Genomic DNA, 54,949 nt, shown 5'->3' on the forward strand with positions numbered 1-54,949 from the left:
GTGCGACAGACCGGCGCGGGCCAGGACGCGGCTGACGGTGCTGGCTGACACGCCCAGCGCCTGGGCGATGCGCGCTTGGGTCAGCCGCTTGCGGCGCAGCTCCACGATAGCCAGCGCCTTGGCCGGCGCAATCGCTCGGGGCGAGACCGTCGGGCGCGAGGACGCATCGGCCAAGCCCGCCTGGCCCTGAGCCAGGAAGCGGCCCAGCCATTTGCGCACAGTCGGCGCGGTGACCCCATAGGCGCGGGCCGCTTCAGGCACACAAACTTGATGGGCGATCAATTGCTGGACCATTTCGAGTCGACGTAGGAAGGTCAATCGGGCATGCTTATGGGTGTTCATCCGGCCGGGCTCCTTGAGTGAACTGGGGGGTCGGCGATTTCCAGTTTCTCAAATCCGGTTCGGATGAACCATGCATACAACCTATTGAATCTTCACACCTAGCCGCGGCGCTCAGGCCGCCGAGGGCTGGTTCTGTTGCTGCGCCTCGGTGTAGGCGCGCGCCGCATTGTGGACGTGCTGGGTGGCCAGCAGCGAGGCCAGTTCGCCGTTGCCGGCGATCACGGCATTGAGGATCTGCGCGTGTTCGTCCCAGTTCTGCTTGGCGCGTCGCATGTTGCTGGGCGCGAACAGCAAGGCGGTGCGGTCGCGCAGCGAGCGCATCAGGTCGGTCAGCACCACGTTGCCGGCGATGGTGGCCAGCATCTCGTGGAACTGCGAATTGAGCGCCAGGAATTGCTGCAGGTCGTCGCTGCGCGCCGCTTCGGTCCCATCGTCGAGGAACTTGCGCAGCCGCGTCACGGTGGCGTCGTCGCGGCGCTGCGCGGCCAGCTTGGCGTTCAGGCCTTCGAGCGTGGCGCGGACTTCGACCATGTCGTAGGCGATGGCCTCGGACGGCACCGCCACCGACGCGCCGCGGCGCGGCTCGATCGTGACCAGGCCTTCGGCGGCCAGGGCGCGCAGGGCTTCGCGTACCGGGATGCGCGACACACCCATGTCGTCGGAGAGCCGGCCTTCGATCAGCCGGTCGCCCGGCGTGAACTCGCCGCTGAGGATGCGCTCGCGCAATTTGTCGCGAATGACGGCGAACAAAGGCATGTGCTGCTCGCCGATTTTCAGCGAAGGGGCGGAATGGCCGGCGTCGAGCGGATACGTGCTGGGACCAGAAATTGCCATGGCGTTGTGCGAGCAGATGGGACAGTGAATACAGTGTCCATTGTATTACTCTGCTACACCGTCCGTGCAAGCCGCCCGGCGGCGGCCCGGCCGCGCCTTCAGGCGCCCAGCGCGGCGCGCGCCAGCACGACGAGCGCGCCGATGGCGCAGATGCCCAGCAGGATGCGGCGCACGGTGGCCGGCCGCATGCGCTCCTTCAGGCGGCTGGAGCAGGAGAAGCCGAGCAGCAGGAACGGCAGCAGGCCGACGCTGAGCAGGAACTCGTTGACGCCGTAGCGGTCGGCCAGCGACAGCATGGTCAGCGAGAAAGACGCCCCGATGAACAGGATCAGCCCCAGCGTGGCGCGCAGGCGCGGCGGCGGCGAATGCTGCATCATGATGGCCAGCGGCGGCGCGCCGACCGAGGTGATGGTGCCCATGACGCCCGAGGCCAGGCCGGCGCCCGACATCTGGGCGGGCGAAGCGCTGATCCGCACGCCAGCCACGCTGATGCCCACCGCGGCCAGGATGGACACGGCAAACAGCACCGACAGCAGCTGCGGGGCGAAGCGGGTCAGGGCATAGACGGCCACCAGGGTGCCGGCGAAGCGCCCGACCAGCGTGTAGCCGACCGTGGCCCAGTCGATGGCCGCCCGTTCGCGCAGGGCGGTCAGCAGCGACACGAAGCCGCCCAGGGTAAGCAGCGGCCCGGGCGCCAGTTGCGGAAAGAAGATTCCCGCCACGGGCGCGGCCAGCATGGCGAAGCCCACGCCGCCTATGCCTTGCGCCACCGCGGCAACGAAAACCGTGGCAGCCATGGCGGCGAACAACCAGGGGTCGGGGGCGTAGGCAAGCCAGGGCATGGTCGATGTTTGTTGGTATACGATATGTAATCATAACGGCACGACCTGCTGCCGGCAAATCAATGCGGGGCTTTTTACGGGTTATCCCTCGAAAAAACAGCCCCTGTTTGGTAGGCGGCGCTATCGTATTCCCTAGTTTTTCCGGCTTTCCGCTTTGAGGGAAATCAAACTAAATATAGTATACAGTTTGAGCGCGGGCTCCAGCCCGTGCGTGGACAAGGGGAAGCGGTATGCAGTCGGATGTCGTGCTGGGCGCCGCCCATTGGGTGTACCTGCTCAGTGTGGTGGCCATCATTCTGACGATGGTCTTGCGGGCCAATGTCGTGGTTCCGTCGGTGCTGGGCACCTTCCTGGTCGTGCTGGCTTTCACGGGCAGTCCCATCCAGGCGCTGGTGGGCATTTTCACCGCCAGCTTCGTGGCGGCCAAGGAGCTGTTCAATATTTTCCTGGTGATCACCTTCATGACGGCGCTGCTCAATGCGCTGAAGGTGCTGCAGGCCGACGTGCGCATGGTGCAGCCCTTGCGCCGCGTCATGACCAACGGGCACGCTTCGTTCCTGATCCTGGCCGGCTGTACCTATGGCCTGTCCCTGTTCTTCTGGCCCACGCCGGCGGTGCCGCTTGGTGTGCGCCATCCTGCTGCCGGCGGCGGTGGCGGCCGGCCTGCCGCCGCTGGCGGGCGCAATGGCGATCGCCATCGCCGGGCAGGGCATGGCCCTGTCGTCCGAATATGTCATCGGCGTGGCGCCGGGGATCAGCGCCAAGGCGGCGGGCGCGGCGGTGAGCGCCGCGGTGGTGGCCGACCGGGCGCTGGTGCTGTCGGTCATCACGGGCGCGATCGCCCTGGTGATGACCTACCTGTTCATGCGCAAGCACATCGTGCCGGGCGATACGGCGCTGCTGGCGGCCTGGCAGGCGCGCGCGCAGGATGGCGAGCTGGAGCGCATCGAGGGTTCGGGTTCGTTCGACAAGGCCGAGCTGGCGCGCGGCGCCAGCCAGCCGGTCAAGGGCGGGGCCGAGGCGCGCCTGGCTGGCTGGTCGCGCGCTTTTGCGCTGATCACGCCCATCGCTTTCCTGGGCGTGATCGCGCTGATGGCCTTGCCGCGGCTGGTGCCCGGCCTGCCGGCGCTGCGCGGCGGCGACGCGGCCGCGCTGGTGGGCGGGGTGGCGTTCATGCTGATGATGCTGGCCACGCTGGCGGCCGAAGGGCCGCGCCGCATGCTCGATGTCTGCCCCGAGCATGTCACCGACGGCTTTGTGTTCGCGTTCCGCGCCATGGGCTCGGTGCTGCCCATCGCCGGCTTCTTCTTCATCGGCGCGGCCGAGACCGCCGCGCCCATCCTGGGGCTGGAATCCGGCCATGCGCCGGGCCTGCTGTTCGACCTGATCAGCGCCGCCCAGCACCTGATTCCGGAAAACCACTACCTGGTCGCCTTCGGCGTGCTGCTGGTGGGCATGGTGACGGGCATCGACGGCTCGGGGTTCGCCGGCCTGCCGCTGACCGGCACCCTGTCCGGCGCCTTGGGCCCGGTGGTGGGCATCGACCCGGCGACGCTGGCCGCGGTGGGCCAGATGGGCGCCGTATGGACCGGCGGCGGCACGCTGATCGCCTGGTCCTCACTGATCGCGGTGGCCGGCTTTGCCCGCGTGCACGTGCTGGACATGGTGCGCGCCCTGATGCTGCCGGTATTGCTGGCCCTGAGCGTGTCCACGATTGCCGCCATCCTGATCTGGTCCTGAAGCGGCGTCGCGCCCGGGGTGCGGGTTTTCCCGGGCTTTTATTTAGTGCTTACAGTATACAATATATAAACATTCTCGCCAGCGCGCTTCGCGCCAGCGCTATCTACAAGGAGCAGACCATGTCGGATTTGATGAGCCGAGAAGAATTCCGCAGTGCGTTGGAAAACGCCATCAAGGGCAAGAGCGCCAACGCATCGCCGTTCAGCATCGCCTGGGCCAGCGGCCAGCTCAGCCGCGAACACCTGGCGCGCTGGGCCGAGAACCACTACCACTATGTCGGCCCGTTCGCCGACTACCTGGCCTATATCTATGGCCGTACGCCCGACACCTATACCGAGGCCAAGGACTTCCTGCTGGCCAATATGTATGAAGAGGAAATCGGCGGCGACCGCCATACCGACCTGCTGATCCGCTTCGCCGAGGCCTGCGGCACCACGCGCGAGCGCGTGGTCAGCCCCGACAACATGTCGCCCACCACGCGCGGCCTGCAGAGCTGGTGCTATGCCGTCGCCATGCGCGAGGACCCCATCGTGGCGGTGGCGGGCCTGGTGGTCGGCCTGGAGTCGCAGGTGCCGTCGATCTACCGCAAGCAGACGCCCACGCTGCGCGAGAAGTACGGCTTCACCGACGAGGAAGTCGAGTTCTTCGACCTGCACATCGTCTCGGACGAGATCCACGGCGAACGCGGCTACCAGATCGTGCTCGAGCATGCCAACACGCCCGAGCTGCAGCAGCGCTGCCTGCGGATCTGCGAAGTCGGCGCCCAGATGCGGCTGCTCTATACCACCGCCCTGTATACCGACTATGTGCAGCACGAGCTGTCGCTGGACAAGCTGAAGCTGGCCGCCTGAACCGCGCCCCGCCGCGAGGCGGCGCCCGCAACCTGAAAGGTCTGATGTGGAAGATCTCCGGAACCACGAGTTCAAGAACTATATCGGCGGGCAATGGGTCGCCTGCGCCGCGGGCAAGACCTATCCCAACGTAAACCCGGCCGACACCGACGACATCGTGGGCCGCTTCCAGGCCTCGCAGGCCGAGGATGCGGCCGCGGCGGTGGCCGCCGCGCAGGCCGCCTTCGACGGTTGGCGCAACCTGGCCGTGTCCAAGCGCGCCGCGCTGATGCAGCGCGCCGCCGACTACCTGGAGGCGCACGCCGAGCAGTTCGGCCGCGAGCTGACGCGCGAGGAAGGCAAGGCGCTGAACCTGGCCAAGGACGAAGTCCTGCGCTCGGCGCAGACCATCCGCTTCTACGCGGCCGAGGGCCAGTCGTTCAGCGGCGAAACCTTCGTCAACGACGATCCGGACATGGTCGTGTACAGCCAGCGCGAGCCGCTGGGCGTGGTGACGGTGATCTCGCCGTGGAACTTCCCGGTGTCGATCCCGGCGCGCAAGATCGCCCCGGCGCTGATCACCGGCAATACCGTGGTGTTCAAGCCTTCCTCGGATGCGCCGCTGTCCGGCCTGCGCCTGGTCGAGGCGTTCGAGCAGGCGGGCCTGCCGCCCGGGGTGCTGAACCTGGTGACCGGCAGCGCCTCGGCCATCGGCGCGGCGATCACCCAGGCGTCGCAGGTGCGCGCGGTGTCGTTCACCGGCTCGACCGCGGCGGGCGAGCAGATCCACCGCTCGGTGGACATGACCACCCGCACGCAAATGGAGCTGGGCGGCAAGAACCCGCTGATCGTCATGGCCGATGCCGACCTGGACCGCGCCGTGGATCTGGTCGTCAAGGGCGGTTTTTCGCTCAGCGGCCAGGCCTGCACGGGAACCAGCCGCGTGCTGGTGGACGCGCCGGTCAAGGCGGCCTTCACCGAGAAGCTGCTGGCCAAGGTCAAGGCCCTGAAAGTGGGCAACAGCCTGGAAGGCAGTTTCGACCTGGGTCCGCTGGCCACCGCCAGGCAGCTCGAATCGGTGATGCGCTACATCGAGGTGGGCAAGCAGGAGGCCCGGCTGCTGTGTGGCGGCGAACGGCTGGAAGGCCCGGGCTACGAACGCGGCTACTACCTCACCCCGGCGGTCTTTGCCGACGTCACGCAGCAGATGCGCATCGCCCGCGAGGAGATCTTCGGGCCGGTCATCGCGCTGATCGAGGTCAATGGCTATGAAGACGCCATCGCCAAGGCCAACGACACCGAATACGGCCTGGCCGCGGCCATCGCCACCACCAATGCGCAGTACGCGCACCGTTTCGCGCGCGATATCCAGGCCGGCACGGTGAAGATCAACCGCACCACCACGGGCAACCTGATCAATGCGCCGTTCGGCGGCCTGAAGCGCTCCAGCACCTCGACGTTCCGCGAGTCGGGCCGCATTGGGCTGGAGTTCTATACCCAGATCAAGACGGTCTACCGCGCCGGCTGAACCCCACACGTTTGAAGGGACGACATGAAACAGATCTATCGATTGGAATTGGAAGAAGCACGCGTCATGATCCAGGCCGCGATCGCCAAGTCGGAGGAAATCGGCGTGCTGGAATCGATCTGCATCGTCGATGACGGCGGCTATCCCATCGCGCTGGAGCGCATGAATGGCGCGCGCATCACCGGTCCGCAGATTGCCTGGAACAAGGCGTTCACCGCCGCCGGCCACAAGCGCTCGACGCACCTTTTCAACACGCCGCCCAACGGCCCGGCCTTGCCGGGCAACGAAGCCTTCGGCATCCAGTGGAGCTTCGAGGGCAAGTTCGCCGTGTTCGTGGGCGGGTTTCCCATCGTGGTCGATGACGAGGTCATCGGCGGCGTCGGCCTGAGCGGCGGCAACGGCGAGCAGGACACCAAGGCTGGCGTGGCGGCGCTGCAGGCGCTGGCCGACATGCTGGCCGAGCGCGGCATGAAGGTGATGGTCGCCGCCGACATCAAGAAGTAGACGCACCCTGGAACGGCCATGGCTTATCGCATTCATCTGATGGAAACCGGCGAGCAGTTCAGCGCCGAGCCCGGCGAGTCGGTGCTGGACGCCGCCACGCGCGCCAACGTCCGGATGGCGCACGAATGCACCTTCGGCGGCTGCGGCACGTGCCGCGTCAAGCTGCTGGAGGGCAGGGTCGAATACGAAGAGCCGCCCATGGCGCTGAGCGAGGAAGAGGCGGCGTGCGGCTATGCCCTGGTGTGCCAGGCGCGCGCCTGCTCCGACCTGGAGATCAGCGTGGCCAGCGGGCCGTCCTTCGCCGAGCCGCGCCGCATCGCCGCCCGCGTGGCGCACATCGCGCCGCTGTGCAGCGATGTGACGCACCTGGCGCTGGAGGTCGATCCCGACCAGTGGCCGGACTACCGCGCCGGGCAATACATGAACATCGTGCTGCCCGATGGGCAGACACGCAGTTTCTCGATGGCCTCCGACCCGCGCCATGGGCGGCTGGATTTCCACGTGCGCCGCATCGCCGGCGGGCGCTTCACCGACCGCTGGCTGGCCGCCGCGCAGGCGGGCGCGCCGCTGGAGATCGAGGCGCCGCTGGGCACTTTCTGCTATCACGAGCAGGATTACCGGCCGCTGGTGATGGTGGCCACCGGCACCGGGCTGGCGCCGATCAAGGCCATGCTGGAATCCCTGCTGGACGACGACGAGTGTCCGCCGGTCAGCCTGTACTGGGGCATGCGCACCGAAGCCGACCTGTACCTGCGCGACGCCATCGCGTCATGGCAGGGCCGGTTGTACGAGTTCGATTTCGTGCCGGTGCTGTCGCGCCCCGACGCCGGCTGGCGGGGCCGCAGCGGCTATGTGCAGGATGCGGTGCTGCAGGACTTCGACGACCTTTCCGAGCACGCGCTCTACCTGTGCGGGTCGCCGACCATGATCGCGCAGGCCAAGCACCGTTTCGCCGAGCGCGGCGCCAGCCTGGACCATCTGTACGCGGACAGCTTCACCTTCCAGCATCCGCTGGCGGCCGCGGCCTGACGGGCGGGTGCCGGGGGGTGCTGCGGGGTGCCCGGGGTGCCGGGGTGCCTGTCCCAGCGGGGACAGGCACATGGATTCCTGCGGGGGCAGGCACCCCGGAGAAGTTTGCGGGTGGCAGTCCTCGTACGGGGCAGGCACCCGAGTAGATAGAATAGGCGTTCGACCTCAATCCGGCCGCGCCCTGGCGGCGCGGCCCCGTCCTGCGAGCGCCGCCATGATGATCGACCCCGAATTGCGCCCGGCTTTCCTGCCTGCCGGCAAGTTGCGCGCCGCCATCAACCTGGGCAACCCCATCCTGGCCGGCACCGATGCGGCCGGCCAGGCCGTCGGCGTGTCGGTCGACCTGGCGCGGGAATTCGCCCGGCGCCTGAACGCTGGCATCGAACTGCGGGTGTTCGACACCGCCGGGCAGTCGGTCGACGCCGTCACCCGGGAAGAAGCCGATATCGGGTTTTTCGCCATCGATCCGGCGCGCGGCGCGGGCATTGCCTTCACCGGCTCCTATGTATTGATCGAAGGGGCCTATCTGGTGCGCGACGACTCCCCGCTGCAGGCTAACGAAGACGTCGACCGAGCCGGCAAGCGCGTCACCGTGGGCAAGGGCAGCGCCTATGACCTGCACCTGACGCGCGCCCTGCAGCATGCCGAGATCGTGCGCGCGGCCAGCTCGCAGGCGGTGGTCGACACCTTCCTGGCCCGGCGGCTGGACGTGGCTGCCGGCGTCAAGCAGCAGTTGCAGGCCGACGCGCGGCGCGTGGGCGGCGTGCGGCTGCTGCCGGGACGCTTCATGGTGATCAGGCAGGCGATGGGCCTGCCCAAGGCGCGCGGCGACGCGGCCGCCGCCTGCCTGGATGCCTTCGTCGAGAGCATGAAGGGCAACGGTTTCGTCGCCCAGGCGCTGGCGCGCCATGGCATCCAGGGCGCTTCCGTGGCGCCGCCCGGCCGGGACGGCTGAGGCGTCCGGCCAGGCCGGCGATGGGGCTGCGCCGCCCACGCTGTTGCCGGCCCGCAACAAGCGGCGGGGTTTGCCGGCGCGGCTCGCGGCGGCGCGCTTTTCGGCATGCCGCTATGCCACAATATCGCCGGACCGCCTGACGATGCAGCCGGTCGTGCCCCGTCGATTATTCCTTTTGCGGTCGAGCGATCTTGAACCCCCTGCATATGGTCCGTTGCGCCCTCGCCGGCGCAGGGTTGGCCTGCTGTGTCTCGGCGATGGCGACGCCGATTTTCGTGCTCAATTCGCTCAATGCGGATGTCAGCATCATCGATTCGCAGACCTATGCCGAAATGCGCCGCGTGCCGACCGGCAAGGAGCCGCACCATCTGTACCTGACGCCGGACGAGCAGTCCCTGATGGTGGCCAACGCCATGAGCGACACCATCACGCTGCTCGATCCGCGTACCGGCGCGGTGCAGCACACCCTGACCGGCATCGTCGATCCCTACCATCTGCGTTTCTCGCCGGACATGAAGTGGTTCGTCACGGCGGCCAACCGGCTTGACCATATCGATATCTACAGCTGGGAACGGCGGCCCGAGGAGTTTGACCTGAAGCTGGCCCGCCGCATCCCGGCCGGCAGGACGCCCAGCCATATCGCCATCGACAGCGGCAGCCGCGTCGCCTATGTGACGCTGCAGGACAGCGACCAGTTGATCGCCATCGACCTGGGCACGCAGGCGCCGCTGTGGACCATCCCGGTCGGCAAGACGCCCGCCGACGTGTTCGTCACCGGCGACGACAAGATCCTGCTGGTGGCGCTGACCGGCGACAGCTATGTCGAGGCCTATGACCTGACTGTCAGCCCGGCGCGGCTGGTCAGGCGCATCAAGACCGGCGCCGGCGCGCATGCGTTCCGCGCGCAGGGCGACGGCCGCCATCTGTTCGTCAGCAACCGCGCCGCCAACACGATCAGCCGCATCGATATGCAGACGCTGGAAGTGGTGGACAGCTATCCGGCGCCGGGCGGCCCCGATTGCATGGATGTGCTGGCCGACGGCAAGATGCTGCTGGTGACCTCGCGCTGGGCCAGCAAGCTGACCGTGATCGACCTGGAGACCAAAAAGGTGAGCCAGCAGGTGCGTGTCGGCAAATCGCCGCACGGTGTGTGGACGCTCGGCCATGCGGCGGCGGGCTAGCTGTGAACTGTCAATAGGTTGTATTCGTCCAGGTTGAGTCTGGAGATGGGTACAGCGCGCCCGATGCCTTGGTGGGGTCGATGCCAGTTGTAGTGGTGTAGCCAGGATTTCATGGCATCGGCTCGGTGTTGGGAGTTCTGGTAGGTGTGAGCGTAAGCCCACTCACGCAAGGCCGACTGGATGAAGCGTTCGGCCTTGCCATTGGTCTGTGGGCGGTAAGGTCGGGTAAAGCGGTGCTTGATGCCCAGCTCATGGCACAGCGCGGCGAAGGCGCGGCTGCGAAAGGCCGAGCCATTGTCGGTGAGCAAGCGCTGGATGGTCACGCCCAGGCGCTGGTAGTAGGCCACTGCGTCCTTGAGGAACTGGACGGCGCTGGGGAAGCGCTCGTCGGGGTGGATGTCGGTGAAGGCCACGCGGGCGTGGTCATCGATGGCCACGAAGACGAAGTCCCAGCCGGCCCCCTCAACGGTATCGCGTCGGTTGCCCGTGACCCGGTGGCCAGGGCGCTGGATACGTCCCAGCTTCTTGATGTCGATGTGCAGCAGATCGCCGGGGGCCTGATGCTCGTAGCGCACCACCGGCTCGGCCGGCTCCAGGTCGGCCAGGTGCGACAGACCGGCGCGGGCCAGGACGCGGCTGACGGTGCTGGCTGACACGCCCAGCGCCTGGGCGATGCGCGCTTGGGTCAGCCGCTTGCGGCGCAGCTCCACGATAGCCAGCGCCTTGGCCGGCGCAATCGCTCGGGGCGAGACCGTCGGGCGCGAGGACGCATCGGCCAAGCCCGCCTGGCCCTGAGCCAGGAAGCGGCCCAGCCATTTGCGCACAGTCGGCGCGGTGACCCCATAGGCGCGGGCCGCTTCAGGCACACAAACTTGATGGGCGATCAATTGCTGGACCATTTCGAGTCGACGTAGGAAGGTCAATCGGGCATGCTTATGGGTGTTCATCCGGCCGGGCTCCTTGAGTGAACTGGGGGATCGGCGATTTCCAGTTTCTCAAATCCGGTTCGGATGAACCATGCATACAACCTATTGAATCTTCACAGCTAGCCGCGCATGTAGATTATGCCGTTGATGGGGGAGCTGCCGCCCAGCACGCGGCCGCGCGGATAGCCCAGGCTGCGCCCGTTCAGACCCGGATCGGCCTGGGTGCGATAGCACCAGTCGGTGCGCGGGTTGCCGATGCAATACAGGTAGCCGACCGGGATGTGGATCCAGTGCCAGGAATCGGCGCCGCCGGCTTCCAGCAACAGCACACGCACGGATGGATCGGCCGACAGGCGATTGGCCAGCACGCAGCCGGCCGAGCCGGCGCCCACGATGATGTAGTCGAACTCCATGCCGGTATCGACGGCGGTGGCGCACATGGATTTGTCTCCTTGAGGCCGCATTCGGTGTGCGGCGCTGCGCCGTATTGTGGTCCGGCATGGCACCCTTGCCAAGCGCGCCGCGCCGCAATTCCCAACTACCGGCAAGATGCCGCGGTCCATGCGTCCAGCCGGCCCCGGCGCCCCTCGTCCATGCGATGCGGAGCGCTTCCCTGGCAGGCAACCGCACCGAAAGCGTCCATGCGCGGAAAAAAATGGAACCTTTCGTGATGATGGCGGCCAGCTCGCCCAGCAGCGGCTCCAGCCCCTGCGGCGCATGGGCCGGGTCGTGCGGCGGCGCGATGAAATCGACCTCGCCGGCCGGCGCGGCGGCCGGCACGGCGCGCGCGCGCGCCGGCTGCGCGGTCTCGTCGGGCCCTTCGGCCTGCAGCAGCATGTAGGCGGCCATGAAGCGGCCCGATTCGGGGATATAGCAGAAGATCTGTTCGTCAGGCTGCACGGTACGCGTCTGCAGGAACTCCGCCAGCATGATGAGAATGGAAGCCGCGCCGGTGTTGCCGCGCCACGCCAGGTTGCTGAACCAGCGCTCGCGCGCGATGGCCAGGCCGGCCTTGTCCATCAGGTCCTCGACCACCGGGATGAACTTCTCGGACGAGTAATGGCACAGGAAATGGCTGACCTGGCGCGGATCGACCCAGCCGTCATGCACCAGCTTGGCGTATTCGTGGATGCCGATATCGAACAGGTGCGGCAGCAGGAGGATATCCTGGCGCAGCAGCAGCGCGCCGGCCGCCTCGGCCTCGGACCACGAGCCATAGTCCAGATGCGCCTGCCCGCCGGCGGACTGTCCCAGTTGCATGCACACCGGATAGTCGCCCGAGAACGAGCGCTGGTGTATCCATTTGAGGCGCAGCCGCACGCCGTTGGCGGCGCCGGCCAGCGGCTGGGACGCATCGCCCAACAGCATGGCGCCCGCGCCATCGGACAGCATCCAGCGCAGGAAATGCGCGTCGAAGTCGGCGTCGTAGCCCGGCGCCGCGAAGCGCGAACGCTTGAACAGACGCGAAGGCAGCTCGCTGGCCACCGCCAGCGCGCGCCGGTGCGCACCCAGCTCGATACCCTGCGCGGCCGCCTGGATGGCGCCCACGCCGGCCGCGCAGATGCCGTGCACGGACAGGGTCTCGAGCGGCGCGGCGGACAGTTCGCCCTGGATCATGTTGGCGAACCCGGGCATGAGCGTATCGCCGCCCGACGAGCCGCTGGCCAGCAGCGAGACCTGTGACAGGTCGACGTCGCCGCGCGCCAGGCAGGCCTGGATGGCCTGCGCGGCCAGCTGCGCATTGCTCCAGCGCGTGCGGCCCTCCGGGTCGATCGCGTAGTAGCGCTGCCTGATGCCGTTCTCGGCCAGGATGCGGTTCTTGATGCGGCCGGAAATACGGTTCAGCGGCGCGATGTACTGGTCCATCGCATCGTTATCGACCGGCTCGCCGGGCATGAAATAACCGGCGCTGTGCAGATAGACGCGATCAAAGGCAACGGGCATGACGGATTCTGGTGTGTGGCAAAGGAAATGGGCGGCTAGGGCCGCATCAGCGTATGCGTGCGGCAGCGCCGCGAGAACAGTCCGAGCACGAACACGCGCGCCATGTACGGCGCCAGCCCGCGCTCGTTCAGGCGGGATGGCACGCGGTCACGGTAATGCTGCCAGTGCAGCGCGCGCAACTCGGACCAATGCGCGCGCGGGTTTTCATGGTGGGCCGTGTGCAGGCCAATGTTGAACAACAATGGGTTGACCCAGCCCTCGAAATTGCGTGCGTAGCTCAGCGCCGCGTGACGCCCCGGCCCCCCGTCGGCGTGGGCGTGCTGCAGGTAGTTGGTGGCCAGCAGCCAATGCAGGCCATGCAGCTGCGGCACGATCACCAGCCAGAAGGCCTTGCCCGGGTCGAGCGCCAGCAGTCCGCCCCACAGCCCCAGCCATGCCGCATATTGGCGCAGGCAATAGCGCCACACGCCCGGCCGGCGGGATCGCAACCGGCGCAGCGAGGCGAGAAACAGCGGATACAGCACGACGACGGCCTGCAAGGGGTGCAGCAGGTAGCCGGCCAGATGATTGGTGTCGCCGCCGAAACGATAGGTGCGCGCGACATCCCGCGGACCGTGCTTGTAACGGTGGTGGTTGGCATTGTGCGCGGCATGAAAGACAAAGGTCGGATGGCCCTGCAGCAGGGTCAGCCAGAAGTCCGTCAGGCGGTTGAGCCAGCGCGGGCGCCACATGCGCCGGTGCGCATGGTTGTGGTGGATGACGCCCACCCCCAGGGTCAGGAACAGCATCGGCGCGTACAGCGCCCAATGCCAGCCGTGCACCCATTGCCAGGCGGCCAGCGCCGGCAGCGCGGCCAGATACAGAACGCTCTGCCAGTCGCGCCGATGGCGCAGCCATTCAGCGGGCCGAACCAACCGCGCCCCGCGTGCGATAAGCGGCCAGTTGGCCCTGCGCGGCGTCGGCGCCCAGGCGCGTGCCGAACAGTCTGTCCATGAAGGTGAACTGGAAGCCGAAGTTGCCCTGGTAGCAGGCATGGTGCAGGTGATGCCTGCGGCTGGCCGCGAACCAGTGCGCGTACGAAACACCGGGGAAGAAATCGTAGTTGGCGTGGCCCACGCAATTGAAGAACAGGCTGAACAGCGGCACCGACAGCAGCGACTAGAAGCTGAAATCATGTACCACCATGGGCAGCAGGATGACGTTGCCCAGCATCAGCGCTTCGATCGGATGGAAGCTGTAGGTCGAGAACGGCGTGGTCACCACCGAGCGGTGGTGCGGCAGGTGAAAGCGCCTCAGCAACCGGGTATGCAGCAGGCGGTGGTTGATCCAGAAATGCACGTCGTTCCAGATCACCAGCACCAGGATTTCGGCGACGATGCGCCATGGGCCGGCGGCGTCGTCGAGCCGCGCCCAGCCCAGTTGCACCAGGCCCCACGGAAACACCATGCCCAGGCCGAAAATCAGGACGGACAGACCGGACTGGAGGAATTCGCGCCGCCACTGCCCGGGACCCAACGGCCGCGGATCGAGCGGCCGGCCCACGCCCAGGGCGGGCAGCACGCGTTGGGTCAGCAGCCATGTGGCCGCGCCGAACAACAGGTAGATGCCACCGAAGAAAACCAGGCCATACCCCATGACCTGCCAGACGGATAAGGCCGCGAATGCTTGCCCCATGGCGATGCTTGTTATTGTGGGAATGCCGGATCATAAGCAATTGCCGGGCGGGGCAGCGGAAAAAATATTGCAAAACGATTCAAAGCATTCTGAATCTATTCCTGCGCGGACAGGCAGGCCCGGGCCGGTGCATCGGCCCGGGCCTGCGTCATCCAGAGGCGCGCCGTCACAAGGTGGAGATCACCTTGATGTAAAGACGCGCCACGCCGCCAAACCGCGTATCCGTGAATTCGATCCAGAACTTGTAGTCGTTCGAACGCTCTACTTCGGTAAGTTCCTTACGCAGCTTGGCCTTGGCCGAGTCCGGCACGTAGAAATGCAAGGCCCGCGCATCGCCGCCCACCCCGGGCGCGTTGCCCCACTTCAGTGTGATGGCCTCGCGCACCAGCCGGCCGGCACGGTCCTCGGTCTTGTAGGGCTTGAGCGCAACGCGCAGCTCGGCCGTGGGAATCTGCTGGTTCGTCGTGATGCGCAGCAGCGGCTCATTGTCCGTACCGCCTCGCGTGGTCAACGGCACGAAGTACCTCGACTGGCTGAAGTCCTTCGCCGACAATTGGCGCGGCTGCCAGGCGTCGGTGTAGGCGTAGGTCTTCAGCGGCGACCGGTTTGCGCTCGCGTCGGTGGCCTGTGCGGTCACGGCGCCGCTGCCCACGTCGCCCGCCGACGTCGCGCGATAGCCGCCCTTGGAATCCGCGGTGACCGTATCCGAAGCGCCGCCCGGGAACACGACATGGACCCGCGCGCCGGCCTCGGTAACCCCCGACACCGTAATGCGGCCATTGCCGGGGTCGGTAGTCACCATGGCGATCGTCAACGACGGCGGCACCGTGTCGGCAACCGTATTGCTGAACTGCCGGCTCACGGACGGGCTGGCGTTGCCCGCGGCGTCGGTCGCGATGACGGAAATATTGCCGCGTGCCGTCACATCGCGCGCCGAATGCACCGTATACGCCCCCGAACGGTCCGCGGTGGCCCGCGCCACCTGCCCGTCGGGGAAGGTAACGCTGACCGTGGCGCCAGGCTCGGTCGCGCCCGACACCGTCGCCACGCCGGTCCCCGCCTGCTCGGTCACCGCGCGTATCGTCACGGCCGGCGCCGTCTTGTCGACCTGGTCGGTGAACTCGGCGCTGGCGGCGGCGCGATTGCCCGCGGCATCGCTGGCCGACACGGCAATCCTTCCGGATCGCGCCACATCGGCCGGAGACGCCAGTTGATAACGGCCCTGCCCATCGGCGCGCGCCTGCGCCGTCTGGCCATCCGGGAAGGTCGCGCTGACCATCAGATTGGGCTCGGTCTTGCCCGACACGTTCACAACGCCCGTCCGGGCCTGCTCCACCGCCGCCTCGATCGTCAGCGGCGGAGCGGTCCGGTCGACCGCGTCCTGATAGGGCACGTCCCGGGGCGCACTCGCGTTGCCATGCGCATCGGTCGCGATCACCCGCACCGTGCCGCTTTGCAGCACATCGCCCGGCGACACCGCGCGGTACCGGCCCGCCGAATCGGCGGTCACGGTCTGCAGCGACTCGCCGGGGATCGCCACCTGCACGCGCGCGCCCGGCTCGGTGACGCCGGTGACGGTCACCCGCCCGGAGTCCGAGGCCACGTTCAAGACCGGCGTATCGAGAACCGGCGGCGTCCGATCGACCGTGTCCGCGTAGGCGGCGCGCACCGGCGCCGCCGCATTGCCCGCCGTGTCGGTCGCGACAACCGTCACGTTGCCGCCGATCATGTCGGCGCGCGAGGTCGCCGTGTAGGTGCCGTCGGCCTTGGCGGTAACGGTGACCGTCTCGCCATCGGGAAACGTCACCCGCACCGACGCGCCAGGCTCGGTGCGGCCGCTGACCGTCAAGCGCCCACTGTCGGCCGCCTCGCTCAACGCAAGCGTGGGCGCGGCCGGCGCGGTCTTGTCCACGGCATCGGCAAACACCGTCCGCGCCGGCGCGCTCTGGTTGCCCGACGCGTCGGCCGCAACCACCGTGATCTCGCCCGCCACCATATCGGCGGTGGACGTCACGCTATAGGCGCCGTCCGAGCCCGCCGTCACCGTCTGCGCTTCGCCATTCGGAAAGACCACCCGCACCGCAGCGCCCGGCTCGGCCTGCCCGGTGACGGTCGCGCGGCCGCTGGCCGCATCCTCGCGCACCGTCAGCGACGGCGACGCCGGCGCCGTCTTGTCCAGCGTATCGGTGTACATCACCTGCTGCGCGGGCGTCCGGTTGCCGTCCGCATCGCCCGCGCTCACCACGATCGGCCCGGACACCATGTCGGTATCGGACGTGGCGGCATAGCCGCCATCATTCTGCGCCCGCACCGTCTTGCTGCTGCCATCGGGGAATTGCACCGTCACCAGCGCGCCGGCTTCGGTCCGGCCCATCACGGTGACCCGCCCGGTCTGCGCATCGGTGGCGTGACGCACCGTCGGCGTCATCGGCGCGGTTCGGTCGACGGGATCGGCATAGTGCGCCCGGACCGGCGCGGCGCGATTGCCGGCCTGATCGGCCACCACCACCACGACATCGCCCTGCGCCGCGTCGCCGGCAGACGTGACGCGAAAGCCGCCATCCGCATCGACCCGGACGGTCTGCGTCGTGCCGTCGGGCCAGGTGACCGTCACGCTGCCGCCCGGCTCGGCCTGGCCGCTGACGGTCAAGCGTCCCGTCGCGGCATCGGTATCGAGCGCGATCTGGACCGGCTCCGGCGCCGTCCTGTCGACCGTGTCCTGATAGGCCTGCTGCGCCTGGGTACTGTTGCCGGCCGCGTCGGCGGCCTGCACCACGATCACGCCGGCCGGCAAGTCGCCATCCGAGCGCACACGGTAAGCGCCGTTGGCGTCGGCGCGCACCGTTTTGCGGCCGCCGCCGGGAAACCGGATCGTGACCTGCGCGTCCGGCTCGCTGCGGCCCGTGACCGTGACGCGTCCGGTAGCCTCATCCGTGGCCACCCCTGCAATGCTCAGGACCGGGGCGGTCTTGTCGACCGTATCGGTATAGGCGTAGGTAACCTCCTGGCTGGTATCGCCGTAACGGTCGGTGGCGCGCGCCCGTATCAGTCCGCTCGTCATATCGCCGGCCGAGCTTGCCTCGAAGCCGCCCGCCGCATTGGCGCGCACGCTCGTCGCCGTCCCGTCGGGCAGCCAGAGCTGCACGTCGGCCAAGGGCTCGGTGACGCCGTACACGGTAATGCGCCCGGTGGCCGGGTCGGTGCGAACCTCGGCAATGCGCAGCGCCAGGACGATTTTCTTGCGCCGCGTATCGAGCACGATGCGGTTCTCGCGCCGGACGAAATCCTGCAGGCGTGCGCCCCTGTCGAATGGCGGGGCCGTGTCCTGCGCGCCGCGGCGCAATTGCCGCGACAAGGGCTCGCCCAGATTCAGCCGCACGCCCAGCTGGACGCTAGTTGTGAAGATTCAATAGGTTGTATGCATGGTTCATCCGAACCGGATTTGAGAAACTGGAAATCGCCAACTCCCCAGTTCACTCAAGGAGCCCGGCCGGATGAACACCCATAAGCATGCCCGATTGACCTTCCTACGTCGACTCGAAATGGTCCAGCAATTGATCGCCCATCAAGTTTGTGTGCCTGAAGCGGCCCGCGCCTATGGGGTCACCGCGCCGACTGTGCGCAAATGGCTGGGCCGCTTCCTGGCTCAGGGCCAGGCGGGCTTGGCCGATGCGTCCTCGCGCCCGACGGTCTCGCCCCGAGCGATTGCGCCGGCCAAGGCGCTGGCTATCGTGGAGCTGCGCCGCAAGCGGCTGACCCAAGCGCGCATCGCCCAGGCGCTGGGCGTGTCAGCCAGCACCGTCAGCCGCGTCCTGGCCCGCGCCGGTCTGTCGCACCTGGCCGACCTGGAGCCGGCCGAGCCGGTGGTGCGCTACGAGCATCAGGCCCCCGGCGATCTGCTGCACATCGACATCAAGAAGCTGGGACGTATCCAGCGCCCTGGCCACCGGGTCACGGGCAACCGACGCGATACCGTTGAGGGGGCCGGCTGGGACTTCGTCTTCGTGGCCATCGATGACCACGCCCGCGTGGCCTTCACCGACATCCACCCCGACGAGCGCTTCCCCAGCGCCGTCCAGTTCCTCAAGGACGCAGTGGCCTACTACCAGCGCCTGGGCGTGACCATCCAGCGCTTGCTCACCGACAATGGCTCGGCCTTTCGCAGCCGCGCCTTCGCCGCGCTGTGCCATGAGCTGGGCATCAAGCACCGCTTTACCCGACCTTACCGCCCACAGACCAATGGCAAGGCCGAACGCTTCATCCAGTCGGCCTTGCGTGAGTGGGCTTACGCTCACACCTACCAGAACTCCCAACACCGAGCCGATGCCATGAAATCCTGGCTACACCACTACAACTGGCATCGACCCCACCAAGGCATCGGGCGCGCTGTACCCATCTCCAGACTCAACCTGGACGAATACAACCTATTGACAGTTCACAACTAGCGCGGCGATGGCGGTATTCAGCTGATCCTGCAAGAGCGCCTCGGCGAAGTTGCGCGAAGCTACCTCGATACCCTCCGCCGTGGGCTTCTCCAGCCATGTCATTTGCGACGGCTCATACCGGATCGGACCGAAGCCGCCGGCGACCTTCACCGAGCTATGCTTCAGCTGAGTCAGATCGGTGGGCGAGGCGCTGCCATTAGCAGCGTAGCGATCGACCCGACGACGGGCACCGTGGATGGCTTGGTAGAACGATTCCTGGAGGAAGTCGCCTTCGAAGCCGGCCGTGGTCAGCATGATCGCGCCGCGCGAGGCAGCATTGAATTTCTGGATCTGCTGCCCTAGCGTCTCGATGATCGCGGGCATAAAGTACTTGTTGAAAACCTGCATCTGCGAGATAGACATGAATATTCCTTTATGGTTATGCGGGATCATCCCGCAAGCTCAGGGAATTTTACCTTCAGAGCTGCCACACGATCCTCGCGCGAGCCACCCATGTTGCCCGTGCACTTACCACCACTGTTTCCGCCCTGGCCGCCGCCGCCGCTGTTCGCGGGCGCGGTGACGAAGTGCTTGCCCTGATCCGTACCGGCCCACTCGGTGACGTGATCGGCCAGCGGCTTGTCGCCGATAACCGCAGCGCCGTCCTTGATGGCCGCCTGCCCGCGCAGCATCGCTTTGGCGGCGTCCATGAAGTGCGGCGCCACACCAGCCTTGGCCAGCGCGGTGGACAGACCGCTATCGATCAGGTGCTGAGTCAGGGCGTCGTCCTTTTCGGCCAGGTCCTTGGTCAGCTTCTCGATCTGGCGAGCACTGTCCTTCGTCACCTTGTCGAGCTTGCCGGTCAGCTCCTCGACCTGGGTCTGGAGGCGGGCATGCTCTTCGGGGTCGATCTCGGAACCCTTGGCTTTCGCCTTCGCCGCGCGCAGCTCGGCGAGCAGTTCCTTGTTCTTGGCGCTCAGCGCCTCGGTAGCCTCAGCGGCCACCTCTTCCAACAGGGCCTTCACTTCGGGGTCATTACGGTCAAGCGGCATGGTGTTGTCCTCTGGACGGTTGCAGGGCTCAGCCCCAAAAGCAAAAGCCCCACTGGCTCGGCCAGCAGGGCTTAGAAAGAAGAAGGCCCGCGCAGTGGCGGGCCCTATGGGTAATGGTCAGATCACTTCAAGACGACACGCTCGCCTCGCATGAAGCACAGCGCGCACAGCAGCACCTTCGTGCCGCCACTCCACGTCCTGGCGGTCTCGAACACGCCGATGCGCGTCTCGATGACCTCGCGCCCACCGCAGCGGGGGCACTGGATCATGTCTTTCGGCTTCGGCAGGGCCTTGATCCGCTTCCGGATCCGGTCCTTTTCCGTTTCCGCCGGCTTCGGAGCGTCAGGGACGAGGTGGAGGGGCATGCACGCTATTCTACGCCGGCCTGGGCGAAGGCGGCAGCATCCTTGCGACGCAGCTCGGCCAGCGTGAGATACACGCCCCGGTCGTTGTAGAAGCTCTCCAACTCGACACCACCCTTGCGGAACAGCGCGCCGCGGGTCGGGCCCAGGATATCGTCCTGGATCGCGGCGGGCTGCCTGCGGAGCCAGTCCGCATATGTCGTTGTCGCCCGCACCTGCTCGCCCTTCCCGCGCGCGCTGTCTCGGTAATCCTTCGCCGCCCGGGTGCCGATGAGCGGGTCATCTTCCATGCCCTTGAGGATCGGCACCGACGTGCTGCGGCACTGCCAATGCAGCCGGCCAGGCCCGGCGCCCCAGGGCACCTTATGGCCGATGGGCTTGTGCGAATCCGGCTCGTACCGCAGGCCGTCGCGCAGCCGACACATCTGGCTGGTGCGCGAATCCAGCGTGCTGACCCAGGCCAGCGCGCCGACGATGTCGTCGTTGGCGTCGTACCAGCGGTCCCGCGCAAACCCTGCCGTGTGGCTGATGGCGGTGCGCACCACGGCCTCCGCGTTGCGCCGATCGATCTCCAGCAGGCCGTCCGCGTAGGCTTTCGCCCGGGTGCCGCGCACGCGCTGCACCACCTGCTGGATGGTCTGTCCCTCCACGTAGCCCATGCGCACCGCGTCGCGGATGCGGCTGGCTCGCCCTGCTTCCAGGCCGGCCATCCATTCGCGCAGCAGGCGCCCCTGGAACGGCTGTGCCATGGCACCGGCATACACCTGCCCGGCCGTTACGCCGCGCGTGGTGAACTCGATTCCCAGCGAGTCGAATAGCTGGCCCTGGTAGCCGATCTCGTAGCCCGCCAGGTCGCGCAGGTCCTTCTCCAGCTCGCCCCGCACCTGCTGGTACGCCTCGGCGTTCAGGGTGCGGACGTCCTTCAGCAGCTCTTTCAGCCGCGCCACCGTGAACGCGCTGGCAGGCAGGCGCCCCATGGCGCGCGTGATCTGTTCACCCAGGTCAGAGTCAACCTGGTTCAGCAGCGCAATGATCCGGCGCACCACCCCGTTGCTGTAGCGCACCAGGTCGATGGCGTGCCGAACGGTCGCGTCATACAGCTCCGTTTGCAGGCTTGACATCCTGGCCTCCCAGCGTGCCCAGCGCCGGGCCAGCGGCTTCGATGCGGTCCTGCTCTTCCTCGAACGTCACACCGTCGTCGATGATGCTGCCACGGCGCATGTTGTCGTAGAACGTCTGCGGGCTGATTGCTGCAGCCTGGAGCGCACCAACCAAGGCGGTCAGGTCCTGGGCTGTCAGGCCGGCGGGGAAGAACTCGGTGTTCAGTTTCACCTCGACCGTGCCGCTACCAGCACCCGCCCACTCGGCGGCCCAGCGGAAGGCCTTGGCCAGCGACCGGCCCACACCCAGAGCAATACCGCCCAGAACGCTGTTCTCGCCGGCGCGGTGGATCTTTGCCGTCTCGGCCGCCTCGGCGTCGCGCTTCTCTGGCGCCAGGATGCGGGCGCCCAGGGTGGCCATCATGCCCTCCTTGCGCTCCAGGCTGACCTTGATGCTGTCCAGGCCCTGGCCGGAGAACTCCAGGTACTTCGCGTCTGCTTGGGGGTCGGTGAATACCCACGCTTCCGATGAGCCGATCTTAAGGGCCTGCCCCTCCTTCAGTTCGTGTCCGATTACCACCGCCGTGGGCAGCGCCGTGAAGTGCAGCGCGTGCTCGTAGTCGGCCGTACCGCGGTAATGCGACATGTTCACGTCGACCAGGTCCAGCAGCACCGGCTTCTGCGGGTCGATCGCCTCGCCGTTGCGCCCGATCAGCACGAAAGGGATGTACGGCAGCCGCTTGCCGTTCATCATCGGCGTGTACTCGAACGCCGGGGTGTTCAGGTCGGTGCGGTAGATGCGCACGCGGTAGAAGCCATCCACCAGGTCCAGAACCCGGTACTGGGTCTTTTCCTCGGCGGTGAACTCGTCCTTCGGGTCGGTGTAGCACTCGGCCAGCACCACCAGCACCAGCTGATTCACGCCGCGCACGCGTGCCGTGCGCCAGTTGATGATCGCTTCGGCCTTGTAGGTGGCCAGGTAGGGGCGCATGCCGGCGGCCTGGGCCTGACCCACGGTCATGAACTCACCGCTGGCCACCGGGTAATCCACCAGCACGCCCACGCGGGTGACGTCGATCACCTCCTTGGTCACGTTCTCGATGAAAGTGTCCACCGGCGTGCCCGCCAGGTCGGCGTCCTCGATCATCGGCTGCAGTGCCGCCGGCAGCGTCACAGTGGGCTCCTTGCGGAACACCATACCGATCAGCGCTTCTTCGGTCCGGGCCGTGGCGCCGTAGAACATCGCGCGGCCCTTGTAGGCGTCGTATTCCGCCTTGTCCTGCCCTGCCAGCTTGGGCAGGTACTTCTCGCCGGCCGCGTGCACGGCGTCCCGGCCCTGCAGCGCGGTACGGCAGCGTTCCCATCGAGGCTGGTTGGCCAGCCAGAGGGGGTGTTTGCTGTCGACGGGCATGATCAGGTTCCTGTGAGTTTGATGCGACTCATGCCGGTGGGCGTGATCGGGTAGCGGTGCACCAGGAAATAGCCCTGGGCGTCGTTCGGGTGGTCGTGCCCGGTGGACTTGTCCGGCTCCCCGTTCTTGTCGTAGACCTGCTGCTCCAGCGCTTCGGTCAGCGTCGGACAGCGGTCGGTGTTCACCAGCCAGCGCCGCGCGCCCTCGTCGTTGAGCAGCATGCCGTTCACGGCGTTGATGCGGTCCTTCACGGACGGGTTTCGGCTGTTCACGCGCACCGTGAAGCCGGCCTTGCGCAGAATGCTCAGGTCCGACTCGCTCGCGTTCTTGCTGCTGGTGTTGCCGCCGCTGGCGTCCGGATAGATCGTGACGCCGTGCCCCTTGTCCTTGAACCGTTCCTTCAGCATCCGAGCCATTTCCGGCGTGTCCCTGACCTTCGTCAGCTCGCCCACCGTCAGCGGCAGGCCGGCCCGTATCACGTTGACAGTGGCCGTCATGTTCAGCACGTTGAAGTCCATGCCGATGTGCAGCTCTTCGTGCGGCTCCTCGGCCGCGTCCGTGTGGTGCAGGCGCCGGTCGAAGTTGGCGTAGACGCTACCGCTGGTCAGGTTGGTGAACTGCCCACGCAGGTACGCCGCGATGAGCTGCGGCGGGTAGCTCGCGCGCAGCGACGGGATGTAGTCTTCCGGCAGGTTCTTGCCGTTCTCGTAGGTGCTGGCCTGCACCAGGCCATACAGCGCGGCCAGCTCGGGCCGCTCGCGGACCTGCTTGACGAACTGCTGGTAGACGAACTTGAAGCCCTCGGGCGTCGTGGTCACGTCCACGCCGTTGAGCAGCCCGGGCGCGGTGTGGCGCAGGCGGGCGATGATCTTGCGCCAGGCCAGCGCAGCCTTGTCCGCCTTCATCACGTCCAGCTCGTCGATCAGCCCTTTGCCGATCTTGAAGCCCACGATGTCGCCAGGCTTCTCCATCGAACGGCAGATTACCGTGCCGCGGTACTTGCGGCCGGCGAACAGATGGACTTCCTTGTTCGACTCGTTGATCTTGGCGGCCAGGCCCCAGTCGTGGGCCACCTCCTCGATCGTCGGGTAGAAGATGTCCCGGATCTGGCCGTAGGTCGGCGCGAAGTACCCCGAGTTGACCCGGGGGAACTCCCAGGCGTGACGGCACAGGCCTGCCCCGCCAACCCAGGTCTTGCCGCTGCCGAAGCCGGCGACGAACGCGCGGAACTTGTGCGGCAGCGCCAGGAAGCGGGCCTGGGGCTGGTTAAGCGTCGGCATCAGGGATGCTCGTGTTCACCACTTCAATGACGACCTTCACCGGCGGCGGTGCGTTGTCATCGTTGGTCGGGTCCGGCTTGTCGCGCCAGAGATCCGGACGCCGGTTCTTCAGCCAGAAGATGCAGGCCGTCGTGTCCGGCGGGTAGTGCCTAGTGGTGGGCGTCGTGATGATCACCCCGTCGCATACCCGGATGTCGTCCTCGACGTGTGTGTAGCCCAGAGCGCGTTGGTAGAGCCTGTCGGCCACCTCGGCGTCCGCCATGACTTTGCCCCCATTTAGGGCCTGAAGAAACCCGGGGATCTGCTTCTTCCAAGTGTTCAGCGTGCGCTCGGTCACATGGAAGAAATCGGCCAGGTCCTTGTCGGTGGCACCGAGGCGGCATAGCTTCGCCGCCTGCTCGGCGAACGCCGGCTGGTATTTGGATGGTCGTGCCATAGTGCGCGGTCCCTCTGGGAGCGACGCCGCAGGCATCGGTTCCGCGTTGAAAATGATTCAGGATGCGCCCATCCGACTTACCCGCCCACGGGGCGAGCTGGGCGTGTGCGGTTCTCGTCTACCAGACCCGGCGACGAGGCCGGGGAGAAAATCCCGCGCGCTTTGATCCCCCGCGCGGGCGCCCGTCTGGCTGGGCGGTGTCCTGGGGCGAAAAAAAAACCGCCCGAAAGCGGTTGATCAATCCTGTGGCTGTCAATCCTGCGGGATGATGGGACTTGGCTCCAGCGATCCTCTCGACCAGTTGCTTTGCTAAACTGCCACACGGTTCCATCATCTGCTAAGGCGTACAGCATGATTCCAGACGCCGGGATTACTGGCACGGCACCGGGGCCATTCCCGCCCGCGGAAGGACGGCCATTGCCTGTCGCAATTTGGATTATCTTCCTTGTCACAGTCATCTCCTCGAGTGAATTCTTTGAATATAGGAGAGGATGCGGTCGATATCAACGACAAAGCCCCGGCCATTGGCTCGGGGCTTTTTTCTTCCGGACGCGCGACGTCCGCCTGCGGGCATCGGGTCACGTCGTTAGACGGTAGTCGGTCTGTCTTGGGCCGGATTATGCACAACAACGGCGTAGCGTGCAACAAAATCCTCGAAATTGCCTACCGCCCGCACTAGCACGTCGTCGTATTCCCGTGTCCGCAGGCCAAGCGCACGGCAAGTGGCCAGCCAGTAGGAGCGCGTCACGTAGTGGGCTCGCAGGATGTCGCGATGCTGATGCAGCATGCGGTAGACCGAATTGCGCCAGGCAGCCTCGATAAGGCCTGCGTCGCCTTCGTCGAGCTCACGCACGCCTTCTTCCCCTCCCCATGCGCCCTGCCCTGCCCGCTTCGCAAGCCTGCGGCATACCTCGTAGGTGGGCGAGACAGCGTAATGCGGCCGGCTACGCATGACTTCGCCCCAGTTCTCGAGGCGGGCATGGAAGTCGGCCGGCAGACGGTCCAGCAGCATCTTGCGTGTCGTCATTCGCTACGTCGCTCCTCGAAGAGTCGGCACCGTTGGCCTACCTGCATGCCATGACCGCAGGCCAGGATGCGGCGCCCGTCGAACCCACTCTTGACGAGGCGGATATTCGCGCATCCAGCGCAACTGCGCACAGGCGGCGGCTCCTGGCGGCGCTCCAGCACCTTGGCAGGGTCACCTCGATCGGATCGGCGGGCCCAGGTCATGCTGTGCGCTCGTGCGCCACGGCGCCGGCCTTTCGCGTGCGCCGCGTCTTGGACTTGGCCGGCGGTGCGGCCCACTCCCGCTTTTCCTTGGCGATGGCCAGATGCAGGATCGCCAGCGCGTCGGCGTTGTTGTCGTCCACAGCGGCAAACCCGCGCACCTTGGCCTGCATGAGCATGTCGTCCTTCTTGGCCACGCCGGAGCCGGTCCAATGCTTCTTGATCTGCCCCACGCCGAAAGGAACCAGGGCCACGCGGTGCTGGTCGGCCACCATCTCGAGCATGGCGCGGAAGCCGCCATAGGCATGCGCGGCCAGTACCTGGCCCGGGCCATGGCGCTTGACGTCCTCGAAAGCGATCTGCGTAATGCTGTGTTCGGTGATGGTCGCCGACAGCCAAGACCGAAAGCGCAGCCATTTCTGGCCTGGCGCCCAGCTCGCGCGCGGCGTGAATTCCTCGGTGCCGTGCACCATGCGGCCGTCGCGCCGGCGCAGCGCGTAGCCGGTCTTCGTGCCCAGGTCCAGCGCCAGGATGTTGACGTTCAGCGCTGGCGCGGGCCCAGCTCCAGCACCAGGGTCAAACCCAACAGTGGTGCGGGTTTCCGCCGCGGCGCGGGGCGTTTCAGCACCAGGCCGCGCCCAGGGGTCGCCGGGCTCGATGTTAATTTTTGCCGGATCGGATGTAGGCGCTCCCTCGCACGCGAAGCTACCCGGGGGTGGCAAAACACCACCCCCTTCCAACGGCAGAGCGTATCCCCCGCAGGCAATGGCCAGGACTTCGGCGCGCCGGCCTTCCAGCGCGTCCTGCGGTACCTGCATGGCCGCGGTCTGCCTGCACACAAGGCAGCCGTCGCAGCCGCGCGCCTGGCACTGCATCGCCGTCCTGGCCAGCGTGCCGGCCAGCGGGTCGTAGGGGTCGGTGAGGTTGGGTGAGGCGTTCATGCGTCGGTTTCCTCGGGTTGGGTCTGGTCCAGCCAGGTGGTGCCCTGGCCGGCGCGTTTCGGGGTGCCCATGTGTTCCTGGGGCTGGCGGCACTCGTCGCCCAGCACGCGGAGCATGTGGACGCCCAGGTGGTAGGCGGTGACGCCGCGCACGCTGGGCACCTTCTCCAGCAGGTCGGCGCGGCCCAGGGCCTTGATGCGATCCCGCACCTTGCGGCTGACGGTGTCACCCTTGGGACGGTTGACCAGCCAGTAGGCAGCCAGGAACAGGGCCTTGCGGTTCTGGACCCGCGCGCTGATATCGTCGAACTCGGACCGCGGCGCGCCGAAGTGCAGGCGGCAGTGCCAATCCTTGCCGCCCTGAGTGCTGGCGGTCATCGTGCCCGGCAGGCAGCAGCCGTAGGCAGCGCAGACGCCATAGCCCCCGCTTTCGTTGCCGCCCACGGCGGCGCTGGCTTCGGCGTAGCTGCTCATGCGCGGACCCCTTGCTGGTGCTGGGCGACCTTGGCCGCCGTCTCGGCCTTCAGGACGTCGAGGCGGTCACGCTCGGCCTGGCCGGCCTGCTCTGCGGCGCGGCGGCGTTTCTCGGATGGGGACAGCGCGCCGGCCAGTAGCTTGCGCAGGCGCGCGATGTTCTCGGCGGCGACGGCGTCATCGCCCAGACCACCCGAAGGATCAGGCGGCGGCAGCAGCGCGGCGACGTGCGGCGCCGGCAACAGGCCGGCCGTTCCGGCGGCGGTCAGCGCACGCTCGCGGCGGTCGGGGTCCCAACCGAGGGATGCCTGCCAGGCCACCGGCTGGCGATCATGGCGAGCCCGCGCCACCAGCCGGTCGTAGGCGCCCTTGAACGCCATGCGCGCGCCCACCTCGTCGCCCAGGTCCAGCACGGTGCGGCACGCCGCGAAGGCTTGCGCCGTCTCCAGTGTCCAGACCACCGTTTCCGCCTCGTCGCGCGACACCAGCGCGGTGGCCCATGCTTCGTCAGCGGTGGGCCGGCTGTCGCCGGTGCCGTGCCCAAGCAGCGCCAGGATCTGCGCCGGCGTCGGCGGGAACTTGACCTCGTTGGCCACGTACTGCGAGAACGCGGCGCTCACCGCTGGGAACTCGTAAGGCTCGAGCATGCGCAGCCAGAGCAACTGCGTGGTCGGCTGCGGCGGCAGCCGGTTGTAGGCATCGAAGACGCCGGCCAGCAGCTCGGCGAAGGCGGAAACGTCGCGGCTGTGCATCAGGCTTGCTCCATGTCCAAGGTGAAGTTGTCCTGGCCGCCATGCCCGGCAAGGCGCAGGAATTCCTGCTTGCGGCGATCTGCCTCGCTCACGGCAGGCGCCGGGCGTGGCCCGAAGCCTTGTTTCGGGGGGAACAGTCCCTGCCAGCTCTTGCCGATGCAGTGCCGAATGACGTCGTCCGGCTGATGGCCCTGACCGCGGAAGGTCCCCAGGTCTTCGATCTGCTGGCGCGCGGTTTCCTCGGTGATCGGCTTTTTCAGCTGCACGCGGTGGCGGACCCAGCGCTCCCAGCTTTCCGCTGGCAGCCAGTCCGGCAGGTCGACCTTCATCGCGTCGAAGCCCGAGTCCTTCGGCTTGCGCACGCGCTTATTGGTTGTTCCTGGTTGTTCCCTTGGTTGTTCTTGGTTGTTAGACCGCAGCTGCTGCGGGGGTGACTGCGGGATTTGCGGGGGTACCACCGCAGCCGCTGCGGTGGTTACTGCGGCATTTGCGGGGGTGCAGCTACTGCGGGGGCGCAACTGCTGCGGTGGTTGTTGAAAGGAATTCGCATCGACAACGTAGGTTGTGTGGCGCCCGTTGGCACGGTCGGCCACCACCACCTTGGCCTGTTCCAGCCACTTGATGGCGGCGTGAACAGTGCGCTCGGACAGGCACGTGTATTCGCACAGCGTGGGAATCGATGGCCACGCAGATCCAGCCTCGTCTGCATAGTCGGCCAGCGCCATCAGCACGGCCTTCGGCGAGGAAGGCATTTGCAGTGGCCGGCAGGCTTTCATGACCTCGTAGCTCATGAGCGCACATCCCTGCCGCATCGCTGTGCGAAACTAAGCGCCCATCCAACTAAGGAGTCCCGAATGTCTGACAACGTCCTCAAGGACCACCCCATCAGTTCGATCGAAAAAGCGCTGGGCGACGGCTTGGCAAAACTGCTCGGCAGTAGCGTGAAGGTCAAAATCAGCGGCTTGACGTTCGATGCCGGTGACGACTTCATGTTCGATGGACACATGGAAGCGTCGCAGTTGAGCATTTCCGTAAACAAGAAATGGGACGACACCAAGCTGCGTGACTGATTCATAGGGTCTCCACATGCTGGAGACCCAGCTTTCCGGCGCGCACAGGCACCCACCGGGTGTATGCCCAGTCGAAGGTGGCGCGCTTGATTTCTCGGTCGATCCCGCTCTGGTCGTAGAGCGCGTGGCAGTGGAAGCAGGCGGGAACGGTGAATTTGTCGTGGACCTTCAGGCCCATGCCCTTGCCCTCGTTCTGGTGGGCGGGCACGACCGTGGGGTCTTCGGGGTAGCTGCGGCAGCCAGGGAAACGCAGGTAGCAGCATTCGCCTTTGCACGCGGCCAGGTACTTGGGGTCGTGATAGCCCGGGCGCTTCTTCGGCGCGCGGCGCTTGATGGCGGCGCGCTGTAGCGTTGCCTGCCGCATTGGGGTGGCGCTGGAGCCGCCCGAGAGCCGGACCCCGCCGGTGCGCAGCGGAGTCTTGCGTTGAAGGGGGGCACGTCGCTGCATCACTGCCCTTCCCTGGCGCCGAACTGGACGCCCAGCGCCGCGCCGGCCGCCTCGACCTGCTGCAGGTATTGCGCCATGCCCTTGACCGTCAGGCCGGTGGTGCTGCCAACCAGCACGCGATCACCACGCGGCGTGTAGTCCCACTTGCGGTAGCCCTCCAGGCACAGTTCGGGGTCGAATTCCTCGGGCAGATAGTCCCGCTTGAACTGTTCGTGCCAGACCTCGGCGGCGAAGCGCTGGCCCTGCACCCATGCCTGCTCGGAGATGTCGCGCAGCGGGCCTGCCCACATCAGGGCGTTCTGGCTCATCTTGCGCGGCTTGACGCGCTCGCGCACGACCACTTCCAACGGCTCGTCGGCATCCAGCGGCAGGTTCGCCAGGAACGCCTGCGCAGCCGCCTGCTGGCTCGGGCTCCGCAGGATGAACGTCTTGGGGTTCAGGAGGCGTTGGCGCATCAGTGCCTCGTCGAGAATTGGGTGAAGCGGCCGACAATGTTCATCGCACGTTCCAACTCGGGGTCTTGACGCTCGCGCAGTCGCATTTCTTCGTAGACCTTCGCGAAGTCCTGGCCATGCAGGCGCATTGCTTCTTCGATGGCGCGCTGGGCGATCTTGAGGGCTTCGTCATACGTCATGCGACCCTCTGAGCGGCAATCACTTCTTGCATGATCGTGAGACGCCCAAGATGATTGAGATACTGGCTCACCGCGTAGTTGCCCACTGCGGCCTCAAACGCATTGATCTTCTCAGCCGGCAGGTTCAGCCGCGGCGCACCGCTCGGCAGCAGCGGATCCTCATGGAGGTAGCTGCTGACGTGCTGCGGGTACATGCCGCACAACTCGGCAAGCGTTCGCATCGTCATGCCGCGCGGCTGGCGCATGTCCCAGGCAAGTCTCACCGCCTGGCGGTAGGTCACGCATCGCGCGATTTCCGCCTTGTCTATGAACAGCATTGGTTCAGACGGGCGGATGCGCAGGAAATCGAGGCCAACCCCTTGTTCTCGCTGCATTTTCGAATACGCCTAATAGGGAAATTTCATGGAGTAACAGCGTCGGTAACAGAGTCGGGATATGGAGAATTTGCCTTGTCCCAATCCACCGAGACCGACATGACGGAAACCGAAAAACTGCTGAACCACGCCCAGGAAATCGCCAGGCGTGCCTTCGATGACCCGTCGGAAAAGACGGTCATGGACCTTTTCGACGAGCTGCGCGCAGAGCGAGACCGCCGGGCCTGGGAAGGCTCTGACGCCGCCGGCGCGACGGTGCACTGAATCATGGTCATCGAATTGGGCAGACAGCCCCCTCCTCGTAAACTGGTAGGTCTCATCCTTACCAGTCAGAGACAAGGAGCCGAGCATGGAAGAGTAAGAACTGCGGCATCGGCTGGCAGTTGCCGAAGGGAACATCGCGGGCCTGGTGGCGGTCATCGGCGCCCTCGTCCGGCAGCTGCCAGAAGAGCAACGGCTACACCTAGAGGCGCGAGCAGAAGCAATGTTCGAGCCGCTCGAAGCAGCGATGCTCGGCGACGCCGATCCGTATTCGGACTCATCGCTTGCCGGTCTGCGCAACGTGCGGACCATGCTGAGCGATTTGCTTTCCAGAAGCGCGTAGCGGCATCGCTGTCCATGTCAGGCCGCCTCCTGCTGCGCCGGTGCGGCGGTGGCCAATCCAGCATGGGGGCTTCGCTCAAGGTAGGCATTGGCAGCCTTGCGGAGCTTCTTGGCCAAGCAACGAACGCGCTGCTTGTATCGATCCGGAGCCAGCAAATCGGGCCGCTTCAACGCAAGCCACTGCCGAGCTGCGAAGTGGAAAACGTCGCCGCTGTTGGCCGGCCACAGAGCGTCCCCGCCGAACGTAGAATCGGAGACTCTTACACCTTCCTGATCTACGCCGGGGGAACTCGCTTGAAACTTTTCGACCGCATCGCCCTTTTCCTGTGGCGGGACAGATACGACTACGACCCGACCCGCGGATGCCCAGGTGAGCAAAACAACATTTCCCTGTGGACCAGGCTTCGCCCCGCGCGAAAGCGCCTCATCGCGGTACTGCTGAATGGGCAGCTTTGGCTGGCGTTCATCGGTGGCATGTTCGCCCTGGGCGCTGCCCTGCTCCCCGGATACCTGGACCGAGTCAAAACCGACCAGCAGGTGAATACGAACACCGGGGAATTGCTGCTGCGTTGCGTTCAGGAAGCCAACCATGTCCTGAGATGCCGGCCAGTCTCGGACGAACAGGATGAGATCGTCTCCGGCGTGGACGGGCCGAGCCTCGATTCGAATAGGCCTGGGCGCGAAAGCCCGGCGCAGGACGTTAAGCATGAGTAACCTCCTGCTGGGCCTGGGCGGCCAGCTCGGGCCAGACGCGGGGCCAGTCGCCGGGACGCAGATCACGGCGGCTTACTTCGCCGCCGGTGGCCCGCTCTATCGCTGCGCAATGCTCGACCGGAACAGGTCGGCGGCCCGTGCGCCACTGATAGACGAGTGCCGGGGACACTCCGACCTCGCGCGCCAGCGCTGCAGCACTGGTGGCGTCTTCCCGGTTGAGATAGCTATTCAGGTCCATGGCCCAAACTATAGCGTTGCTACAGTTCAAACACAAGCCATGCTACAGAATAATTTGAATAGCATCGCTATATGAGAATTTGGACCATCGAGGAAGAAGCGGCGGCGCTGCGCGAACGCTTTCAGGGCGTCAACCGCGCCGCGTTCGCGCGCGACCATGAGGTCAAGGGTGGGCAGGCGATGATCTACCAGCACATCACCGGCCGCCGCCCTATCAGCATTGAGGCTGCCATGGCCTACGCGGCCGGCTTCAATTGCAAGCTCGAGGAAATCAGCCCTCGCCTTGCGCTGGAGGCACAAAAGGCGGCCGCGTTGTCGTCTGAGACGATCGCGCCTCAAGTCTCCGAATCCATCGTCTGGCCCTTCCCCTCGATTTCCGAGGCGGACGTGCGCTCCTTAACCCCTGGCCAGCTTGGACAGTTGGAAGGTGCCATTGCCCTGGCGATCGGACAGCTGCGGCTTGGCGTGGATGTTGCGCCGGCCCGACGTGCTGCAGCGCCAGCGCCACGACCCGGCGACCTGGTCGACATCGAAGCCGCGGCGGATGAGTTTCCGATGCGTATCGGCGGCGTCCCCGCGCCATGGGAGCCAGGCGGCACGACTACCAGGCAGATGGAACGCCATAGCCAGGGCCTGCGCATCAGCCAGGCGGTCAATGTCGGGCACGTTGAAGACTCGGGCTACTCCGCGAACGACCACGAATTCATTCCCATCCCCGAGCTGGACGTGCGCCTAGCGGCGGGCAAGCTCGGCATCGAGAACTATCAGGAGACAGAAATTGGTCAGATTCTGCTCCGCCGGTCATTCCTCGAGTCGTTCAAGCGGCCGATCAAGCGCATGCGCATCTGCTATGGCAATGGACCTAGCATGGAGCCCGTCATCCGCCATCGGAACCCGATGCTTGTAGATGTCCACCCTGTATCGCTGGATGAAGTGCAGCCGCGTTTCGTCTATGCCATCAATCGGGGAGGCAAGATGATCGTGAAATGCCTGGAGCGCTGGAAGGATGGGCGGTGGATGGCCATTTCAACCAATCCTGACCCAGACCATCATCCGTTCCCGCTGGCCACCGATGACGGCGGCGAGGTACGAATCATAGGCACCGTGCTCTGGTCACCCTACGATCTGCGCAATGGAGTAGATGAGCGACTATTGCAAGGCTGGTAAGCACTCCAGCGCAAAACCAACAGTGCCCTGGGGCACGTGTTGCAGAGACCCCACTCTAGGAGCGCGTGTATATGAACATCGACAACACACTTATCCAGGCCGTAGTTGTCGCCGGGGTCATCCTCTTGCTCATCCTGTGGATTTGTCTGCCGTTCGCGGTGTTCGGCGTCAAGCGACGGCTGGATCGGATCATTCGTTTGCTTGAACAGCAGCAGTCTGCGCCGCAGCCTGAGCGCCGCACCGACTCCGAGCCATTTGTATCGCGCTCGCTGCGCTGACCGAAGCGCTGGGAATCCATAACAGTGCATAGGCGTGCCGATGCGGGTGCTTGGGCCCGTGGTGTGAGCCGGGAGTGCGGCTGGGGTGAGGGATGGTGAGGCGGAGCGGTGGGTAAGGGGCTGAGACACCCGACATCCGAAGAAAGCATATGCTTGCTATTTTGTTAGCATGATGCGAGAATTTCTGCTCCATCACGAGAGGGGTTCTCATGACTGCCAACGAAAACCAAACCAGCAAGAGAAATGGCGGGTTAGCTGTGAACTGTCAATAGGTTGTATTCGTCCAGGTTGAGTCTGGAGATGGGTACAGCGCGCCCGATGCCTTGGTGGGGTCGATGCCAGTTGTAGTGGTGTAGCCAGGATTTCATGGCATCGGCTCGGTGTTGGGAGTTCTGGTAGGTGTGAGCGTAAGCCCACTCACGCAAGGCCGACTGGATGAAGCGTTCGGCCTTGCCATTGGTCTGTGGGCGGTAAGGTCGGGTAAAGCGGTGCTTGATGCCCAGCTCATGGCACAGCGCGGCGAAGGCGCGGCTGCGAAAGGCCGAGCCATTGTCGGTGAGCAAGCGCTGGATGGTCACGCCCAGGCGCTGGTAGTAGGCCACTGCGTCCTTGAGGAACTGGACGGCGCTGGGGAAGCGCTCGTCGGGGTGGATGTCGGTGAAGGCCACGCGGGCGTGGTCATCGATGGCCACGAAGACGAAGTCCCAGCCGGCCCCCTCAACGGTATCGCGTCGGTTGCCCGTGACCCGGTGGCCAGGGCGCTGGATACGTCCCAGCTTCTTGATGTCGATGTGCAGCAGATCGCCGGGGGCCTGATGCTCGTAGCGCACCACCGGCTCGGCCGGCTCCAGGTCGGCCAGGTGCGACAGACCGGCGCGGGCCAGGACGCGGCTGACGGTGCTGGCTGACACGCCCAGCGCCTGGGCGATGCGCGCTTGGGTCAGCCGCTTGCGGCGCAGCTCCACGATAGCCAGCGCCTTGGCCGGCGCAATCGCTCGGGGCGAGACCGTCGGGCGCGAGGACGCATCGGCCAAGCCCGCCTGGCCCTGAGCCAGGAAGCGGCCCAGCCATTTGCGCACAGTCGGCGCGGTGACCCCATAGGCGCGGGCCGCTTCAGGCACACAAACTTGATGGGCGATCAATTGCTGGACCATTTCGAGTCGACGTAGGAAGGTCAATCGGGCATGCTTATGGGTGTTCATCCGGCCGGGCTCCTTGAGTGAACTGGGGGGTTGGCGATTTCCAGTTTCTCAAATCCGGTTCGGATGAACCATGCATACAACCTATTGAATCTTCACAGCTAGCCCATCAAGCCCAGTCCGTTCAATCCGCCCAGCGTGGCCGGCCATTGGCGGTCGCGGGCATTCTGCAGCAGGATGCGCGCCCAGGCCATCCAGCCCGACCATTCGATGCGCTTGTCCCAGCTGGTTCCCCAGGCCTGCAAGGCCGCCAGGCCGGCGGCGGCCTGCTCGAGGGCGGTGTCGTAGTCCTGCGCGGTCAGCGCCAGCTGCGCGAGCAGCAGGCGCGGCTCGGCCACCCAGGGGTTGTGGGCGATGGCGGCCTGCAGCAAATGGTGCGCGCTGTCCATTTCGGTCATGGGGTGCATGCGCGTGATGACCTGCCAGTACAGCGCCGCGGCGGCCGCCTCGTCGCCGGCGTCGAGCACGGCGGTGCAGTGGCCGAAGGCGGGCGGCGTCGGGATGCCGGTGCCGGCGGGCAGCGTGGACAAGGGCTGCAGCAGGCGCGAGAGCATGTCCAGGATGCGGGCCGGCGGCTTGAGCGGGCCGGGCCACAGCGAGGCGGCCCAGTGCGTCGAGGTGTCGCGGCGCTCCTGGTGGGGATAGCCGGCGAAGATCTCGTCCTGCCAGCTATGCCACTGTTCGCCGACGTCGGCCGCCGACACCACGATGAAGGCGGCCACCTGGCGCGGCGTCAGCGTCAGCGGCTGGCCGTCGGCGCCCTGCAGCACCAGCCCCGTGGCGCCACGGCCTTCGCCCGCCAGGATGCGCTGCACGAACTGGGTGCGAGGCATGGCGCAGAACAGGTGCACCCATTGCTCGGCTTCTTCGCCGAGGTACTGGCGCAAGGTGGCGCGCTCGCGCTCACGGTCGAACAGCGTCAGGTCCACGTACTCGTTGCCGTACACGCTGTGGAACAGACCCAGCAGGCGCACTTCGCGCGGTTGGTTCCACAGCGCCAGCGTGCGATAGACGCCCAGCAGATGGTGCTTGAACGTGCCGGCCTTGTGCCAGTCTTCGCCGGCGCTGCGCGCAAACAGCAATTCCAGCAGGGCGGGCAGGTCGGCGTCGATGGCCGCGTAATGATCGGCCAGCAGGGCGCGGGCGTGGGGATGCAGGTCAGCAGAGGACGACATGACAGGTACGGCGCAAGGCAAAACCGCTATTGTCGCCCGTGGCGGCCCGTACGCTAATAACCGTATGGTCTTTGGATATGCGCTTTCATCGCTTTTCGTTTTGAGGACGGCTTCGTAGAATCGGCCCCTTGCCGTCCGGCGTTTTTCCTCATCTTCGTGAGCTTTCCATGCGTATCCGCCATCTCGTCGCCGCTTGCGCGGCCCTGTTCAGTATTGCCACCGCGCCTGCCCTGGCGCAGGACGCCGAATTGAAGGTCGGGGTCACGGTGGGGCCGCATGCGCAGATCGGCGAAGTGGTCAAGAGCGTGGCGGCCAGGGACGGGCTGCGCGTCACGCTGGTCGAGTTCAGCGACTTCATCCAGCCCAACGCGGCGCTCGACGCCGGCGAACTGGACCTCAACATCTACCAGCACCGGCCCTTCCTGGATGCCCAGAACAAGGCGCGCGGCTACCGCCTGGCGCCGGTCGCCAGCGCGGTGGTGCAGCAGATGGGCGTGTATTCCAGGCGTCACCAGACGCTGGACGCCTTGCCGCAGGGCGCCAAGGTGGCGATACCCAACGACCCGACCAATGGCGCGCGCGCCCTGCTGGTGTTGCAGGCGGCCAGCCTGATCGAGCTCAAGCCGGGCGTCACGGTCAACGCGTCGTTGTTCGACATCGCCGCCAACCCCAGGAACCTGAAGTTCCTCGAAATCGAGGCGGCGCAATTGCCGCACTCGCTGGCCGACGTGGATGCCGCGGCGGTGAATTCGGCCTATGCCATTCCGGCCGGGCTGTCGCCGGCGCGCGACGCGCTGGCCCTGGAGAGCAAGGACGCGCCGTTTGCCGTGGTGGTGATCGCCGCGCGTGAAGACAACAAGAACGATCCGCGCATCGCGCGCTTTATCAAGGCGTACCAGTCCGAAGAGGTCAAGCAGTTCGTGGCCCGGCAGTTTCCGGGCGCCTACAGCACGTCGTGGTAAGCAAGCGCGCGGCCGCCGCGCTGGCGCGGCGGCCCTGTTTCAGGCCGCCAGGGGGGCCGGGTAGGTGTGCTGGTAGTGCACGCTGAAGGTGCGGAAGGCGGCCAGCGCCCGCTGCGGATCGTGGCCGGGCTTGACCAGGAAGCTGTCGAAACCCACGCGCGCCTGGTAGTGGATGGTGTCGATCATGACATCGCCCACGGCGCGCAATTCTCCGTCCCACCCGTAGCGGCGGCGCAGCAACTGCGCCAGCGAATAGCCGCGCCCATCCGTATAGACCGGAAACTCGATGGCGATGAAGGACAGCGCGGCCCGGTCGAGCTCGCCGTCGGGGCCGGTCAGTTCGTCCAGCCGCGCATCCGGCGGCAGCTGCACGCCCACCGGATGACGGCGCGCACGCAGCGTCGCGGCGGCGGCCTTCCAGGTGGCCAGCGTCACCAGCCAGCCGGGTTCGTCGGGCGGCGTCTGGTCGGCGGGGCCGTCGGCCTCGGGGGTGAACAGGCGCGCGTCGTCGGCCTGCAGGCGGCCGGCGCGGATCAGGTGGTCGGGGTGGCTGGCTTCAGGCATGAGCGGGCTCTTGCTGGGAGGCGAGTTTGGCGACGGCCGGGTCGGCGTAGACGTCGCGCTTGAAGGGGTCGATGCCGACGCGGTCGACCACGTCGATGAAGCGTTCGGCGTCGCTGTCACGCAATTCCAGGTAGGTGCGGATCAGGCGATCGATCACGTCGGGGATCTGCGTGCGTGCGAACGACGGGCCGATGATGCGGCCGATGGCCGCGCCGCCGCCGCGCGGCGACTCCAGGTCGGGCAGCGGCTTGGCCGCGCCATTCTGGCGGCCGCCCAGCGTCACCTGGTACCACTCCTCGCCGGCCTTGTCCACGCCGAGTATGCCGATGTGCCCGACGTGGTGATGCCCGCAGGAATTGATGCAGCCCGAGATGTTCAGGTCCAGTTCGCCGATTTCGAACAGGTAGTCGAGATCGTCGAAGCGGCGCTGGATGGATTCGGCCACCGGGATGGAGACGGCATTGGCCAGGGCGCAGAAGTCGCCGCCCGGACAGGCGATGATATTGGTCAGCAGGCCGATATTGGGGGTGGCCAGGTTAAGTTGCTGCAGCTCCTGCCAGAGGTCGTGCAGCCGGGCCCGGCGCACGTCGGCCAGGACCAGGTTCTGCTCGTGCGAGACCCGCAGTTCGCCGAAGCCATAGCGTTCGGACAGGCCAGCCACCGCGTCCATCTGGTCGGCGGTGATGTCGCCGGGCGGCACGCCGGTGGCCTTCAGCGACACCGTCACGGCCGCATAGCCCGCCACCTTGTGCGCGCGCACGTTGGTGCGCAGCCAGCGCGCGAAGCGCGGGTAGGCCTGGGCGCGGGCGTCCGTGGGATCGGGCTCGCTGGCCGCGGCGCTGTCGTAGTCGGGCCAGACGAAGCGGCCCGCGATGGTGTTCAGCTGGTCCTCGGTGATCGTATCGGGGCCGTCCTTGAGCGATTGCCACTCCTGCTCGACCTCGCGCGCGTAGACCTCGGGCGTGAGATCCTTGACCAGGATCTTGATCCGCGCCTTGAACTTGTTGTCGCGCCGGCCATGCAGGTTGTACACGCGCAACGCCGCCTGCAGATAGGTCAGCAGGTGCTGCCAGGGCACGAACGGATTGATCAGGTGGCCCACCATGGGCGTGCGTCCCAGCCCGCCGCCGACCCAGAAGCGAAAACCCAGCTGGCCGTCGCGCTCGACCGCTTGCAGGCCGATGTCGTGTACGCCCACCGCCGCGCGGTCTTCGACCGCGCCGCTGACGGCGATCTTGAACTTGCGCGGCAGGAAGGCGAACTCGGGGTGCAGGGTCGACCACTGGCGGATGATCTCGCACCACACCAGCGGATTGACCAGTTCGTCGGGGGCGACGCCGGCGAAGTGGTCGCTGGTGGTGTTGCGGATGCAATTGCCGCTGGTCTGGATCGAATGCATCTGCACCGAAGCCAGTTCGGCCAGGATGGCCGGCACGTCTTCCAGGCGCGGCCAGTTGAACTGCATGTTCTGGCGCGTCGAGAAGTGGCCGTAGCCGCGGTCCCAGGTGCGTGCGATATGCGCCAGCTTGCGCAACTGGCGCGCGGCCAGCATGCCGTAGGGAATGGCAATGCGCAGCATGGGCGCGTGGCGCTGGATGTAAAGCCCGTTCTGCAGGCGCAGGGTGCGGAACTCGTCTTCGGTCAGCTGGCCGTCGAGAAAGCGCCGCGTCTGGTCCGAGAATTGTTTCACACGCTCTTCGACCAGTTGCTGGTCGACTGGATCGTACACGTACATGTCTTACTGCCCTTCGGGGTGCGATGCATGGCGCGGGCAAGCCCGGAAGACGCCATCCTGGATTGATGCACATAACCGTAGCAGCACAGCCAACCCGCCGTCTAAGTCATTCTGGTAATAACGGTATAGCGAGGGCGGGGAAGCGCGTTGGAGCCTGGCGGGCAAAGTCAGCGGGTGCCTGTCCCCCTGCGGGGACAGGCACCCGGGGATCAGTCTATCTTGTAGTCCATCCACGACGCGACCATGTCGCGCAGGCCGCCGTCGTGGCCGAATTGTTCGTGGGCGCCTTCGGCCTTGTTGCGGCCGAGTTCGAGGATGTACATGTAGTCGGAGATCTCGGCGCAGCGGCGCACGTTCTGGTCGACCAGGATGACGGTCATGCCTTCGTCGGCGAAGCCGCGCACCAGGGCGTAGATTTCCTTGGAAATCTTGGGTGCCAGCATGGCGGTGGGTTCGTCCAGCAGGATGACCGAGGGCTCGATCAGCAGGGCGCGGCCGAACTCGACGAAGCGCTGCTGGCCGCCGCTCATGCTGGAGACGGGATCGTGGCGCTTCTGCGCCAGGATGGGAAAGCGTTGGTAGACCGAGTCGATGCGGCGGCGCACCTTGTCCTTGTCGCGGCGAAACGGCCAGCATCCCAGCACCAGGTTGTCCTCGACCGACAGCTCGCCGAACAGGCTGCGGTGCTGCGGGACGAAGGCCACGCCGCTGGCGGCGCGCTCGTGCGAGGGCTGGCGGCTGATGTCCTGGCCGCGCAGCACGATGCGGCCGCCGCGCAGCGGCAAAAAGCCGAACAGGGTCTTGAGCACGGTGGACTTGCCCGCGCCGTTGGGGCCGATGATGCCGGTGACCTGGCCGGCGCGCGCCTGTACGTTGACCCCGTTGAGAATGGTGATGTCGCCGTGGTAGGCCACGGTGACATGGTCCAGGGCGAACACCGGCTCGGTCGTGGCGGCGGAGGTCGGCATGGTCAGGCTCCCAGGTAGGCTTCGATCACGCGCGGATCGGTGCGCACGCGATCGGCGTCGCCTTCGCACAGGATCGCGCCTTCGTTCATGACGATGATGTGGTGCGACAGCTGGTAGATCGAGGTCAGGTCGTGCGAGACCAGCACCACGGAGCAGCCATGCTCGGTCGGGACGTCGCGGATGATGCCGATGAGCAGTTGCGCCAGGGCCGGGTTGACGCCGGCAAACGGCTCGTCGAGCAGGATGACCTTGGGCTGCGCCACCATGATGCGCGCCAGCTCCAGCAGCTTCTGTTGTCCGCCGGACAGTTCTTCGGCATGGTTGTGGCGCAGGCGGTGTAACTCGACCTTGTGCAGCCAGTATTCGGATTGCGCGTAGCGCTCGTCGGCGTTGCGGCTGGTCTGCTGCTGCGCGACGTCCAGGTTGTCCAGCAGGCTGAGGTGCTGGAACACGCGCGGGACCTGGAAAGTGCGGCCCACGCCCAGGCGCGCCACCTCGTGGACCTGCTTGCCGGCGATTTCGGCGCCGTCCAGCGCGATGCTGCCGGCGTCGGGCACATACAGGCCGTTGATGCAGTTGAGCATGGTGGTCTTGCCCGACCCGTTCATGCCGATGATGCCGAGAATGGCGGCGCGCGGCACGTGCAGGTCGACGCCGCGCAGCGCCACCAGCCCGCCGAAGCGCTTTTGCAGATTGCTGACTTTCAACATGGGCGACGGTCTCCGATCAGCGCAGGGCGCGGTGGCCGAACAGCCCGGTGGGCCGCACGAAGATCATGGCCACCATCAGCACGAAGCCGCAGATCGTGGCGATGGAGGGGTTGAAGAACACCACCGAAACCTGTTCGGTGACGCCGAACAGCATGGCGCCGACCAGCGCACCCACGGGATGGCCCAGCCCGCCCAGCACGATGACGATGAAGCCGATCAGGGTGTAGTCGTTGCCCATGAAGGGGGAAAATGCCGGGAACACCATGGCCACCAGCACGCCCGTGACGGCGGCCAGGCCGATGCCCAGGCCGAACGCCACGGCCGACAGCCGCTCGACGTTGATGCCGACGATACGCACGGCGTCGCGGTTCATGATGATGGCGCGCAGCGCCTTGCCCAACTGGGTGCGGTACAGGAACCAGGCCAGCACGGCGACCACGGCCAGCGCGATGGCCAGGGCGATCAGGCGCACGGTCGGGATCAGCACCGGCCCGATCTTGAAGAACACCGGTTCGATCTCGTAGGGCAGCGAACGTGCGTCGGCCTCGAAGGCCAGCAGCATGATGGCTCCCAGCATGATGGACACGCCGAACATGAGCAGCAGCGAGCTGATTTCGGGGTCGTCGGCCTTGGACAGGCGCGGGATCAGCACGAAATACAGCACGTAGCCGGCCAGGAAGAAGGCGCCGAAGGCCAGCGGCAATGCCAGCAGCGGGTCGATGCCGGCGTATTCGAGCAGGTAGTAGGCAAAGTAGGCGCCCAGCACCAGGAACTCGCCGTGCGCGAAGTTCACCACGCGCAGCACGCCGAAGATCACGTTCAGGCCCACGCCGATCAGGCCGTAGATGGCGCCCAGGATCAGGCCGTTGACCAGGCCCTGGATAATCAGTCCGCTCATGTCCGGCTCCTCAGGCGATGTATTGGCGCAGTTGCGGGTAGCGCTTGAGCAGGCTGCCGACGATGCCGCGCGGCAGGAACAGCATCAGCAGCACGATCACCAGGCCCAGCAGCAGGTTGAGCACCGGGAATTTCTGCCAGATCAGGTGGTCGATGCCCAGCAGCGCCAGCGTGCCGACGACCGGGCCGATGATGGTGCCGAAACCGCCGGCCATGGCGTAGATGATGCTCTTGGCGGTGATGAGGACGTGGAAGGCGTATTCCGGATCGACCACGTTGGTGTACCAGGCCTCGATGCCGCCGGCCAGGGCCGGGAACAGCGCCGCCAGCAACCAGGCCTTCAGGCGCGTGCGCGGCACGTGGATGCCGACGCAGGCGGCCGCCGCGTCGTCGTCGCGGATGGCCTTGAGAGCCTTGCCCAGGCGCGATATCGAGAGCCAGGCGACGGTGGCCAGCGTGGCGGCCATGACGGCCAGCATGGCGTAGTAGCTGTGGGTCGGGTTGTTGGCGCTGGAGAGGATCAGCCCCATGCTGCCGCCGGTGAAGCCGTCGGGCAGGTTGGAGATCAGCAGCCGCATGATGGTGGCCAGCGCCAGGCTGACGATGCCGAAGTACACGCCGCGCAGCCGCAGGGTGGGCGCGAACAGCAGCGCGATCAGCAGGCCGACCACGCTGGCGGCGGCCAGCGACGGCAGGATGGGCCAGCCCAGCACCTTGTAGCAGATGCCGGTGGCGTACGAGCCGACGCCGTAGAACACCACGAAGCCGAATGGCAGGTAGCCGGTAAAGCCCACGCAGATGTTCATCGCGCTGGCCATGGTGACCCACAGCATCAGGTAGAACGCGAACGAGATGTTCGACGTTGCCATCGGCACGACGGCCAGGCCGAGGGTCAGGACGGCGAAGATGCCGGTGGCAATGCGGGTGCGCGTGCGTTGCGCCTGCTGGTCCTGCAGGCGGTGGGACGCGTGCGCCGAGGCGGCAAGGCTGCTGCTCATGACTCCCTCCGGGCCGGTGTGGAAAAAAGTGGCCATCTTATCGGAGTCGATTATGAAACGTTTGGGGTGCCAAAACCATAACTACAGGTTAAGTATTAACCCTAGTCAGCCTTGGAAAACGACTCCGTCAGCACGTCGCGCAGGTGCGGGATGAACTCGGCGGCGATGCGCGAGAGCGGGCGGTTGTTGGCGTGGACGGCGCTGATGTGCAGCGGGATGTCCTCGGCCAGCGGCACGATGGCGATCTCGGGCCAGATGTTCTGCATGACCGTGAATTCGTCGACGATGGCGATGCCCGCGCCCGCGTTGACCAGGGCGCAGGCCAGCTGGCTCCAGGGCACGTCGGCGCACATGCGGCAGGGCAGGCCGGCCTGTTCGAAGGCGCTTTGCACCAGCATGCCGTAGGGCATGCGCGTGCCGACCACGATATGGGGGTGGGGCGACAGGTCGGCCAGCGTGACCTGCCCGCGCTCAGCCAGCGGGTGGCTGCGCGGGATGGCGGCCACCATGCGGCCCGTATGCAGCGGCAGCGAGGTCAGGAACGGGTGGTCGGCCTGCATGACGACCAGGCCCAGCTCGGTCTCGTCGTGCAGTACGTCGTTGATGAGGTGCGGCAGGGCGGTGGCGTTCAGGCGCAGCAGGATGTCGGCGTGGGTGCGCTGGAAGCGCGCCACGGCGCGCGGCACCAGGTACTGGGCCAGGCTGGGGATCGAGGTCAGCCGCAGCACGCCGGCGCCATGCCCGGCCAGGGCGTCGGCCAGGTCGTTGACGCGCTGCATCATGCGCTGGGTCTTTTCGATTTCCTCGAAAAGAATGCGCACTTCCGGGGTGGGCTGCAGCCGGCCGCGCACGCGTTCGAACAGGTTCAGGCCCAGCTGTTTCTCGGTCTGCGCCAGCATGCGGCTGACCGCCGGCTGGCTGATGTTCAGCAGCCGGGCGGCGCCGCTGATCGAGCCGGCGGTGACGATGGCCCACAGCATTTCGGTCTGGCGGTAGCTCAGTTTATTCAAAGCGTGCACTCCATGCCTATTTGTTATACGCTATTTCTCGAGTTGCTCAAAGCGTGAGCAATTCCAGCCTGTCCGCCCTGGTGCGGCAATGTCCGGTGGTTCCTATCTGTGCAATGCAAGGAGCATTTCCATGTCCAGAAAATCGTGGTTATTCCGTTTGCCCGCACTGGCGATTGCCGCCGCTGCGCTGGCGCCGGCAACGGGCGCCGCCCAGGCGTCCGACAAGATCCGCATCGGCATGACGGTGTCGTCGACCGGCAGTTTTGCGTTGGCATCCCAGTCCGGGGTGCGCGGCGTCGAGGTTTGGGTCGACGACGTGAACCGGCGCGGCGGCATCGAGATCAAGGGCAAGAAGTACCCCGTCGAGCTGGTCAAGCTGGACGACCGCAGCGACAAGCAGATGGTCACGCGCGTTTACGAACGCCTGATTGTCGATGAAAAAGTCGATCTCGTGTTCGCGCCCTTCGGCTCGACCTTGACGGCCGCGGCCGGCACGGTGACCGAGCGGCTGGGCAAGTACATGATGGTGTGGTCGGCCGCCAGCGACGACCTGTACAAGCAGGGCTTCAAGTACATGGTGTCCGGCACGCAGATGCCGGTGTCGGCCATGCTGCGCGCGCCGATGGCGCTGGCCGGCAAGCTGGGCGTGAAGAAGGCGGCCATTCTGTACTCGGACGAACCGTTCCCGGCCGGCCTGGCCGATGGCGGCCGCGCGCAGGCCGCCAAGAACGGCATCGAAGTGGTGCTGTACGAAAAATATCCGAAGGGGCAGAAGGATTTCAGCACGCTGCTGCAAAAGGCCAAGGCGGCCGGCGCCGATGCGCTGGTGCCGACCTCGTACGAGGGCGACCTGATCAGCATGACGCGCCAGATGAAGCAGCTGGACATCAACTTCCCGTACACCTTCATGGTGTATGCGTCTACGCCGCAGTTCCAGGCGATCGGCGCGGACTCCAACTACATCTTCAGCCATACCAACTACCATCCCGCCATCAACTGGAAGGTCAACGCCGGCCTGACGCGCGAGCAGTTCGCCAAGGCATACGACACGCTGTTTCCCAAGGCCGAGTTCCCGCCCGATTTCCAGACGGCCCTGACCTACGGCGCGGGCGCGCTGACCGAGGAGATCATCAGGAAGGCCGGCGCGACCGACGCCGCCGCGCTCAAGCAGGCGTCGATGGATCTCTCCGACAAGGTCACCGTCATGGCCGGTCCGTACGCCATCGACGAGACCGGCAAGCAGTTGCAGATGCCGTTCCCGGTGGTGCAATTGCTGCCGGGCAAGGGCATGGTGCCCGTGTATCCGGAGGATGTGGCGGTCGAGAAGGCGGTGTACCCGGCGCCCGCCTGGAACAAGCGCTGAGCGCGGGTGTCGCAGTGGCCGGCGCGCGCCCGGGCGCGCGCCGCTTCAGGGTCGTATTCCGAGGAAATCATGTCTGAACTTGCATTTTCCAGCCTGGCCGAATTGGCGCGGGGCCTGGAAGCGGGCCGCTACAGTGCGGTGGAACTGGCGCGCCACTACCTGGCGCGCATCGCACGCGCCAACGAGGCCTTGCACGCGTACGTCAGCGTCGACGAGGCGGGCGCGCTGCGGCTGGCGCAGGCCGCCGACGCGCGCCGCGCCGCCGGCTATGCGCTGGGACCGCTCGATGGCCTGCCGATCGCCATCAAGGATCTGTGCGAGATCGAGGGGCAGGTCACCACGGCGGGTTCGGCCGCCTGGCGCGAGCGCCGCAGCAAGGTCACCGGGACGGCGGTTCGGCGCTTGCTGGCCGCCGGCATGGTGGTCCTGGGCAAGACGCACATGGTGGAGTTCGCCTTCGGCGGATGGGGCACCAACCCGGTGATGGGCACGCCGCGCAACCCCTGGGACTTGTCCCACCCGCGTATCCCGGGCGGCTCGTCCAGCGGTTCGGGCGTGGCCGTGGCCGCCGGCCTGGCGCCGGCGGCGCTGGGCTCGGACACCGGCGGGTCGGTGCGGATCCCGGCCGCGCTCAACGGCATCACCGGCCTGAAGACGAGCGCCGGACTGATCAGCCTGCACGGCGCGGTGCCGCTGTCGCAGACCCTGGATTCGATCGGCCCGATGACGCGCGACGCGTACGACGCCATGCTGCTCGTGCAAGCCCTGGCCGGCCCCGACGCGGCCGACCCGGCCACGCTGGGCGTGCCGGCACTCGTCTATGCGCCGCCGCGCGAGGGCGGCCGGCCGTTGGCGGGCCGCCGCATCGCCGTCATGGCCGAAGAAAACTATCCGCTGGCCGTCAGCGCCGATGTGGCGCTGGCCGTGCGGCAGGCGGCCGACACCTTGCGCGCGCTGGGGGCGGAGGTGGCGACGGTGGCGACCCCTTTCGATTTCACCCGGCTGATGCATGCCAATGGCCGCATCATCGCGGCCGAGGCGTATGCCCTGCACCGCGGCTACATCGACGATGCCGCCTTGCCGCTGGGCGAATTCGTGCGGGCCCGGGTGCAGTCGGGGCGGGCCATCGGCGCGGCCGACTATATCGCGGCCATGCGTGAACATGCCCAGGCGCGCGCGCAATGGCGCGCCTGGATGCAGGACTACGATGCGTTGCTGACGCCCAGCCTGCCCTTTGCCGCCTGCCGCCTCGATGAGGTGGACGAGCAGGGCACGCCGCTGGCGGCCTTCAGCCGCGCCGGCAACTTCCTGGGCGCCAGCGGGCTGGCCCTGCCCGCCGGCTTTTCGGCCGACGGCCTGCCGGTTGGCGTGCAATTGATGGGCAAGCCCTTCGACGATGGGCTGTTGTGCGGCCTGGGCGTGGCTTTCCAGCAGGCGACCGACTGGCACCTGCGCACGCCGGACCTGCGCGCGGCAGGCCTGGCCTGACGCACGCGGAGGCGGCGCGCCTCAGGCCGCCGCGTCCTCTTCCAGCCAGGGGGCGAACTGGCCCGTCGCGCGGTCAAGCACGTACAGCAGGCCGGTGGCCACGCCGAAGTACGTGCCGTGCAGCTCGAGCTCGCCGCGCTCGACGCGGCTGCTGATGGACGGGAAGGTCATCAGGTTCCGCAGGCTTTCTTCGACCACGGCCAGTTCCAGCCGCTTGATGTCGGTGGCGCGATCGCCGGTGGACGGACCCAGCCGTTCGGCGACCGGGGAGATCTGCGACATCCATTTGCCGATGAAGTCCATCTTGGACAGCGGCTCGCCGTCGTCATAGAACGAACGGATGCCGCCGCACGAGGCGTGGCCCAGCACAACGATGTGCTTGACGTTCAAGCCGTTGACGGCGAATTCGATGGCCGCGCTGGTGCCGTGGAAGGACGACTCGGCGTCGGGCTCGCAGGGCGGCACGAGGTTGGCGACGTTGCGCACGACGAAAATCTCGCCCGGGCCCGCGTCGAAGATGACCTCGGGGGAAACGCGGGAGTCGCAACAGCCTATCAGCAGGATTTCGGGTTTCTGGCCCTTCTCGGCCAATGCTTCATATCGACTGCGCTCGCTGTGGAAGCGGCCTTGCAGGAAGGCGTGATAGCCGTCGGTAAGTCTTTTGGGAAACATGATTCCATCCTAGAGAGTCTGGCGCGGGGGCGTCCCGGGATTGGACGCGCGGCCGGCTCGCCCGAACGGACGAGGCTGGCGCCGACAGGAAAGGATTTTCCCATAACTTGGGTCCGGGCATCGGCGCCGGCCGTCATTCCGCCTTGATTTCGATGGCCGAGAAGCGCTCGAAGGGTTGCGGCGTGGTACTGCGGATCTGCCATATTTCGCCTGGCGCTATGGGACCGATGGACTGCTCCTTGACCCGCCCGATCTCGCGCCCCTGCGAGTCGTACAGCGCGAACACCACCCAGGCGCGGCCGATGCGCTTGGCGCCCTGGTTGCTGAGCGAGCCGGTAATGGTGCTGACGCCGGCGGCGGCATCGCGGGTGGCCTGCAGATTGCCCAGCGTGACGCCATACGGCAGGCTTTGCGCCAGCGCGCCGGTCGTCGCCAGAAGCAGTGCGGCGGCCAGGCTAGCTGTGAAGATTCAATAGGTTGTATGCATGGTTCATCCGAACCGGATTTGAGAAACTGGAAATCGCCGATCCCCCAGTTCACTCAAGGAGCCCGGCCGGATGAACACCCATAAGCATGCCCGATTGACCTTCCTACGTCGACTCGAAATGGTCCAGCAATTGATCGCCCATCAAGTTTGTGTGCCTGAAGCGGCCCGCGCCTATGGGGTCACCGCGCCGACTGTGCGCAAATGGCTGGGCCGCTTCCTGGCTCAGGGCCAGGCGGGCTTGGCCGATGCGTCCTCGCGCCCGACGGTCTCGCCCCGAGCGATTGCGCCGGCCAAGGCGCTGGCTATCGTGGAGCTGCGCCGCAAGCGGCTGACCCAAGCGCGCATCGCCCAGGCGCTGGGCGTGTCAGCCAGCACCGTCAGCCGCGTCCTGGCCCGCGCCGGTCTGTCGCACCTGGCCGACCTGGAGCCGGCCGAGCCGGTGGTGCGCTACGAGCATCAGGCCCCCGGCGATCTGCTGCACATCGACATCAAGAAGCTGGGACGTATCCAGCGCCCTGGCCACCGGGTCACGGGCAACCGACGCGATACCGTTGAGGGGGCCGGCTGGGACTTCGTCTTCGTGGCCATCGATGACCACGCCCGCGTGGCCTTCACCGACATCCACCCCGACGAGCGCTTCCCCAGCGCCGTCCAGTTCCTCAAGGACGCAGTGGCCTACTACCAGCGCCTGGGCGTGACCATCCAGCGCTTGCTCACCGACAATGGCTCGGCCTTTCGCAGCCGCGCCTTCGCCGCGCTGTGCCATGAGCTGGGCATCAAGCACCGCTTTACCCGACCTTACCGCCCACAGACCAATGGCAAGGCCGAACGCTTCATCCAGTCGGCCTTGCGTGAGTGGGCTTACGCTCACACCTACCAGAACTCCCAACACCGAGCCGATGCCATGAAATCCTGGCTACACCACTACAACTGGCATCGACCCCACCAAGGCATCGGGCGCGCTGTACCCATCTCCAGACTCAACCTGGACGAATACAACCTATTGACAGTTCACAGCTAGGCGTACGTCACCGACGCATATTCCCGTACGATCTGGCCCAGCAATTCCGCCGCTTGCCGCGGGCTGCACATTTGCAGCGAACGATCGAGCATGCGCAATTGCCCCATGAGGGTTTCGTACGGAAGGCTGTATTCCGTGGCGCGCATGATGCGGGGATGCAGGGTTTCACGGGAGTCTTCCCCGATCAGCAGTTCTTCGTACAGCTTTTCCCCGGGCCGCAGTCCCGTGATGCGAATTTCGATATCGCCATCCGGCTGGTCCGAGTTCTTTACTGTCAGTCCGTACAGGCGCACCATGCGCTCGGCCAGTTCGCGGATCAATACCGGTTCGCCCATGTCCAGCACGAAGACCGAGCCGGATTCGCCCATGGCGCCGGCCTGCAGTACCAGTTGCGCGGCTTCGGGTATGGTCATGAAGTAGCGCGTGATCTCGGGGTGCGTGAGCGTGATCGGCCCGCCTTCCAGGATCTGGCGCCGGAACAGCGGCACGACGCTGCCGGAGCTGCCCAGCACGTTGCCAAAGCGCACCATCGAGAAGCGGATCTTGTCCTGGATCTGCGCGTGCGCCTGCAGGATCAGCTCGGCCAGGCGCTTGGAGGCGCCCATGACATTGGTGGGGCGCACGGCCTTATCGGTGGAGATCAGGACGAAATCGAGCACGCCCGCCTGGATGGCGGTCTCGGCCATGTTGAGCGTGCCGAAGGCATTGGTGCGTATGCCCTCGGAGACATTGTGCTCGACGATGGGCACGTGCTTGTACGCGGCGGCGTGATAAATGGTCTGTACGCCGTGCTCCTGCAACTGGGCCAGGCAGTGGGCGGCGTCGCGCACCGACCCCAGCACGCCGGCAATTTCGATGTTGCGCTCGCCGATGCGCTGGCGCAGATCCTGCTCGATGGCGTAGAGCGCCGGTTCGGCGATCTCGAAGAGCACCAGCTTGCGGGGGCGCAAGGCCAGGATCTGGCGGCACAGTTCGGAACCGATGGAGCCGCCGGCGCCCGTGACCATGACGACCCGGTCCGTGACGCAGCGGCCCAACAGCGTGTCGATGGGCGCGACCGGATCGCGTCCGAGCAGATCCTCCACCTGTACGTCGCGCAGGCGCACGCCATTGGTGGGGTCGATGAGTTCGCGCATGCTCGGCACCAGCCGGATGCGCAGGCGGTATGGTTCGGCGGCTTCGACGATGCTGCGGATCTGCTTGGGCGGCGCCGAAGGCATCGCGATCAGCAGCTGCCGGATGTTGTGGCGGTCGATCAGCTTGGGCAGTTGCTCGGGCGGGTAGACCCGCAGGCCGTTGACGACCAGGCGGTGTTTACGCTTGTCGTCGTCGAGCATGGCGACGGGACGGTAATGCGGCCCCGCGCGCAGCGCCATGGCCAGTTGCGACCCGGCCCCGCCCGCGCCGTAGATCAGTACCGGCGTGCGCGGATCGGCCATGTGATGGTCGGCGGGGAACAGCAGTTTGCGGGCAATCAGCCGCACGCCGATCAGGCCCACCAGGGCGAGCGCGGCATACAGGACCAGTACGCCGCGCGAGATGGTGGCCAGCTGCAGGAAGGTGTTCCCGGCGGTCACGACCATGACCGATACCACTATTCCCCCCAGGATGGCGGCCAGCACCCGCTCGCTCATGTAGCGCAGGATATAGAGGTAGACGCCGAACGCCGCCAGGGCCGCAATGCCGCCCGCGCAGGCAAGCAGGGACAGGAACAGATACTGGTCGGTCAGGAAGAACAGCTCGAAACGCAGCCATAGCGCCAGGTGGAAAGCGCCCAGCAGGATTACGGCATCCAGCACGATCGCCAGCATCTGCTTGAACGGTCGCGGCAAGTCGACGAAGAGGCGCCGGATGGCATAGGGGAGAGTCATAACTGCGACGGACGATGCGAAAAAGGGTAGGCAAGCAGTTTGCGGATTTTACTGACTAGCGTGCTGCGGCAATGCGGCTGGACGGGACGGGGCGCCATTTTTCTGTGGCAAGACGGCCACGCATACGCCGACCAGAAACCAGAAGGGCTGCAGATAAATCATGGAACTCGGGGCCATGCCGGCGATCGCCGCGGTTATCAGGCAGATGCGTCCGGTACTGTCCGAGCGCACCAACAGCCAGCCGAGGAATGCCACCCACAGCAAGCCCAGATGAAAGAACATTTCGAGCCAGAAGAAATGCGGCGATGCCCATTGGGCGTCCGTCGCCGGCCACATCAGGTTCAATTGTCCCAGCCCCAGGCCGAATGCCCATTGCCACCAGGGCATTTCGCGGATCTGCGCATACATGTCCAGCAATAGCTGGACCCGATAAGCGGTCGAGTGGTCGCCGTTGTTGGCAATCACTCCGATCTCGCCCACGGGGGGCATATCCTCGCCGGCCTGCGCGGATTGGATGGTCTCGTCGGCGGCCGCGGTGGATGCCGGCGTCAGTACGGCGCCAGCCCCGACCTGGGCCCGGGGCGCCAGGGACGGGAGGGTGCCGAACTGGAAGTTGCCATGATGCAGCACCAGGGCGGCGGCCGAGGTCGCAAGCAGCGCGCCGGCCAGCAGCGTCCGGTTGCCGTGCTTCAGGCGCCGCGCGTAGCCCAGCAGGTACAGCACAGCCCCAGCACGCTTGCGGCCAGCAAGATGGTGCGGCGGTTCATGGCCAGGGCATAGAACCAACAGGTGAGGTACAGGGGGAACGACAGCTTGCGCTTGATCAGGAGCCAGATGAGATTGGCGAAGACCAGGGCCGTGGCCATGTCATTGATGTTGTACCAGACGCCGCCGGTCAGGGGGTAGCTCATCCGGAAGCGGCCGGAGCCGGTCCAGGCGTCGTAGATCGGTATGGCGGCTGTGATCAGCCAGTAGAGGACTATGGGGTACAAGCCTTCCGCAAAATCCACGCGGCGGCGGACCAGCGCGTCGGCCAGCACGGTGTAGCAGACGCCTGTCAGCAGGAAGGCCAGAAAACGCAGATAACGGTCCGTATGCTCTACCCACAGCAACTGGATCAGCAGGACCGCCGCGGTCGCTGCCAGCCAGCGGGTCAGGGCACTGTCCAGGACAACACGGCGCCATTCCCGGTCCAGCGCGATCAGAGCCAGGATCAGCGCGGCGCCGAAATGAAAGGGTCGCAGCGGGTCCAGCACGTAGATGGAAGAGCCGGAAAAACCCAGTGCGACGGCGCACAAGGCCAGTGGCGTGGATATGTTCGGCCAAGCCAGGGCTCGGGTCGGCGCGCTAGATGTGAAGATTCAATAGGTTGTATGCATGGTTCATCCGAACCGGATTTGAGAAACTGGAAATCGCCAACCCCCCAGTTCACTCAAGGAGCCCGGCCGGATGAACACCCATAAGCATGCCCGATTGACCTTCCTACGTCGACTCGAAATGGTCCAGCAATTGATCGCCCATCAAGTTTGTGTGCCTGAAGCGGCCCGCGCCTATGGGGTCACCGCGCCGACTGTGCGCAAATGGCTGGGCCGCTTCCTGGCTCAGGGCCAGGCGGGCTTGGCCGATGCGTCCTCGCGCCCGACGGTCTCGCCCCGAGCGATTGCGCCGGCCAAGGCGCTGGCTATCGTGGAGCTGCGCCGCAAGCGGCTGACCCAAGCGCGCATCGCCCAGGCGCTGGGCGTGTCAGCCAGCACCGTCAGCCGCGTCCTGGCCCGCGCCGGTCTGTCGCACCTGGCCGACCTGGAGCCGGCCGAGCCGGTGGTGCGCTACGAGCATCAGGCCCCCGGCGATCTGCTGCACATCGACATCAAGAAGCTGGGACGTATCCAGCGCCCTGGCCACCGGGTCACGGGCAACCGACGCGATACCGTTGAGGGGGCCGGCTGGGACTTCGTCTTCGTGGCCATCGATGACCACGCCCGCGTGGCCTTCACCGACATCCACCCCGACGAGCGCTTCCCCAGCGCCGTCCAGTTCCTCAAGGACGCAGTGGCCTACTACCAGCGCCTGGGCGTGACCATCCAGCGCTTGCTCACCGACAATGGCTCGGCCTTTCGCAGCCGCGCCTTCGCCGCGCTGTGCCATGAGCTGGGCATCAAGCACCGCTTTACCCGACCTTACCGCCCACAGACCAATGGCAAGGCCGAACGCTTCATCCAGTCGGCCTTGCGTGAGTGGGCTTACGCTCACACCTACCAGAACTCCCAACACCGAGCCGATGCCATGAAATCCTGGCTACACCACTACAACTGGCATCGACCCCACCAAGGCATCGGGCGCGCTGTACCCATCTCCAGACTCAACCTGGACGAATACAACCTATTGACAGTTCACAGCTAGACAAAGCCAATGCAAACTCCGAAGAAAAGAGCGGGCGCCAGCAAACCGATTGCGATCAACCGGCCATTCAGCATGGCCTGGATCGCATGATAGACGTCGTGGGTCGGACGCGCGTCCACGATGCCGGCAATGCGGGGTTCCAGGACAAATGTGAGCAGGACGGTCGCAACGCCGTTGATCAATCCTGACAGTTGCGAAATCGTACTTCGATACTCGTGAAACACCAGCGCGAAAAAGTATGAAAGTAATACGCCCAGGCAATAGCAAAGGAAAACGATTGCGGCCAGCAGGGCGATGCGTTTTTTCGGCAGGCTGGCCGGTGCCTCCAGGGCGGTCCGGATTTCTTCAACGCGCAGTGGCGGCTGCCCCGCGCGCTTGCGCACGGCATTGGTGAGCAGCGCGATCCAGGAGTAGCGCAGCCAGTAACCCAGCAGGGACAGCAGCGCCGCGCCAAACATGGCTGCCAGCCCCATCTGGAGATAGAGCGAGGTCGGGACCTGCTTGTCGACCAGGAAGCCCAGCAGCGGCATCAGGGCCAGGTAGAAGAAGCGGGTGACCGTGGTGGTGGCGTTCTGGATGGCATAGCCGGTGACGGGCTTGCCCGCCATGCGCCCCGCGACGCGCGCGTAGTAGCTCAGATACTCGAGCAGATGGATGATCGAATAGCTGGCGATGACCAGCAGGGGTAGCAGGGTCATCATACGGAGGCGGGCTGGGTCGCACGATAAAGCCTGGCTGTTTCGGTGTAGGCGTCCAGCATCATATCCAGGCTTTTGCTCCAGGTATATTCGCTGAGCACGCGGGCCCGCCCGGCGGCACCCAGGCGTTGACGCAACTCCGGGTTCAGGACCAGCTCCTGCAGCCTGTCGGCGGCGGCATGGGCGTCTTCACGCGCCACGATGTAGCCCGTCTTGCCGTCGACCACGACCTCGGCCGGGCCATCGGCATTGGACACCACGACCGGCAGGGCGCACGAGCAGGCTTCCAGGATGGCGACGCCGAAGCTGTCCATGCGGCTCAAGGCCACGTACACGTCCAGGGCGCGCAAGGCTTCGGGCACCTCGGCGTGCGGGATGCGTCCCTTGAATTCCACCTGATTCGCGATATGGGCGGCCTGGGCCTGCGCGCGCAGGCGCTGGAGCTGGCTGCCCGCGCCATAGATGCGCAACACCAGGCGCTCGGCCATCCCGGGCTGGCTGGCTGCCAGGGCCTGCCTGAGCAGCGCAAAGGCCTGGATCAGCGTGTCGATGCCGTAGTGGGTTTCCAGCGCCTTGACCGTGCCTATGACGATGGGGCCGTCCGCGGCCGGCGCCTGGACGGATTGGGCCGGTTGGAACAGCGCTTCGTCGATGCCGAACGGGGTAACGAAGATCGGGCGCCGCGTCAGGCCGCGCATTTCGCGCTGCATGGCGTGGCTGGTGGCCGCCAGGGCCGTCGCATGGTCGAGATTGCGCTGCAGCAATGCCTTGTGCCAGGTACTGGAGTTCGGAAACTCGTAAATGTCGCTACCCCACGCTGACAGCAGGACGGGGGAGAAACGGGCGCGGCGCGCTAACAGGCCGTAGCCGGTCGCATAGTGAACGTTGAGCAGATCCGGGTCGATGCGTTTGAGCAGTGCCCGCAGGCGGGGCGCGGCCAGGAAGTAACCCAGCGGAGCGCGCCAGGGAAGCCGATACTGGACGATGCGCTCGTCGTACAGCGAGAGATCGGGCGTTTCCAGCGAAAGCAGGTGTACCTGCAGGCCGCGCAGGGCCAATCCGTTTGCCCAGCGGATGGTATGGATGCTACGTGCCGGTCCCAGCAAGGCTACCCTGGCAGGCGTGCGTTGCGCGAAGTCTGGCGACTGGCGAGAGGGTACGTTACTTAGCAAGATAAATCATCGAACCATCGTGGGTGCGCGCGACCGGGCGCATCCTGGGGACAGTCGGATGGCGGGAAAGCCGCGGCGTTGGTGCGCAAAGGCGCGACACTGCCGGGGCGCGCCATTGAGTGCGAGTCAAATTAACACAATCTCCAATGAGCGGCGTGTCTTACCCGTGGAGTAAGAGTATCAAATAGTTTCCGATTATCTGGCAACGGCCAGCAGGGTATGGGCAATGATTTTCAGGTCACCCAAA

57 protein-coding genes and 4 pseudogenes (2 of these 61 only partly in view) are annotated in these 54,949 nt (G+C 66.2%); 17 read left to right on the top strand and 44 right to left on the bottom strand.

What is annotated here, in order from left to right; translation table 11 throughout:
* The 3 genes from BN118_RS00515 to BN118_RS00525 form a co-directional block, all read right to left on the bottom strand.
* A protein-coding gene (locus BN118_RS00515; protein ID WP_005012808.1) for an IS481-like element IS481 family transposase crosses the window boundary here: on the bottom strand, positions 1-342 show its 5' end (the start). The gene continues 609 nt to the left of window position 1, outside the view; only the first 342 of its 951 coding nucleotides appear in the window; its start codon is at positions 340-342; its stop codon lies off the left edge, out of view.
* A 111-nt stretch (positions 343-453) separates the two neighbouring features.
* Complete coding sequence (locus tag BN118_RS00520; protein ID WP_010929759.1) at positions 454-1,176, bottom strand: GntR family transcriptional regulator; 723 nt, start codon at positions 1,174-1,176, stop codon at positions 454-456.
* 98 nt (positions 1,177-1,274) lie between these two features.
* On the bottom strand, positions 1,275-2,018 hold the full coding sequence (locus BN118_RS00525) for a sulfite exporter TauE/SafE family protein (RefSeq protein ID WP_003815420.1): 744 nt from the start codon (positions 2,016-2,018) through the stop codon (positions 1,275-1,277).
* A 230-nt stretch (positions 2,019-2,248) separates the two neighbouring features.
* On the opposite strand from BN118_RS00525, the pseudogene BN118_RS00530 reads away from it, so the two are divergent.
* The 7 genes and pseudogenes from BN118_RS00530 to BN118_RS00560 all read left to right on the top strand — a co-directional run bounded on the left by BN118_RS00530 (position 2,249) and on the right by BN118_RS00560 (position 9,785).
* A pseudogene (locus BN118_RS00530) lies at positions 2,249-3,758 on the top strand (hypothetical protein).
* 119 nt (positions 3,759-3,877) lie between these two features.
* Positions 3,878-4,609 (top strand): TenA family transcriptional regulator, encoded by a 732-nt coding sequence (locus tag BN118_RS00535; RefSeq protein WP_003815418.1) that lies wholly within the window; start codon positions 3,878-3,880, stop codon positions 4,607-4,609.
* Between the two features lie 46 nt (positions 4,610-4,655).
* On the top strand, positions 4,656-6,116 hold the full coding sequence (locus BN118_RS00540; protein WP_010929761.1) for an aldehyde dehydrogenase family protein: 1,461 nt from the start codon (positions 4,656-4,658) through the stop codon (positions 6,114-6,116).
* A gap of 24 nt (positions 6,117-6,140) precedes the next feature.
* The gene (locus BN118_RS00545) at positions 6,141-6,620 is read left to right on the top strand and encodes a GlcG/HbpS family heme-binding protein (RefSeq protein ID WP_003815416.1); all 480 of its coding nucleotides are present in this window, start codon (positions 6,141-6,143) and stop codon (positions 6,618-6,620) included.
* 18 nt (positions 6,621-6,638) lie between these two features.
* Positions 6,639-7,649 carry a 2Fe-2S iron-sulfur cluster-binding protein gene (locus BN118_RS00550; RefSeq protein ID WP_003817846.1) on the top strand — a complete coding sequence of 337 codons (1,011 nt, stop codon included), beginning with the start codon at positions 6,639-6,641 and terminating at the stop codon, positions 7,647-7,649.
* A 214-nt stretch (positions 7,650-7,863) separates the two neighbouring features.
* A complete protein-coding gene (locus BN118_RS00555; protein ID WP_014905395.1) occupies positions 7,864-8,604 on the top strand; it encodes an ABC transporter substrate-binding protein in 741 nt (246 codons plus the stop codon).
* A gap of 191 nt (positions 8,605-8,795) precedes the next feature.
* Positions 8,796-9,785: a YVTN family beta-propeller repeat protein gene (locus BN118_RS00560; protein ID WP_080019408.1), complete on the top strand. Its 990-nt coding sequence runs from the start codon at positions 8,796-8,798 to the stop codon at positions 9,783-9,785.
* On the opposite strand, the gene BN118_RS00565 is transcribed toward BN118_RS00560, so the two are convergent.
* The 6 genes and pseudogenes from BN118_RS00565 to BN118_RS00585 all read right to left on the bottom strand — a co-directional run bounded on the left by BN118_RS00565 (position 9,782) and on the right by BN118_RS00585 (position 17,474).
* Positions 9,782-10,732: an IS481-like element IS481 family transposase gene (locus BN118_RS00565; RefSeq protein ID WP_005012067.1), complete on the bottom strand. Its 951-nt coding sequence runs from the start codon at positions 10,730-10,732 to the stop codon at positions 9,782-9,784. The genes BN118_RS00560 and BN118_RS00565 overlap by 4 nt on opposite strands.
* Before the next feature lie 101 nt (positions 10,733-10,833).
* Positions 10,834-11,151, bottom strand: a pseudogene (locus BN118_RS19310) (GMC family oxidoreductase N-terminal domain-containing protein); the annotation flags it as partial.
* 232 nt (positions 11,152-11,383) lie between these two features.
* Positions 11,384-12,655: pseudogene (locus BN118_RS00570) on the bottom strand (3-oxoacyl-[acyl-carrier-protein] synthase III C-terminal domain-containing protein); the annotation flags it as partial.
* A gap of 35 nt (positions 12,656-12,690) precedes the next feature.
* Positions 12,691-13,569: a fatty acid desaturase gene (locus BN118_RS00575; protein WP_003818344.1), complete on the bottom strand. Its 879-nt coding sequence runs from the start codon at positions 13,567-13,569 to the stop codon at positions 12,691-12,693.
* Positions 13,553-14,329: pseudogene (locus tag BN118_RS00580) on the bottom strand (sterol desaturase family protein). Before BN118_RS00580 ends, BN118_RS00575 begins: the two are co-directional and overlap by 17 nt.
* 166 nt (positions 14,330-14,495) lie before the next feature.
* Positions 14,496-17,474: an Ig-like domain-containing protein gene (locus BN118_RS00585; protein WP_041166240.1), complete on the bottom strand. Its 2,979-nt coding sequence runs from the start codon at positions 17,472-17,474 to the stop codon at positions 14,496-14,498.
* A gap of 349 nt (positions 17,475-17,823) precedes the next feature.
* On the opposite strand from BN118_RS00585, the gene BN118_RS00590 reads away from it, so the two are divergent.
* Positions 17,824-18,774 carry an IS481-like element IS481 family transposase gene (locus BN118_RS00590; RefSeq protein ID WP_005012808.1) on the top strand — a complete coding sequence of 317 codons (951 nt, stop codon included), beginning with the start codon at positions 17,824-17,826 and terminating at the stop codon, positions 18,772-18,774.
* Here BN118_RS00590 and BN118_RS00595 read toward each other — a convergent pair.
* The 12 genes from BN118_RS00595 to BN118_RS00650 all read right to left on the bottom strand — a co-directional run bounded on the left by BN118_RS00595 (position 18,754) and on the right by BN118_RS00650 (position 28,578).
* Positions 18,754-19,176, bottom strand: coding sequence for a major capsid protein (locus tag BN118_RS00595; protein WP_023853182.1), 423 nt, complete (start codon positions 19,174-19,176; stop codon positions 18,754-18,756). The genes BN118_RS00590 and BN118_RS00595 overlap by 21 nt on opposite strands.
* A gap of 26 nt (positions 19,177-19,202) precedes the next feature.
* Positions 19,203-19,805, bottom strand: a complete 603-nt coding sequence (locus tag BN118_RS00600) for a hypothetical protein (protein WP_010931443.1) — start codon at positions 19,803-19,805, stop codon at positions 19,203-19,205.
* A 122-nt stretch (positions 19,806-19,927) separates the two neighbouring features.
* Complete coding sequence (locus BN118_RS00605; protein WP_014905397.1) at positions 19,928-20,170, bottom strand: hypothetical protein; 243 nt, start codon at positions 20,168-20,170, stop codon at positions 19,928-19,930.
* A 5-nt stretch (positions 20,171-20,175) separates the two neighbouring features.
* On the bottom strand, positions 20,176-21,288 hold the full coding sequence (locus tag BN118_RS00610) for a phage minor head protein (protein ID WP_019247943.1): 1,113 nt from the start codon (positions 21,286-21,288) through the stop codon (positions 20,176-20,178).
* Entirely contained in the window at positions 21,260-22,678 is a 1,419-nt protein-coding gene (locus tag BN118_RS00615; RefSeq protein ID WP_010931446.1) for a DUF4055 domain-containing protein, read from the bottom strand. Before BN118_RS00615 ends, BN118_RS00610 begins: the two co-directional genes overlap by 29 nt.
* A 2-nt stretch (positions 22,679-22,680) precedes the next feature.
* Complete coding sequence (locus tag BN118_RS00620) at positions 22,681-23,958, bottom strand: terminase large subunit (protein ID WP_010931447.1); 1,278 nt, start codon at positions 23,956-23,958, stop codon at positions 22,681-22,683.
* Complete coding sequence (locus tag BN118_RS00625) at positions 23,945-24,430, bottom strand: transposase (RefSeq protein WP_019247942.1); 486 nt, start codon at positions 24,428-24,430, stop codon at positions 23,945-23,947. Before BN118_RS00625 ends, BN118_RS00620 begins: the two co-directional genes overlap by 14 nt.
* A gap of 550 nt (positions 24,431-24,980) precedes the next feature.
* Positions 24,981-25,421, bottom strand: coding sequence for a hypothetical protein (locus BN118_RS00630; RefSeq protein WP_014905398.1), 441 nt, complete (start codon positions 25,419-25,421; stop codon positions 24,981-24,983).
* A gap of 199 nt (positions 25,422-25,620) precedes the next feature.
* Complete coding sequence (locus BN118_RS19255; RefSeq protein ID WP_227914932.1) at positions 25,621-26,562, bottom strand: RuvC family protein; 942 nt, start codon at positions 26,560-26,562, stop codon at positions 25,621-25,623.
* Entirely contained in the window at positions 26,559-27,035 is a 477-nt protein-coding gene (locus tag BN118_RS00640) for a phage protein (RefSeq protein ID WP_014905401.1), read from the bottom strand. Before BN118_RS00640 ends, BN118_RS19255 begins: the two co-directional genes overlap by 4 nt.
* Entirely contained in the window at positions 27,032-27,787 is a 756-nt protein-coding gene (locus BN118_RS00645) for a replicative helicase loader/inhibitor (RefSeq protein ID WP_014905402.1), read from the bottom strand. The genes BN118_RS00640 and BN118_RS00645 overlap by 4 nt, the downstream gene beginning before the upstream one ends.
* Entirely contained in the window at positions 27,787-28,578 is a 792-nt protein-coding gene (locus BN118_RS00650) for a helix-turn-helix domain-containing protein (protein WP_015063594.1), read from the bottom strand. Before BN118_RS00650 ends, BN118_RS00645 begins: the two co-directional genes overlap by 1 nt.
* Before the next feature lie 63 nt (positions 28,579-28,641).
* Here BN118_RS00650 and BN118_RS20350 point away from each other — a divergent pair, with 63 nt between their 5' ends.
* Positions 28,642-28,857, top strand: a complete 216-nt coding sequence (locus BN118_RS20350; RefSeq protein WP_033452948.1) for a hypothetical protein — start codon at positions 28,642-28,644, stop codon at positions 28,855-28,857.
* 1 nt (position 28,858) lies between these two features.
* Here the strand turns inward: BN118_RS20350 and BN118_RS00660 are convergent, their stop codons facing one another.
* From BN118_RS00660 to BN118_RS20575, 4 genes are read right to left on the bottom strand one after another with little or no spacing between them, the layout of a single operon-like run.
* Entirely contained in the window at positions 28,859-29,305 is a 447-nt protein-coding gene (locus BN118_RS00660) for a DUF1364 family protein (protein WP_014905404.1), read from the bottom strand.
* The gene (locus BN118_RS00665) at positions 29,305-29,760 is read right to left on the bottom strand and encodes a recombination protein NinB (RefSeq protein ID WP_014905405.1); all 456 of its coding nucleotides are present in this window, start codon (positions 29,758-29,760) and stop codon (positions 29,305-29,307) included. Before BN118_RS00665 ends, BN118_RS00660 begins: the two co-directional genes overlap by 1 nt.
* Positions 29,760-29,939, bottom strand: coding sequence for a hypothetical protein (locus BN118_RS00670; protein ID WP_041166117.1), 180 nt, complete (start codon positions 29,937-29,939; stop codon positions 29,760-29,762). The genes BN118_RS00665 and BN118_RS00670 overlap by 1 nt, the downstream gene beginning before the upstream one ends.
* Positions 29,936-30,313, bottom strand: a complete 378-nt coding sequence (locus BN118_RS20575; RefSeq protein WP_049805759.1) for a hypothetical protein — start codon at positions 30,311-30,313, stop codon at positions 29,936-29,938. The genes BN118_RS00670 and BN118_RS20575 overlap by 4 nt, the downstream gene beginning before the upstream one ends.
* Before the next feature lie 75 nt (positions 30,314-30,388).
* On the opposite strand from BN118_RS20575, the gene BN118_RS00680 reads away from it, so the two are divergent.
* Positions 30,389-30,577, top strand: coding sequence for a hypothetical protein (locus BN118_RS00680; protein ID WP_041166118.1), 189 nt, complete (start codon positions 30,389-30,391; stop codon positions 30,575-30,577).
* 357 nt (positions 30,578-30,934) lie between these two features.
* Here the strand turns inward: BN118_RS00680 and BN118_RS20360 are convergent, their stop codons facing one another.
* Both BN118_RS20360 and BN118_RS20365 read right to left on the bottom strand, forming a co-directional pair.
* Positions 30,935-31,624, bottom strand: a complete 690-nt coding sequence (locus tag BN118_RS20360) for a hypothetical protein (protein ID WP_161633094.1) — start codon at positions 31,622-31,624, stop codon at positions 30,935-30,937.
* Complete coding sequence (locus BN118_RS20365) at positions 31,617-31,868, bottom strand: transcriptional regulator (RefSeq protein WP_023853179.1); 252 nt, start codon at positions 31,866-31,868, stop codon at positions 31,617-31,619. Before BN118_RS20365 ends, BN118_RS20360 begins: the two co-directional genes overlap by 8 nt.
* 71 nt (positions 31,869-31,939) lie before the next feature.
* On the opposite strand from BN118_RS20365, the gene BN118_RS20580 reads away from it, so the two are divergent.
* Both BN118_RS20580 and BN118_RS00700 read left to right on the top strand, forming a co-directional pair.
* Complete coding sequence (locus BN118_RS20580) at positions 31,940-33,034, top strand: S24 family peptidase (RefSeq protein ID WP_019247377.1); 1,095 nt, start codon at positions 31,940-31,942, stop codon at positions 33,032-33,034.
* A gap of 71 nt (positions 33,035-33,105) precedes the next feature.
* Complete coding sequence (locus BN118_RS00700) at positions 33,106-33,312, top strand: hypothetical protein (RefSeq protein WP_019247378.1); 207 nt, start codon at positions 33,106-33,108, stop codon at positions 33,310-33,312.
* A 251-nt stretch (positions 33,313-33,563) separates the two neighbouring features.
* Here BN118_RS00700 and BN118_RS00705 read toward each other — a convergent pair whose 3' ends face one another.
* Both BN118_RS00705 and BN118_RS00710 read right to left on the bottom strand, forming a co-directional pair.
* Positions 33,564-34,514 (bottom strand): IS481-like element IS481 family transposase, encoded by a 951-nt coding sequence (locus BN118_RS00705; RefSeq protein ID WP_005012067.1) that lies wholly within the window; start codon positions 34,512-34,514, stop codon positions 33,564-33,566.
* Between the two features lie 98 nt (positions 34,515-34,612).
* Entirely contained in the window at positions 34,613-35,686 is a 1,074-nt protein-coding gene (locus BN118_RS00710) for a DUF6817 domain-containing protein (protein ID WP_019248926.1), read from the bottom strand.
* A gap of 167 nt (positions 35,687-35,853) precedes the next feature.
* On the opposite strand from BN118_RS00710, the gene BN118_RS00715 reads away from it, so the two are divergent.
* Positions 35,854-36,648, top strand: coding sequence for a MetQ/NlpA family ABC transporter substrate-binding protein (locus tag BN118_RS00715; protein WP_014905406.1), 795 nt, complete (start codon positions 35,854-35,856; stop codon positions 36,646-36,648).
* A 39-nt stretch (positions 36,649-36,687) separates the two neighbouring features.
* Here BN118_RS00715 and BN118_RS00720 read toward each other — a convergent pair whose 3' ends face one another.
* From BN118_RS00720 to BN118_RS00750, 7 genes are all read right to left on the bottom strand, one after another.
* Positions 36,688-37,212 carry a DUF934 domain-containing protein gene (locus tag BN118_RS00720; RefSeq protein WP_010925795.1) on the bottom strand — a complete coding sequence of 175 codons (525 nt, stop codon included), beginning with the start codon at positions 37,210-37,212 and terminating at the stop codon, positions 36,688-36,690.
* Positions 37,205-38,947, bottom strand: a complete 1,743-nt coding sequence (locus tag BN118_RS00725; RefSeq protein WP_010931474.1) for a nitrite/sulfite reductase — start codon at positions 38,945-38,947, stop codon at positions 37,205-37,207. Before BN118_RS00725 ends, BN118_RS00720 begins: the two co-directional genes overlap by 8 nt.
* A gap of 209 nt (positions 38,948-39,156) precedes the next feature.
* Complete coding sequence (locus BN118_RS00730; protein WP_010931473.1) at positions 39,157-39,915, bottom strand: branched-chain amino acid ABC transporter ATP-binding protein; 759 nt, start codon at positions 39,913-39,915, stop codon at positions 39,157-39,159.
* 2 nt (positions 39,916-39,917) lie between these two features.
* The gene (locus BN118_RS00735) at positions 39,918-40,625 is read right to left on the bottom strand and encodes an ABC transporter ATP-binding protein (RefSeq protein ID WP_010931472.1); all 708 of its coding nucleotides are present in this window, start codon (positions 40,623-40,625) and stop codon (positions 39,918-39,920) included.
* Positions 40,626-40,641: 16 nt separating this feature from the next.
* A complete protein-coding gene (locus BN118_RS00740) occupies positions 40,642-41,523 on the bottom strand; it encodes a branched-chain amino acid ABC transporter permease (RefSeq protein ID WP_014905407.1) in 882 nt (293 codons plus the stop codon).
* 10 nt (positions 41,524-41,533) lie between these two features.
* Complete coding sequence (locus tag BN118_RS00745; RefSeq protein ID WP_014905408.1) at positions 41,534-42,520, bottom strand: branched-chain amino acid ABC transporter permease; 987 nt, start codon at positions 42,518-42,520, stop codon at positions 41,534-41,536.
* 101 nt (positions 42,521-42,621) lie between these two features.
* A complete protein-coding gene (locus tag BN118_RS00750; RefSeq protein ID WP_014905409.1) occupies positions 42,622-43,539 on the bottom strand; it encodes a LysR family transcriptional regulator in 918 nt (305 codons plus the stop codon).
* Between the two features lie 121 nt (positions 43,540-43,660).
* Between BN118_RS00750 and BN118_RS00755 the strand changes: the two genes are divergently transcribed.
* Positions 43,661-44,893: an amino acid ABC transporter substrate-binding protein gene (locus BN118_RS00755; RefSeq protein WP_014905410.1), complete on the top strand. Its 1,233-nt coding sequence runs from the start codon at positions 43,661-43,663 to the stop codon at positions 44,891-44,893.
* 69 nt (positions 44,894-44,962) lie between these two features.
* Positions 44,963-46,381, top strand: coding sequence for an amidase (locus tag BN118_RS00760; RefSeq protein WP_014905411.1), 1,419 nt, complete (start codon positions 44,963-44,965; stop codon positions 46,379-46,381).
* 21 nt (positions 46,382-46,402) lie between these two features.
* Here the strand turns inward: BN118_RS00760 and BN118_RS00765 are convergent, their stop codons facing one another.
* The gene (locus BN118_RS00765; protein ID WP_003819076.1) at positions 46,403-47,053 is read right to left on the bottom strand and encodes a carbonic anhydrase; all 651 of its coding nucleotides are present in this window, start codon (positions 47,051-47,053) and stop codon (positions 46,403-46,405) included.
* 133 nt (positions 47,054-47,186) lie between these two features.
* Positions 47,187-47,522, bottom strand: a complete 336-nt coding sequence (locus tag BN118_RS21150) for an FxLYD domain-containing protein (protein ID WP_033446132.1) — start codon at positions 47,520-47,522, stop codon at positions 47,187-47,189.
* Between the two features lie 88 nt (positions 47,523-47,610).
* On the opposite strand from BN118_RS21150, the gene BN118_RS00775 reads away from it, so the two are divergent.
* A complete protein-coding gene (locus tag BN118_RS00775; RefSeq protein ID WP_005012067.1) occupies positions 47,611-48,561 on the top strand; it encodes an IS481-like element IS481 family transposase in 951 nt (316 codons plus the stop codon).
* On the opposite strand, the gene wlbL is transcribed toward BN118_RS00775, so the two are convergent.
* From wlbL to BN118_RS20595, 3 genes are read right to left on the bottom strand one after another with little or no spacing between them, the layout of a single operon-like run.
* Positions 48,558-50,432: an O-antigen biosynthesis protein WlbL gene (wlbL, locus tag BN118_RS00780; RefSeq protein WP_014905412.1), complete on the bottom strand. Its 1,875-nt coding sequence runs from the start codon at positions 50,430-50,432 to the stop codon at positions 48,558-48,560. The genes BN118_RS00775 and wlbL overlap by 4 nt on opposite strands.
* Positions 50,433-50,480: 48 nt before the next feature.
* Positions 50,481-51,155, bottom strand: coding sequence for a hypothetical protein (locus BN118_RS20590; RefSeq protein WP_227914928.1), 675 nt, complete (start codon positions 51,153-51,155; stop codon positions 50,481-50,483).
* Positions 51,122-51,730, bottom strand: coding sequence for a hypothetical protein (locus BN118_RS20595; protein WP_023853413.1), 609 nt, complete (start codon positions 51,728-51,730; stop codon positions 51,122-51,124). The genes BN118_RS20590 and BN118_RS20595 overlap by 34 nt, the downstream gene beginning before the upstream one ends.
* Positions 51,731-51,881: 151 nt before the next feature.
* Between BN118_RS20595 and BN118_RS00790 the strand changes: the two genes are divergently transcribed.
* On the top strand, positions 51,882-52,832 hold the full coding sequence (locus tag BN118_RS00790; RefSeq protein ID WP_005012067.1) for an IS481-like element IS481 family transposase: 951 nt from the start codon (positions 51,882-51,884) through the stop codon (positions 52,830-52,832).
* On the opposite strand, the gene wlbI is transcribed toward BN118_RS00790, so the two are convergent.
* From wlbI to wlbG, 3 genes are all read right to left on the bottom strand, one after another.
* The gene (wlbI, locus tag BN118_RS00795; RefSeq protein ID WP_003807102.1) at positions 52,829-53,533 is read right to left on the bottom strand and encodes an O-antigen biosynthesis protein WlbI; all 705 of its coding nucleotides are present in this window, start codon (positions 53,531-53,533) and stop codon (positions 52,829-52,831) included. The genes BN118_RS00790 and wlbI overlap by 4 nt on opposite strands.
* The gene (gene wlbH / locus BN118_RS00800; RefSeq protein WP_010929609.1) at positions 53,530-54,702 is read right to left on the bottom strand and encodes an O-antigen biosynthesis protein WlbH; all 1,173 of its coding nucleotides are present in this window, start codon (positions 54,700-54,702) and stop codon (positions 53,530-53,532) included. Before wlbH ends, wlbI begins: the two co-directional genes overlap by 4 nt.
* Positions 54,703-54,897: 195 nt before the next feature.
* Positions 54,898-54,949, bottom strand: partial view of an O-antigen biosynthesis protein WlbG gene (gene wlbG, locus BN118_RS00805; protein WP_010929610.1) — the end only. It continues 542 nt past the right edge of the window; the window shows 52 of its 594 coding nt (coding positions 543-594); its start codon lies beyond the right edge, outside the window — the gene reads right to left on this strand; its stop codon occupies positions 54,898-54,900.

It is taken from the genome of Bordetella pertussis 18323, assembly GCF_000306945.1.
Lineage (GTDB): Bacteria > Pseudomonadota > Gammaproteobacteria > Burkholderiales > Burkholderiaceae_B > Bordetella > Bordetella pertussis.

What these genes read in the sequence shown, in the direction of transcription:
- BN118_RS00620 (WP_010931447.1), bottom strand. Translation starts at nt 23,958, where the DNA reads ATGCCGACGCTTAACCAGCCCCAGGCCCGCTTCCTGGCGCTGCCGCAC.
- BN118_RS00735 (WP_010931472.1), bottom strand. Translation starts at nt 40,625, where the DNA reads ATGTTGAAAGTCAGCAATCTGCAAAAGCGCTTCGGCGGGCTGGTGGCG.
- BN118_RS00520 (WP_010929759.1), bottom strand. Translation starts at nt 1,176, where the DNA reads ATGGCAATTTCTGGTCCCAGCACGTATCCGCTCGACGCCGGCCATTCC.
- BN118_RS00650 (WP_015063594.1), bottom strand. Translation starts at nt 28,578, where the DNA reads ATGAGCTACGAGGTCATGAAAGCCTGCCGGCCACTGCAAATGCCTTCC.
- BN118_RS00555 (WP_014905395.1), top strand. Translation starts at nt 7,864, where the DNA reads ATGATGATCGACCCCGAATTGCGCCCGGCTTTCCTGCCTGCCGGCAAG.
- BN118_RS00565 (WP_005012067.1), bottom strand. Translation starts at nt 10,732, where the DNA reads ATGAACACCCATAAGCATGCCCGATTGACCTTCCTACGTCGACTCGAA.
- BN118_RS00535 (WP_003815418.1), top strand. Translation starts at nt 3,878, where the DNA reads ATGTCGGATTTGATGAGCCGAGAAGAATTCCGCAGTGCGTTGGAAAAC.
- BN118_RS00600 (WP_010931443.1), bottom strand. Translation starts at nt 19,805, where the DNA reads ATGCCGCTTGACCGTAATGACCCCGAAGTGAAGGCCCTGTTGGAAGAG.
- BN118_RS00760 (WP_014905411.1), top strand. Translation starts at nt 44,963, where the DNA reads ATGTCTGAACTTGCATTTTCCAGCCTGGCCGAATTGGCGCGGGGCCTG.
- BN118_RS19255 (WP_227914932.1), bottom strand. Translation starts at nt 26,562, where the DNA reads ATGAACGCCTCACCCAACCTCACCGACCCCTACGACCCGCTGGCCGGC.
- BN118_RS00720 (WP_010925795.1), bottom strand. Translation starts at nt 37,212, where the DNA reads ATGCCTGAAGCCAGCCACCCCGACCACCTGATCCGCGCCGGCCGCCTG.
- BN118_RS00725 (WP_010931474.1), bottom strand. Translation starts at nt 38,947, where the DNA reads ATGTACGTGTACGATCCAGTCGACCAGCAACTGGTCGAAGAGCGTGTG.
- BN118_RS00610 (WP_019247943.1), bottom strand. Translation starts at nt 21,288, where the DNA reads ATGTCAAGCCTGCAAACGGAGCTGTATGACGCGACCGTTCGGCACGCC.
- BN118_RS00700 (WP_019247378.1), top strand. Translation starts at nt 33,106, where the DNA reads ATGAACATCGACAACACACTTATCCAGGCCGTAGTTGTCGCCGGGGTC.
- BN118_RS00550 (WP_003817846.1), top strand. Translation starts at nt 6,639, where the DNA reads ATGGCTTATCGCATTCATCTGATGGAAACCGGCGAGCAGTTCAGCGCC.
- BN118_RS00595 (WP_023853182.1), bottom strand. Translation starts at nt 19,176, where the DNA reads ATGTCTATCTCGCAGATGCAGGTTTTCAACAAGTACTTTATGCCCGCG.
- BN118_RS00775 (WP_005012067.1), top strand. Translation starts at nt 47,611, where the DNA reads ATGAACACCCATAAGCATGCCCGATTGACCTTCCTACGTCGACTCGAA.
- BN118_RS00605 (WP_014905397.1), bottom strand. Translation starts at nt 20,170, where the DNA reads ATGCCCCTCCACCTCGTCCCTGACGCTCCGAAGCCGGCGGAAACGGAA.
- BN118_RS20580 (WP_019247377.1), top strand. Translation starts at nt 31,940, where the DNA reads ATGAGAATTTGGACCATCGAGGAAGAAGCGGCGGCGCTGCGCGAACGC.
- BN118_RS00710 (WP_019248926.1), bottom strand. Translation starts at nt 35,686, where the DNA reads ATGTCGTCCTCTGCTGACCTGCATCCCCACGCCCGCGCCCTGCTGGCC.
- BN118_RS00765 (WP_003819076.1), bottom strand. Translation starts at nt 47,053, where the DNA reads ATGTTTCCCAAAAGACTTACCGACGGCTATCACGCCTTCCTGCAAGGC.
- BN118_RS00705 (WP_005012067.1), bottom strand. Translation starts at nt 34,514, where the DNA reads ATGAACACCCATAAGCATGCCCGATTGACCTTCCTACGTCGACTCGAA.
- BN118_RS20365 (WP_023853179.1), bottom strand. Translation starts at nt 31,868, where the DNA reads ATGGACCTGAATAGCTATCTCAACCGGGAAGACGCCACCAGTGCTGCA.
- BN118_RS00625 (WP_019247942.1), bottom strand. Translation starts at nt 24,430, where the DNA reads ATGCCTGCGGCGTCGCTCCCAGAGGGACCGCGCACTATGGCACGACCA.
- wlbL (WP_014905412.1), bottom strand. Translation starts at nt 50,432, where the DNA reads ATGACTCTCCCCTATGCCATCCGGCGCCTCTTCGTCGACTTGCCGCGA.
- BN118_RS00665 (WP_014905405.1), bottom strand. Translation starts at nt 29,760, where the DNA reads ATGCGCCAACGCCTCCTGAACCCCAAGACGTTCATCCTGCGGAGCCCG.
- BN118_RS00755 (WP_014905410.1), top strand. Translation starts at nt 43,661, where the DNA reads ATGTCCAGAAAATCGTGGTTATTCCGTTTGCCCGCACTGGCGATTGCC.
- BN118_RS00615 (WP_010931446.1), bottom strand. Translation starts at nt 22,678, where the DNA reads ATGCCCGTCGACAGCAAACACCCCCTCTGGCTGGCCAACCAGCCTCGA.
- BN118_RS00630 (WP_014905398.1), bottom strand. Translation starts at nt 25,421, where the DNA reads ATGACGACACGCAAGATGCTGCTGGACCGTCTGCCGGCCGACTTCCAT.
- BN118_RS00745 (WP_014905408.1), bottom strand. Translation starts at nt 42,520, where the DNA reads ATGAGCAGCAGCCTTGCCGCCTCGGCGCACGCGTCCCACCGCCTGCAG.
- BN118_RS00660 (WP_014905404.1), bottom strand. Translation starts at nt 29,305, where the DNA reads ATGCAGCGACGTGCCCCCCTTCAACGCAAGACTCCGCTGCGCACCGGC.
- BN118_RS20360 (WP_161633094.1), bottom strand. Translation starts at nt 31,624, where the DNA reads ATGCTTAACGTCCTGCGCCGGGCTTTCGCGCCCAGGCCTATTCGAATC.
- BN118_RS00640 (WP_014905401.1), bottom strand. Translation starts at nt 27,035, where the DNA reads ATGAGCAGCTACGCCGAAGCCAGCGCCGCCGTGGGCGGCAACGAAAGC.
- BN118_RS00545 (WP_003815416.1), top strand. Translation starts at nt 6,141, where the DNA reads ATGAAACAGATCTATCGATTGGAATTGGAAGAAGCACGCGTCATGATC.
- BN118_RS00730 (WP_010931473.1), bottom strand. Translation starts at nt 39,915, where the DNA reads ATGCCGACCTCCGCCGCCACGACCGAGCCGGTGTTCGCCCTGGACCAT.
- BN118_RS00740 (WP_014905407.1), bottom strand. Translation starts at nt 41,523, where the DNA reads ATGAGCGGACTGATTATCCAGGGCCTGGTCAACGGCCTGATCCTGGGC.
- BN118_RS20350 (WP_033452948.1), top strand. Translation starts at nt 28,642, where the DNA reads ATGTCTGACAACGTCCTCAAGGACCACCCCATCAGTTCGATCGAAAAA.
- wlbI (WP_003807102.1), bottom strand. Translation starts at nt 53,533, where the DNA reads ATGATGACCCTGCTACCCCTGCTGGTCATCGCCAGCTATTCGATCATC.
- BN118_RS00715 (WP_014905406.1), top strand. Translation starts at nt 35,854, where the DNA reads ATGCGTATCCGCCATCTCGTCGCCGCTTGCGCGGCCCTGTTCAGTATT.
- BN118_RS00645 (WP_014905402.1), bottom strand. Translation starts at nt 27,787, where the DNA reads ATGCACAGCCGCGACGTTTCCGCCTTCGCCGAGCTGCTGGCCGGCGTC.
- BN118_RS20575 (WP_049805759.1), bottom strand. Translation starts at nt 30,313, where the DNA reads ATGCAGCGAGAACAAGGGGTTGGCCTCGATTTCCTGCGCATCCGCCCG.
- BN118_RS00670 (WP_041166117.1), bottom strand. Translation starts at nt 29,939, where the DNA reads ATGACGTATGACGAAGCCCTCAAGATCGCCCAGCGCGCCATCGAAGAA.
- BN118_RS00590 (WP_005012808.1), top strand. Translation starts at nt 17,824, where the DNA reads ATGAACACCCATAAGCATGCCCGATTGACCTTCCTACGTCGACTCGAA.
- BN118_RS00525 (WP_003815420.1), bottom strand. Translation starts at nt 2,018, where the DNA reads ATGCCCTGGCTTGCCTACGCCCCCGACCCCTGGTTGTTCGCCGCCATG.
- BN118_RS00790 (WP_005012067.1), top strand. Translation starts at nt 51,882, where the DNA reads ATGAACACCCATAAGCATGCCCGATTGACCTTCCTACGTCGACTCGAA.